Origin of the sequence: Bacillus sp. TL12 (assembly GCF_022625245.1) — a bacterium.
GTDB lineage: Bacteria > Bacillota > Bacilli > Bacillales > Bacillaceae_G > Bacillus_A.
In genome coordinates this window covers 115,343-163,947 of record NZ_JAJJBY010000011.1, presented here as the reverse complement: position 1 = coordinate 163,947, position 48,605 = coordinate 115,343, and the positions used below count along the sequence as shown (strand labels likewise).

Here is a 48,605-nt window from a genome sequence, read left to right as displayed (position 1 = left end):
GGGGTCACTTCAAGAGATGGTGACTTCTTTTTTTGATTATTTTTTTTGCATATAACTTTTCTACTTCTACATACAACTGTTCCAATTGAATATAAGAATGATAATGATTTGGTTGCTCTGTAATAAATGAGTAACGTTCTATAAAGTTAATTGGTTTAATCTGTAGCTCATCAACCTTATCCTTCATATTCTTTAACCCTGACACAGGTTGTCCATTTAACCAATATAAAATCGATAATAAATGGGCTGCAAAGCGAATCATTGGTTCTTTTGCTTCTATTCGCTTTCGATCCCGAAAAAGTATAGAAATATCCTCTTTCTTCACTTTCCATACATTCAAGACTGCTGGAATCGTTTTTTCGATTTTGCTCCATGGTTCATAGCACTTTTCTATATCAAATAAAAAATAAATACTTTCTAGCAATTTTTCAAAAGATAGATCCGTATCATATGTCACTTTACTTATATTGCGTTCAAAAAAAGGAGAGCATTGAAACTCATCCGGTATTTGTACAACTTGTTCCATTTTTACTTCCCCTTCATTCTCTTCTTTCCTTCACGGCACACTTCAAGTAACCGACATTCTTCACATTGCGGCCGCTGCGCTTTGCAATGATAACGTCCAAAGAAAATCATTCGGTGATGCGTAACTCCCCACTCTTCCATTGGTACTTTCTTCATTAATATTTTCTCTACCTCTAGCACAGAATCTTTCCAACGGCAAATAGCCAAGCGCTTACTTACTCGTTCTACATGTGTATCCACAGCGATAGCTGGGATACCAAATGCTACAGAAACAACTACGTTTGCAGTCTTTCTGCCGACACCTGGTAGTTTTGTTAATTCATCACGGTCTTTTGGAACCTCTCCGTTATAATCATCAAGTAACATCTGACATAATTTTTGAATATTTTTTGCTTTATTTCGGTACAATCCAATTGAACGAATATCTTGTTGTAATTCTTCTAAAGAAACATTTAAATAATCTTCAGGAGTCTTATATTTTTGGAATAAACTTTTTGTTACTTTATTTACAAGTACATCTGTACATTGGGCAGATAATGCAACTGCAATTACAAGCTCAAATGGATTGTCATGATTTAATTCACAATGTGCTTCTGGATACATATCCGCCATCGTATCTAAACAATAACGAATTTGCGTTTTGTTTAACATATATTTCCTCCTATATTACTGTTCCAACCAATTATAAAAAGGCACTTTTCCTGTATATTTTGTCTCTTGCTTTGTGACTTGCTGTGGGCGTTGTTGATTCGCTCTAAATTTGCGCCCTTGATCTTGTGCTTGATCAACCGTCTTAATTCCATTCTTTTTCCACTCAAAGAGAATACGATCAATATATCGAAAATTAAGTTTTCCACTCATTACAGATTCTCGAAGAGCTGCTTGAATTAAATTGGGGTGATGTTGATCCTGGTCTTGCCACATCGCTAACGTTTCACATTCAAAAGGCGATAACGGTCTCCCGAATTCCCGTTCAAAAATTGTATATAAATTTACTTGAAGTTGCTTTTGTTCTTGTTTTTCTTCTTCTATTGTCTCGTTCATTAAAAAGTGTAAGATTTTTTCCCAAAGCGGTTGTAATGAATAACTTTCACACATCATCGCTTCAGATTTTTGACTACCTTCTAATGCTAAAAAGCCTTTTTGAATTAACACTTGAATAATTTCCATACATTTCATTTCTGTTATTGTCATTCGTTCTGCAATCTCTGAAGGAGTTGGAAAAGAATTACCCGACTCTAGAAAGGTATGTACTTGGAGTACAACCATAAATTCCATCTCATTTAAACCTAATTTTTTATAATGCATCATAAGCAATTTTGGAATTGCGATGCTGCCTTGTTCAAACCATTTTAACATCATTTTTTTCTTCATGACCATACACCTCGCTTTCTAGTATAACACACCTGTTATGATTTCCTTTTACCACAATTCGTCAAAAAACCTCCCTATAGATAGGGAGGTCATCTTCATTTGTTCAAAGTGATTTATCCAGGAAGAATTTAAGCCTGTACTTTACTTTTCATAAACGTATGAATACGTTCTAACGCTTTCTCTAACTGTTCAAGAGATGTTGCATAGGATAAGCGAACATTGTTTGGTGCGCCGAAGCCTGTTCCTGGAACAAGAGCTACTTTCTCTTCTTCTAACAACGCTTTTGCCCACTCATCAACTGTTTCATATCCAGCTAATGCCACAGCCTCTTTTACGTTCGGGAATAAATAAAATGCACCTTGTGGTTTAATACAAGTGAAACCAGGAATTTGAATTAATTTATCATAAATAATGTTTAATCGTTCTTCAAATGCTTGACGCATCATTTCTACAGGCTCTTGCGATCCAGCATACGCAGCAATTGCGCCATATTGAGCAATTGAAGTAGGGTTTGACGTACTATGACTTGCTAAATTCGTCATCGCTTTAATAAGCTGCTTATTTCCTGCTGCATAGCCGATACGCCATCCTGTCATAGAATGCGATTTAGACACACCATTAATAATAAGTGTTTGTTCTTTTAATGCATTAGAAAGCTGGGCAATTGAAGTATATTCCACGCCACCATAAACCAATTTTTCATAAATTTCATCAGAAACAATTAAAATGTCGTGCTCTAAACATACTTCTCCAAGCTGCTGTAATTCTTCTTTGCTGTAAATCATTCCTGTTGGATTGCTTGGTGAATTAATAATAACAGCTTTCGTTTTCTCTGTAATTGCCTCACGTAGCTGCTCTGGCTTAATTTTGTACTGATTGTCTTCTAGGCCTTCTACATAAACTGGCTTACCACCCGCAAGTTTTACTTGTTCAGGATAACTTACCCAATAAGGAGTTGGGATAATAACTTCATCTCCTTCGTCAAGTAGCACTTGGAACAATGTATAAAGTGCATGCTTCGCACCATTACATACAATAATTTCAGCCCCATCATACGCTAATCCTTGATCACGAGTAAATTTCTGCGCAATTTCTTTTTTTAATGTTGCTAATCCACCAGTCGGTGTATATTTCGTATGTCCTTCTAACATCGCTTTATGTGCGGCATCCATAATATGCTCTGGTGTATTAAAGTCAGGTTCCCCTGCTCCTAATCCAATCACATCATGTCCTTCAGCTTTTAATGCTTGTGCCTTTGCTGTAATTTCTAAAGTTGAAGACGGTGTTAAGACAGCTACTCGCTTTGCTAATTTCATTTGTGGTTCCCCCTACATCTATTTTTCAATGCTATATCGCTTCAAAAACTTACCATCTTGAAATGCAAGATAGTAGTAAGTATAACGATTTTCATCATCAATATATGTAACTTCCCATAATGGTACATTGTTTTCAGCGCCTAATTTTACTTTCAGGAATTGTTTTGGTTTTTGCTCTTTAGTAACAATTTGCAAAGCATCTTTTTCAGAAATACCTTCGCTCTGTTTCTTTACTAAAACATCTCCTTTTTTCTCAGGTACCCAAACAATGATTTTTTCCCCTTTTTCATCTACACCCTGTACGACTGTATATGAAGATTTTCCGTTATAATATTCAACGTTTTTTACCTTTGTAAGCTTTGCTTTTTCTTTTGCAATTTCTACAACTTTTGACTTTTTCGGAATTTTCTTTTCCATTGTCGCATTATAAACATGCACCCCATACAATCCAATGGCAACGATAACGATAATGATGGCAAAGATCCACTTTTTCATTGTATCACTACGTTCTATATATCGTAAATACAGCTGTTTCTTTTTCTTTTTCGTCTAATGCCAACCCGAACATGAGGTCCTGTTCTTTTAAAGTGCGATTCAAACTATCAACAATTTTATATAAATCAGACGAATATTTAATACGCGTCGTTGATAGCACTTCGATTTTCTTCTCCATGAAAACTCCTCCGTTACACAAAAATTTCTAATTATAGAAGAACGCAATGCGGTTACAATAAGAGTACATTCTTTACAACCCCTGCTTCATCACCCATCTATTATAGCAGGACATGTTCAGCAAAAAAAGGGTTCAAACCCAAAACTGAAACATTTGTATACAAGAAGTAAGAAAAAATAAATTTCCTCCTACCCACATTTCATGCCTGAAGTACATCGTACTTCAGGCATATTTTTTCTTAGTCGCTTTCCCCCATGCTACTGATTACAATTCACTCTATCTAAAAACAATAAAGTAAAACTTTAATCAGTGGGGGTTTCTTCATCCCCCACTGATTATTAGCCCTCACTAATCGGGATTTCACGGGCAATTCGGGATAAAAGGGAAAGTATCTTCATCAAAAACAATTGGTAAAAAACACATTACCCGTAAAGAATGTAAACTCCCATTACATAACACTTCAATTTATTCTTCTAATCGATCCAGTAATTCTTCTAGCGTTCCTTCATAAAGAGGAACTTTTGGAATAGATTGCATAAATCTTTTTCCATAAAAAGAATTGGTCAAACGACGATCTAACACAAACACAGTCCCAGTATCCGTCATTGTGCGAATTAACCGGCCAAATCCCTGCTTAAAGCGAAGAATCGCTTGTGGAAGTGCTAGCTGGGTAAATACATCTTCTCCCTTATTTTTTATCCATTCACTTTTTGCTTCCATCATTGGCTGATTTGGCGGTGTAAACGGCAGCCGAACAATAACAAGACAGCTTAATGCATCTCCAGGAATATCAATGCCCTCCCAAAAACTACTTGTGCCTAACAAAATCGACTTATCAAACTCTTGAAATTTCCGAACTAAGCGACTCCGACTACGATTATGAACACTTTGCGTTAATAATACAAAATCATCTAATTCTTCCGCTTGCTTTAAATTTGTATATGTTTCCTTCATCATTTCATATGATGTAAATAAAATAAGCATTCTCCCATTTGTTGCTTTAGCAATCTTTGTAATATGATGTGATATTTCTCTTATATACACATCCTCACTTACTTGCTTAATAAGGGGAACATCTGTCGGAACCATTAACTTTACTTGTTTCTCATAATGAAACGGCGATGGAACTGTTAATGTGTCTGGTGCAAAGTCATGTAAGCCAAGTTGCTCCTGCATATAATCAAATGTATGATTGACAGTTAATGTAGCCGAAGTAAAAATAACGCTTCGCTTTTTTGCTAAAAACTCATCCGCAAACCTTTCTCCTATATGGACAGGTTGTGCATATAGCACAGTGGAATGGATTGTACCTTTCGTTTCTGTTTCCATCCATGTCACATATGCTGTTTTTTCTAATATAAGCAACTGCAATGAGTCGACCATTTTGCGCAATAATTCAATTAGATGCAAAAATTCACCTGTAACAACATGCATCTCCGATTCGATTTTACTTTGTAATAAGTCCCCCTGTTGCTCTAACGCAGTAAGTATTTTTCTCAATTCGTATACAAAGCGATTTGTTAACTCGGCTATACTTCTCCATAGCTTTCCATCCTCTTGATCCGCCTTATATCGATAGATAAGCGGCATATTATTTGCCCCTTGTTCTTGCTTTGTTTGTTGGAATATAAATGTACGTAACATTTGAAATAATTCATCGGCATCAAATTTAATTTCCTTCAGCCTATGACTCACCATCCGAAAAGTTGAGCGTGACGAATGGTGAGATTTTTTCATTATTTCATACACCTTTGATAGCACATCATCCGTTTCTAACGTACCAAATCGCGATAAAATCAATTGGAAATACATACACGAAAATTGCTCTCCAAGTGTCCTAGTTGCTGTTTCTTCGATATGATGAGCCTCGTCAAAAATAACATATTCACAAGATGCCAAAAGTGGATCTTCACTAATAAAATCTTGAAATAGTAACACATGATTTGTAATAACAATATCTGCAAATAACGCTTTATTTTTTGCTCGTTGATAAAAGCAGCGACTAAACCAGTTACTTTGCATAGCGCCTGGGCTATACGTATCACTACAAATACGATCCCACAGTAACTTACCGCCTTCTGGAATATTCAGCTCGTCACGATCACCAGTCTCCGTTTGCAGTAACCATATTAAAATTTTTGCTTTCGTAAGCGCAGCATCATAATTCTTCTCTTCTTCTTGCAATGCGTATTCAAATTTATGTAAGCAAAGGTAGTGTTTTCTTCCTTTTAAGAGGGAAACTTCGAATGGAAATGGTAATATACTTTGCAATAAAGGAATTTCGTTTTCAATCATTTGTTGTTGCAGCTGCACGGTTTGCGTACTAATCACAACCGTCTCTTCTTTTTTCTTTGCAAAATAAATACTTGGAAGCAAATAGGCCAGCGTCTTTCCTGTACCTGTTCCTGCTTCAATTAATGAAAAACGTGAATCTCTTAACGCTGTATATATTTCCTTCATCATTTGCTGCTGACTGTCTCTTTTTTCAAAAGTTGGCATCTTCAGCTCAAGTTGCTCCATTGACTTATGTAAAAAAGCATCAAATTTAGATGTACTATCATCACCAATTGCTAATGAATAATTTCGTTTTCGAAGCGCAATATTTCGATATACTTCATATTCCTTTTCCTCTGCTGTACCAAGCATCACTTTATTTAAAATATTTTCTGAAATGATATTCGCTATATCACTTTGGAATACATCGCTTAGCTCATATAAAGATTGTAATGTGACAAGTGGTAGTTTTTCTAATTGATTTAGAAATTGTAAAAATAATTCTGCTGTCACAAGAGCATCGCTATCCGCACGATGCGGTTGATCATGTTCCAATTCATGTTTTTTTGCTAAATCACGTAATTTATAGCTATCAGCTGTCGGCAATAAAATTTGTGCCAATTCAACCGTATCAATTTTTGGGCAGTTTACTTCTCCATATCCAGCCTGTTTTAATTCTTCTTTCAAAAAATTCCAATCAAAGTGAACGTTATGTGCAACAAAATAAGCACCATGTAATAGTTCGGCTACCATCGGCGCTACATCGCAAAATAGCGGGGCTTGTTTCACGAGATCTTCATCAATCCCTGTTAATTCTGTAATAAATGGGGGAATCTCTCTCTTCGGGTTAACAAAAGACGAAAAAATTTCCAATATCTCTCCATCTTCTACTACAACAGCTGCAATTTGTGTAATTCTGTCCTTCCCATCTTTCCAGGAGTTCCCTGTCGTCTCTAAATCGACAACGACATAACGCTTACTCATATGTAACACCTCAATTTCTTACCCTTTCAAACAACAAAAATTCATATATTGTTACTATACCACGTTTTATATCATCTTAATGAAAAGATGTGCAAAAAATAAAAGAGCCTGGTGTTGGAAAAAGGCCCTTTCTATTCATTCAAGTATATAATTGCAAAGGACTCTTTAATTTGTTCCTGTAATCGGTAAAACGCATGTATCTAGTTGTTTATACTATCAATCAGTTTATTTACACTGTTAATTTGTTCACTAGAACCCTGTCATTTACCTATATTTCGTTGATTGATTTACCTAACAACTTCTCGATAATATCTACATTCTATTGATTCATTCTGCAGGTTGGACAAGCTTCCTTCTTCGGGGTTTTACGTGCTATTATTCCCCATTATCTATTTGCCGCGCCTCTCTGAACCTTGAGATATATGCTTTACTGTTCGTGATAGTAAGCTAAAATGAAAAGCTATCCCATATGAGATAGCTTTTCATTTTATAAAATCGTACCGGCTTTTTCAGCACCTAACATTTCAATAATTTGATTGTTATCATCTAACACCGCAATTTTTGGTACTTGTTTATATACTTCTTCTCCCGCTACGAGACCGTAACAAATAATAATAACTTTGTCTCCAGGTTGGACAAGCCTTGCAGCTGCACCATTTAAACAAACAACACCACTGCCACGTTCCCCTTTGATTACATACGTCTCTAAGCGAGCTCCATTATTATTATTTACAATTTGTACTTTTTCATTTTCTACAATCTCCACTGCGTCCATTAAATCTTCATCAATTGTAATACTACCTACATAATTTAAATTTGCTTCTGTTACAGTCGCGCGGTGTAACTTTGCTCTCATCATTGTGCGAAACATAGATGACTCCCCCTTATTTAACCGTTAATATAATATTGTCAATTAAACGTGCATGATCAAATTTCACTGCAATTGCAAGAATAATACGTCCCTCAATTGTTTCAATTTCTGTCAAAGTTGGATACGCATATAAATCTGCATAATCAACAACGCCCTGTGTATTTTCCTCAATATATTCTTTCACAAGACTTGTAATCATTTGCGGATCCCGCTCTCCAGCTTCAATTTGTTCCTTCGCTATACATAAGCTACGATATAAATGAGGAGCCTCTGCGCGTTCTCTTTCTGATAAATACACATTTCGAGAGCTTCGTGCTAATCCATCCTCTTCTCTTACAATGTCAACAGGCACTATTGTAACCGGAATATTAAAGTCATTTATAAATCCTTCAATAACGGCAACTTGCTGTGCATCTTTCATACCAAAGTAGGCATGAGTTGGCATTGTAATATTAAATAACTTCATCAAAACAGTCGCAACACCAGCAAAATGAACGGGTCGTTGTTTGCCGCATAATACGTCTGTACGCTTGACGACCTCAACTTTTGTTGTCTGTTCTGCCGGATACATTTCTTCTACACTCGGATAAAATAAGTAGTCAACACCGGCCTCTTTTGCCACTCTTTCATCTCTATCAATATCCCTTGGGTAACGATCTAAATCTTCATTTGGTCCAAACTGTAATGGATTTACAAATACACTTAAAATAACAACTTCATTTTCTTTTCTCGCTTGGCGCAATAAAGTTGCATGCCCTTCATGTAAATACCCCATTGTTGGAACAAAGCCAATTTCTTTCCCACTTGCGCGGATTTCGCTCGCAATTTGTTGCATGTCTTGTACTGTTGTTATAATTTTCATCACTGTTTTCCCCCGTATAATGCTACATACTCTTCCTCTTTCATTGTGAATGAATGTTGCTCTCCCGGAAATCGTCCTGTTTTTACTTCAGTAACATATTGCGCGATTCCACGCACAATTTCTTCTTGAACCGAGGTATATTGCTTCACAAATTTTGGAACCCTGCTTACTCCATACGAGATTAAATCATGATAAACAAGTACTTGACCATCCACATCTTTTCCTGCACCAATTCCAATTGTAGGAACTGTTAGCTCATCTGATACTATTTTTGCTAACTGCATTGGTACACATTCTAGTACAATTGCTATCGCTCCAGCTTCTTCACACTTCTTCGCATCTTCCAATAATTTCTTTGCACTTTCAGCATCTTTTCCTTGCACTTTATACCCACCTAGTACCCCAACAGATTGAGGTGTCAAACCAAGATGTGCTACAACAGGAATTCCTGCATTCGTTAAATAGTGAATAATAGATACCACTTCACCTGCGCCTTCCACTTTCACTGCATGTGCTCCACTTTCTTGTACAATACGGCGCGCATTATGCATCGTCTCTGACAATGATACATGATAAGACATAAACGGCATATCTGTTACAACAAAAGTCTCCTTTGCACCGCGGCGAACTGCTTTCGTATGATGTATCATATCCTCTACTGTTACAGGAACTGTGGAATCATATCCAAGGACAACCATTCCGAGAGAATCTCCAACTAAAATCATATCGACTTCAGCTTCTTCCGCTAACTTAGCAGATGGATAATCATACGCTGTAAGCATCGTAATCGGCTCACCTTTCTCTTTCATTTTCAAAAAATCTGTTTTCGTTTTCAAAAATTACTCCTCCTTTATTCAGGAGAGAGGAGATGGCCGAAATCATATAAAAAACCCCTCTGGCCATAAAAGGGCAGAAGGGTTGTGTTAGTCGGCAAAATTCATCCCTCTGTCCCAGTCCGTTGTTGGATCAAGGCAGAATCCAAATTATTTTTCTTCATTGCTTAAAATAATGGTGCAGTTCATCCAGATACTGCCCATATTCGAACTCATTATAGCAAATTAAGAAATGAAATTGCTACATTTTTTTGAAAAAATAATTTTCTACCCTAATACAGTATGTGAAATTTCAAAAATGAAAACGAATATAACATGAATAATAGCTCTATTTCAAGCATCATCCACTGTACAAATAAAAAGAAGCTCCCAAGTAGGAACTTCTCTTTATTTAATTTCTATATCCGCAGAATGAATATGATGAATCTCACCTTTACGGTCTTCTAACATAAGTACACCCTCTGCTGTAATTCCTTTTGCTATACCTGTAATCGTGTCTTTCATCGTTCGAGCTGTAATTTCTTTCCCAATACTTATCGCATAACTTTCCCATAGAAGTTTAACAACTGAAAAGCCATTCTTTACATATTCTTGATACAACTTTTCCATTTGTAAAAAGATCTGTTGCATAAGTTCCGCTCGAACAATTGGTTTTCCTGATTCAATTGCTAAAGATGTTGCAATCTGCTGTATCTCCTCAGCAAAATGTTCTTGCTTCTGATTTGCATTAATTCCAATCCCCATAATCACAGCATTAATTTTATCAGGGTCAGCTTGCATCTCTGTTAAAATGCCGACAGCCTTTTTCCCTTCAATTAAAATATCATTGGGCCATTTAATCCCGACATTCACACCTGTACATTTCTCAATTGCTTGCGCTACACTGACAGCCGCTAATAATGTAAGTTGAGGGGCATGGTGAACAGGAATAGCTGGACGTAAAATAATACTCATCCAAATTCCAGTGCCTTTTGGTGAATGCCATTTTCTACTTAAACGACCGCGACCTGCTGTTTGTTCTTCCGCAACTACAATTGTTCCTTCCGCCGCCCCTTCATATGCAAGCTTGGCTGCAATATGCTGCGTAGATTCAACAGATTCCTCAAAATACACGGTTCTTCCTATAAATTCTGTTTGTAACCCTAATTGGATTTCATTTGCCGTTACTTTATCTGGCTTACTCGCAATTCGGTATCCTAAGCGGCGTACTGCTTCAAGTTCGTATCCTTCGCTCCGAAGATCTTCCATGTGTTTCCAGACAGCAGTCCTCGAACAACCGAGCTTGTCACTAATAGTTTGACCAGATACAAATTCGCCATCTGCTTCAGAAAAAACTTGTAATAATTGCTTTCTTATAGTAGATTGCATCTGTGTAGCCACTCCCTTATTTTCTCTTTCTCATTTTCTAATCGTTCTTGTAAAATTTCTTTCTCAATCTTTTGCAACACTTCTGCAACCCATGGTCCTGGTGTTTTTTCTGTCCAACCTAACAAATCATTACCGCTTACTTTCATTTCTTGACGATTATGAATGGATAGTGAATCAAATAATGACTGTACGTGATTTACAGAAGACATATCATATTTTTCTATAATGGCTTGATATACTCTTTCGGCCATTAATGCAGTATGTAAACCTGTTTTGTATAGAGAAACTGCATCCCATGAATTTGTTTTTCTAAAGCGGATTGCTAATATAACAGCAACAATATCTTTTATTTTTTTATTTGAAAATTTCCATTGACGCAAAAACACAGATGGATGTTCTTCACCGGTGCAATATAGGAAAAATGCCCATGCCTCGATATCAGTTTCAAAAGAATCCCAGTTATATTGTGCGGCTTTTAAAATTCTTTCTTCTGACATTTGTAAATATGGTAAGTGCGTAAATAGTTTCGTCTCTACTAGTTGTTGAAGCCCCTTTACACAATATATACCTGTTAACAGCTTTTCAAACTCAACTGTAATTCTTTCAATCGCTATATGTTCCAGTAAATGCCCATACTTTTCAATCGCACGCTTCGTTTGTTCCTCTAAAGAGAATCCTAAAGTACTAACAAAGCGAATACCACGCATCATACGTAGTGCATCTTCTTGAAATCGATCCGCAGCATTTCCCACTGTTGCAATTTCTTGTTTACGAATTGCATCTTGCCCTCGAAACAAATCAATGATGTCTCCCACTTCATTCATCGCAATCGCATTCATAGTAAAATCTCGTCGTTTTAAATCTTCTTTTAATGAACGAACAAACTGAACACTACTTGGTCTGCGAAAATCTTCATAATCACTCTCTGTTCGAAATGTTGTCACTTCATACGGAACGCCTTCTTGGACAACAATAACCGTACCGTGTTCAAGGCCAACCGGGACATGTCTTGGGAATAAATGCATCACTTCTTCTGGAAGAGCTGATGTTGCGATATCAATATCACCAATTGGTCTATTGATAATAAAATCACGCACACTTCCTCCAACAAAATATGCTTCATGCCCATGTTGTTTCAATGTCTCAATAATTGCTCCTGCTTGTTTAAATCGTTTCATTTTTGTCATCCCTTAGTATGTCATAATAAATCGCCTCATATTGTGAAACGATATTTTCTGAACGAAATTGCTCATATACTGCTTCCATCGCTTGCTCTGCCATATTTCGATGAAGCTCTTTATTCTTAAGCAGTTGTATCGCTTGTTTTGCTATCCCTATCGTATCACCGACTTCGCAAATATATCCTGTTTCACCATGTTTAATAACCTCTGGAATGCCCCCAACTCTTGTTCCAATGCATGGCACACCACAAGCCATTGCTTCTAGTAAAACAAGACCAAAACTTTCTTTTTCTGATAATAGTAACATTAAGTCACTCATGGCAAGAAGCTCTGCAACATTATCCTGTTTTCCTAAAAACAAAACATGTTCTTCAATATGTAAGCTTTTCACCAACTGTAAAATTGTACAAAATTCTGGTCCATCACCAACAAGTAATAATTTCGCATCCACTTCTTTTACAATTTTAGCAAATGACTGGACAACATCTTGTACACGCTTGACCTTGCGAAAATTCGAAATATGAATTAATACCTTTTCATCTTCACGTATGCCATACTCTTTTTTTAGTTGGGACATATCTCTCTTAAAATAGACACGCTCATCAATAAAATTATATACCGTCTGAATTTCTTTATTTGGTTTTACAAGCTCATTCGTTTCTCGAATTAATGAGTGTGATACAGCTGTAACAACATCAGATTGCTCAATACCAAACCGTATTAAATTATTTAGTGAAGGATCTGAACCAAGTACAGTGATATCCGTTCCATGTAACGTCGTAACGATTTTAATATCGTCTCCAATCATTTGCTTCGCTAAGTATGCACAAATTGCATGTGGTATCGCATAGTGCACATGTAAAATATCCAAGTTTTCTCTCTGTGCAACCTCTGCCATTTTACTTGCTAATGCTAAATCGTAAGGTGGATATTGAAAAACAGAATACTGATTTACCGTTACTTCATGAAAATAAATGTTTGGATATACTTTATTTAACCGGAATGGAACCCCAGAGGTAATGAAGTGAATTTCATGTCCTCGTTCAGCTAATTGCTTTCCAAGTTCCGTTCCCACAACTCCAGAACCACCTACAGAAGGATAACATGTAATACCTATTTTCAATTTCATTTACATCCCCCTATTAAATCAGCATGTAATAGAACTGGCTTCTTACTCATAAATCCTTCAGCATACATAACCCCAACTTCTTTTCCAAACATTTTCTCACGAGCGATTACTGTTTCAACATATCCTTCTGTTAATGGCGTCTTCACACCATCACTTCCCGTTGTAAACTGACTTTCATACGCTTCTAACGCTGCTAATTTTTCTGAAAGCTGTTCACTAATATCTATACAGAAATTCGGTTTATGAAAACCATTAATCATATAATAATAAAAAGATTGCGTGCGGTGTGGCGGAAATTCCGGCATATATTTACGAACACCCGCTGAAAATATCGCTTCTTCTACAAGTTTTGCACAATTCGCATGATCTGGGTGACGATCCTCATAATAGGGTGCAAAAATTAGCGCCGGCTTATATGTACGAATAATCTTTACGATCTCACGAATATATTCTTCCTTCATATACAAACCACGGTCCGGCATCGCTAAATTAATTCGCTTTTCAACTCCCATAATGCGAGCAGCTTCCTGCGCTTCTTCTTTTCTTAATTCTACCGTTCCATTTGAAGATAGATCAGCTTCTGTTAAATCACAGATGCCAACTTTATATCCTTGTTTCGTATATTTGGCAATGGTGCCTGCCATGCCGATTTCAACATCATCGGCATGGGCACCAAACGCTAATATATGTAATCCACTCATAGTTGTTCCCCTCATTTTCTTAACTTTCGGTAGTCTAAATCTCCCCGATTTAATGCATGCATTAACATTTCTGCACTTGCCATGTTCGTTGCGAGCGGAATCGCATACACATCACATAAACGAAGCAATGCATTTACATCTGGCTCATGTGGTTGTGCCGTTAGCGGATCCCGGAAAAAAATTACCATGTCTAAAGCATTTTTGGCAATCATTGCACCAATCTCTTGGTCACCGCCAAGAGGACCAGATTGATATCTTGTAACTGCTAAACCAGTCGCTTCCATAATACGAAGACCTGTTGTTCCTGTTGCGAAAAGTTCATGTTGTTCAAAAATTGGTTTATATGCGTATGCAAACGAAACCATATCATCTTTCTTTTTGTCATGTGCAATTAAGGCAATTTTCATCCGTTGTCTCTCCCCTTAGTCAATGATATTCTCTAAACCGTATACAAGATGATCAAGGTTCATTACTGTCTCAATAGATAATTTTACTCCAGACATAAATGACGCTCGGTTAAACGAGTCATGACGAACTGTTAGCATCTGTCCATCTCCACCGAACAATACTTCTTGATGTGCAATAAGCCCTGGTAAACGCACACTATGAATATGAATACCATCCACATTCGCACCACGTGCTCCTTTTAATTGTTCTGTTTCATTTGGATGACCTTGTTGTTTTGGTTCACGGCTTTGACGAATTAAATCTACCGTTTTGACAGCTGTACCTGATGGTGCATCTAATTTTTGATCGTGATGTAATTCAATCACTTCAACATCTTGGAAATATTTTGCTGCCATTTGAGAAAACTTCATCATAAGTACTGCACCGATTGCAAAGTTTGGAGCAATAATGGTACCAACTTGTTTTTCTTTTGCAGTGTTTGTTAAATGCTGAAGTTCTTCTTCTGTAAACCCTGTCGTACCGATAACAGAACGAAGACCACGTTCAACAGCAAGTGTAACGTGTTTTTTTCCTACTTCTGGCGTTGTTAAATCTAGTAATACATCTGCTTCTACTTCATTTAAACAAGTATGTAAATCCGCATAGATTGGTGCATCTAATGCAGGCATTCCAGCAAGATTGGAAATTTTTTCACCACCGTGCTTATAATCAACTGCTGCTACTAATTGAAAATGTGGTGTTCTTTCCATAAGAAGGACTGCCTCCTGCCCCATACGTCCTCTTGGCCCTGCAATAATTACTTTAATATTTTCCATTATTCTTTCTCTCCCTCGTCAATACGTGTCCAGCGATCTTTATCACGTGTATTAAATTTATTCATCACAGTGTTATGTGCTGTTTCTAAATCAATATGTAAGCTATTTGCCATACAGATCATAACAAATAATACATCTCCAAGCTCTTCTTCAATTGTTCTCTCTTTTTCAGTTATTTTCTTTGGTTTCTCACCATAATAATGATTCACTTCTCTTGCAAGTTCACCCATCTCTTCTGTCAAACGAGCCATCATTGCAAGTGGACTAAAATACCCTTCTTTAAATTGACTAATATATGCATCTACTTCTTGCTGCATATCTTTCATCGTTTTTTGTTCCATGTTGTTCACCTCTAATCCTTCCTCTTTCATGTTAGCCAATTCATCGCGATTTGACAAATATTATTCCACTTCTATCCCTATTTGCCACGTTTTTTTGGATAGACTATAATAAAGTGAAACTTTCTTTTGCAAACGTTCTTCTTGCAAAAGATTAGTTGAACCAATCGGGCTCTTACGGATGGTCCGCCCTTTCTTCTTGGCTTTTTCTTCTACCAACCGTTTGAGCAGGGTAAAGTGAAACTTCTTTTCAAACTGCTCTTCCTTATAAAAGATTACCTATCAACATTTACAATCATACAAGTGACTTACTATTCTTATTTTGTTTCTTTGTCATGAGTTATTTCAATAGAACGAAGGAACGATTACATATTAGGGGGCTTGCTACATGAAAACCAACTTAAAAATTCAAAACATTATATTTATTTTGCTCGGTTCGGCTATCTTCTCTTTTGGTATCGTTAATATTAATATTGAAAACCACTTAGCAGAAGGTGGATTTACAGGCATTACGCTATTATTATATTTTCTATTTTCACTCGACCCCTCTTATACAAACTTAATCTTAAACATCCCTCTCTTTTTCGTCGGTTGGAAATTACTTGGTCGAACAACTTTCCTGTACACATTAATTGGAACATTTAGCGTCTCCTTATTTCTATGGATTTTCCAGCGTTACGAATCACTAAACCTACATTTAAACTTACAAAACGATATGACATTAGCAGCATTGTTCGCCGGAGCATTTATCGGGATTGGACTCGGAATTATATTCAAATATGGAGGAACAACTGGCGGTGTCGATATTATCGCCCGATTAGCACATAAGTATATAGGCTGGAGTATGGGAAAAACAATGTTTATGTTTGATGCTGTTGTCATCGTCGTTTCAATTCTTACATACTTATCGTATCGCGAAGGCATGTATACGTTAGTTGCTGTCTTTATTGGTGCCAAAGTTATTGACTTCATGCAAGAAGGCGCGTATGCAGCGAAAGGAGCCACCATTATTTCTGACAAAAATGACGAAATTGCTGCCAAAATTTTATCCGAGATGGAGCGCGGTGCAACTTTCTTGAAAGCAGTTGGTTCCTATACAAAGATTGAACGAAATGTACTCTACTGTGTTGTAGCAAAAAATGAAATCGTAAAATTAAAAAATATTATTACTTCTGTAGATCCCCATGCATTTGTTGCAGTGAGTGACGTACATGATGTTGTCGGCGAAGGGTTTACATTAGATGAGAATAAAAACCCTTTACACAATTAAACAGGTAACCTTTCTAAACATATAAATAGGAAAGCTATCGAATCCGATAGCTTTTTGCTTTTTAAATCACTATAAAAACTTTTATTATATGTACTTTCTCAACTTTTCTAGATCCTCATAAATCAAATCCAACAAGCTCCTATTATAAAAAATAGAGGCTGGATGAAATGTTGGAAAAATATTATACACTTTCTCAGTCCATATAAAATCTGTAGTTTGATTATTTTTCAACCTTTGTATTGGCTGCTGTAATAATTGTCCATGAACATCAGTAATCTTTTTATTTAATCCCACTAAACGCTTTAATGCAATATTGCCAAGTGCTACAATAACCGGTGCTTGCACATGCTTCATCTCATAATCTAACAAAGGAGCATGCGCAAGTATTTCTCTCTGATTTGGAGTGCGATTGTATTTCTTCTGAACTATTTGTCCACTCCGCTCTCTTTTCTCTCTCCATTTATAAGGCCTACTACGCACAGCACTCGTAATATATACTTCCTCTCTTGTAAGACCGATCCGTTCTAAAAAAACCATTAGCTCCTTACCTGCTCTCCCGCTAAACGGTATTCCGTTATGAATTTCAGTTTCTCCAGGAGCTTCTCCAACAAGCATTAGTTTCGGTTTTTTGGGACCTTGCCCACATAAAAAACCTTCTAATGCATAGTTAGCACTGCGCTCTTTCACCTGCTCCACTAATGAATCTGGATATTGCATTTTCATCACCTTCATTCACTCAAAATCAACTTATCAATGTTTTTTATTATAACTTTCTCTTTAAAATTCATTACGCTATTTTTCATCAATTTACAATAATAAACAAAAACAAAAAAGAAAATTGCGATATTCCTATATTATGTGTATAATATTCCATGGTAATAAATACAAAATTTGTAAAGGGTGAACACAATTGGGGAAACAGAAAGTGTTATGGGCATCAGTCGTTTCTGCATCATTACTATTAGCTGCATGTGGTAATGAAGAAAAGACTACTGGTACACAAGAGAAAGAAAAACCGAAGACAGAACAAACAACTAAAGGGGAAAAAAACGAGGAGAAAAATAGTTCCTCGGATAGTAAAGCATCTGAAAGTAAAACTTCAGAGACCAAAAATTCCGAAAGTAAAGGCAGTGTATTAAACACCTATATCGGAAAGGAATCACAGGGGACTGTAAACGTTGTATATACGAATAAAACTCCAAAAATTACTCATGATATGGCGAAATTCAAACTCTCTATCGATGAGTATCAAATTGTTCATGTGAAAGATATGCATAGGGATGCTACAATCCCATTTAAAGATCAAACTGAAGGCTATGTCATTACAGCAAAAGTAACCTTAGACAATCAAAGTGGAAAAGACGCGTATTTTAACACTGGCAACATAATGCTTCAATCAAAGGATGCATATAACTTTAAATCCGCAACTCCTACTTTGGTTGAAAAAAGTGAGCAATTGAAAAGCAAAGAAGTATCAAAATTTGAAGCTGGAACAAAAGTTACTGGATTAGTAACTTTCCTATATACAGTAGATGAATTTAAAGAATTAACAAGCACTTCTCCAAAGTTAAAAATTCAACCGGCTGCATTTAGCAAAGACTTTAAAGAACGTGCCGGTCAAGAAAATGTATTTGAATTCCCAGTCAGCAACGAAGCTGAAGCAAAAGCGGAGAATAATGATAAATTTTATAAAGACCGCCTTGTAATCGACAACATGGCTGACAGAAAAATGATTTTTAACAAAGAAGGTATTAATAAAACAGAAAAAGTGGGCGATGTAAACGTCACACTTGAAGGTGTTCAATATACAGAACTTACACCAACAGACTCTTATAAAGAAGCATTCAAAAACTTTGGTGACAGTGGTGTTGTGGCATTAGCCGTTAAATTCAAGTTAGATAATACATCTAGTCAATCTACAAGTGCTACTGGCGCAAGGACAAAACTACATATCGATGATAATCGCGGGATTCTTCTGCCAGAATTACATGTAGAACCAAAAGAACCAAATGAAATTAAACCTGGTGAAAAAGGTGAAAAGATTTCCGTATTCTTATTCCGTAAAGATGAATTTAATCTCTACAAAAAATTCACATTAGAATTCGGTCCAACAGTTGATATGAATGCACAAGATACTGCAAAAGGTCAAACAGTTAAGTTTGAATTACCAAGATAACCCAGAAACTCAAACATAATAAAACCCGTACTCTTTTAGAGTACGGGTTCTTTCTTTCATAAAAAAGACTATCGAAATCGATAGTCTTTAATCATCACTACGTTGCATACCTGTATACATCAGTACTAGACGAAGTAATTCAAATACCGCTACAGCTGCAGCTGCCACGTATGTTAACGCTGCTGCGTTCAATACTTTACGAGCTTGCCCATATTCATCTGTTGATACAATTCCAAGTGCTTCAATTTGCTGCATCGCACGTTTTGAAGCATCAAACTCAACCGGTAATGTTACAAGTTGGAAAACTACACCTGCTGCCATTAAAACAATTCCTAATAACAACAATTTTGACATCGTTGCAAATATACCAATCATAATAAACACCCATGAGATATTCGATCCGAAGTTTGCAACAGGAACTAGAGAATGGCGAAAACGCATAAATTTATAATCTTTCGCATCTTGAATCGCATGCCCTACTTCATGGGCTGCTACAGCTGTTCCAGCAACTGAATGACCATAATAGTTGTCAGTTGACAAGCGAACCGTTTTAGCTGTTGGATCATAATGATCTGATAAATGTCCTGGCGTTTCTTCTACAGCTACGTTATATAAACCATTTTCATCTAAAATTTTTCGAGCTACTTCCGCTCCTGTCATACCCGATGTTGAATACACTTGCGAATACTTACTATAAGCACTGCGTACTTTTGATTGTGCATACAACGGTATGATCATAATGATCGCGAAATAAACCAAGTAAAAACCCATCATGAACCTCCATTGAAGTCGTAATTATTAGTACTTTCCATTCTATTTTCTTCTTTATACATTGTCAATAAAGAAACCTTACAATTCGTATCTAAATTCGTAACCTTACCGGTTTTTAGAATGTATCCCACTAGTACGTTTTGCTTTCTCTCCCTTATACTTTCTCCAACCGACGTATGTTAATGTGAAGAAAATAAGTCCACCTGTAATTGTCATAAACCATATGAGAGAAGAATCCACTTCATCTTTTTTTGCTGTTTGAAATATTTTTTGTAAATCCCCTTTTATAATTCCTAATTGCGTTTGCCCACTTTTATTTTTTAACATGACATTACGAAATTCATCCAAATACGATAGATGAGCATTTACACGCTGTGATTGATTTTCTGGCAACGCAATCATTAAACTTGGATAAATCACACCAAATTCATGTAGAAATGTATTTAGCGATTGTTGGAAACGTTCGTCATCTTCTATTCGAAGTGCTTTCTCTACTTTAGCAAAAGCCCCCATAACCCGTCCTTCTCTTTCTATCCAAAGCGGTTGATACTTAGACACTTCCGCATCCACCACCAGTTGTAATGCCAATACATCATCTATTTTTATTTGACGATCTACACTTTCTTCCCCAAGTGATTGTTGCGCTTTGTCATACGCTAAAGAAATTACCCGAAAATGTATAGGTGTTAGCTCATTCTCTTTTTCATTCTCTCGTAATACAAATTGCTCTGAGAAATGCTGTAATACTTGCGTTGCTTTCTCATATTCTTCTTGTTTTACAAGTTGTAAGGAATCATCTAATAGCCCCGTCAACTCATCCCATTTTTCAGCGTATATACGTACTGGAAGCAATATAATCAGAAATGCTATCATTCCAATTAAGACTCTCTTCATTCCGGTCCCCCCTATAACTACTAGTACAAAATATGTTTAGGTGGACAAGAATAGAACAGAACAAAGCTGAAAAATATTTTATCCCACTATTTTAGGACAGTAAGATTCCCACCACACAATTCTGCAAAAACAAAGAAGTTAGGCGGGAGATGAACTGTCCGTAAAAGCCCGATTCGTGAGGGCTAATAATCAGTGGGAGATAAATGAAACCCCACTTAAAGGCTTTCTTTATGAACTAAGATGGTTCATTGAAGCTCTTCCCTTTTTTCGTAAATAACGATACATAAAATAACAAACAGCGCTACCGCATAAAATACATAACAAAATGGCACATGCTGCATGCATGAAAAATTGTTCTGGCAACATGAGAATAACAGGATCCTTTTCGCTATCAAATTGCCAATAATCATTACTAAAAAGAAGTTTATGAAATAGAACAAAACTCTTTTCAAAATTAATTATAATAGGTAAAACAAGTGCAATCGGAAATATAATAGTCAAAATTGCGCCATGTAATAAAAATCTTACTTTTCGTTTACGTAATAAATACCACCCGCCCAGTAAAGCAATCATGAGCGCCATACACATTCCATATTGAATGTTCACTAAAATATTTTTCACATCAACAAAATGAATCCTTCCATTTGTTGACATATCTAATGTTGGAAACTGTAATGCCCCTTGGTAAAAAGGAGAGAGATACGTAATTAGTGCATCATAATTTTTCTTAATTTCTAACTCTGTCATATTAGCCAAATCTGGTATATTTAAAAAGTTTATATCTGCATAATATAACCATTTTCCGTATACAACAATTGTAGTTGCAAGTGCAAAAATAAAAAATGCTATACAATATGCAACAATGGAATTTATAAAACTATCTAGCACTCTTATCCCTAGCTTATTTTCCTTCATTTATTTTCCCCGATTCTTTATTTAAATTCATGGCGAAAACTGCTTTCGATTCCTTCTCAAACAACAATAATATGTAATAGCTAGCACAACAATACTTAGCCAAAATGTAAAATAACCGATTTGTTCTACGAACAAATGCATGATACCATATCTTGGCATTTGCCAAAACAAATAATCAATTACATCATTATGTAACGTCCATATACTCACCACAATAAAATGCCATTTTTTTATACGATAAAACGGAGCATACAGTAAACCTTGCACAGCCATTGCAAAATGAGAAAGCACCAACATATACCCAATAAACCCAAGGTCTCCCTTAACCATAAACATAATACCATTTACAACAACAGCCCATATACCATATTTCATTAAGGAAACGATTGCAAAAGCTTCTATTAATCCCCAATTTTTATTGTATAAAAAGGCCAGTAACACAAAAACAAAAAAGAAACTTGCAATCGGACTATCAGGAACAAATGGCCAAAATATGACTGAAGTTTCCATCAGTTGATCTCCATACCAAATAAATCCATATATTGTTCCTAAAATGTTAGTAATAAGCAAACATAATAAAACGGAACGTTGCCTTAATACAGCATACAAATAAGCCAATCTATCTGTACAACACCTTTCAACTATAGTAGTTCTTTATTACATCAAAATGTACTTATATATTATACCAAACTTTTTCTTCTAAATAGAAAAGCTGGCTACAAAAATTGTAGTCAGCTCTCTCTTATTTTTTATTATATTTCGCAATGAACTCTGAAAGTTTTTTTAGCTCTTCATCCGTGCCTTTAAATACCCCTTTAGGCATTGCACCTTTTCCATCTTTCGCAATCTTTGCAATTTCCTCTGGTTTTAACGTTAAATTTTGTAGTGCCGGCGCTGCAGCACCACCTTGTAAGTTATCACCGTGACATGTTAAACACGTATTTTTTTGCAAATGTTTATAACCTTCTTCATTTTTATCAACTTGAACCGTTTTAACAATCGCACCTTGCTTTTTTGCAGCTTCCCAGTCGTGATGCGCCACAGATTCCCATGTTAAAAAGATGATAGAAGCAATTGCTAGAAGCATAAATCCAGTTGCAACTGGACGTTTCAATGGACGTCTTTCAGGACCTCGATCGAGAAATGGTGCCAATAACAATGCTCCAAATGCAATCCCTGGCATAATAAACGCGCCAATTACAGTAAACGGACCTGATGCATATGAGTATTTTAACAATTGATATAAAAATAAGAAGTACCAGTCTGGAAGTGGTATATATCCTGCATCTGTAGGATCCGCCATTCTCTCAAGTGGTGACGGGTGCGCCACCGTTAAACATAAATAACCGATTAAAAAAACCGCACCAACCATCCATTCTTTCAATAAGAAGTTCGGCCAAAACGCTTCTGTTTTCCCTGGGTATTCAGAATAATCTTTCGGGATATTCGGTTTACGTGCAACAGGTACTCGTGAATCTCCCACAAACTTCATCCCTTTGCCGCGATGCATAATCTCCCTCCTTCAATTCAGTTTTTCTCCTATTCTTTTAAATTAGCAATCTCTTATAGCGGACCAGAAATACCTTGTTTGCGAATCATGATGAAGTGGAAGGCCATTAAGCCTAGAAGTGCTGCTGGTAAGAAGAAGACGTGAATAGCAAAGAAGCGAGTTAATGTTTGAGCCCCGACAATTTCGGAATGACCAGCAAGTAATGTTTTAATATAAGGGCCGATAAGCGGTGTTTGTTCCGCAATTTGAATCCCTACTTTTGTTGCAAATAATGCTTTCATATCCCATGGTAATAAATATCCGGTAAAACCAAGACCTAGCATAACAAAGAAAATAAGAACACCGACAATCCAGTTTAATTCACGAGGTTTCTTATATGCACCTTGGAAGAAAACCCTAAGTGTATGTAAAAACATCATTACAATTACAAGGCTGGCACCCCAATGATGCATGCCGCGAACAATTTGCCCATATGCAACTTCATTTTGTAAATAATAAACGGATTCCCAAGCATTTTTAATATCAGGCACATAATACATTGTTAAAAACATACCTGATAAAATTTGAATCACAGTGACAAAGAATGTTAGCCCTCCAAAGCAATAGACAAATGCTGAAAAGTGATGCGCTGGGTTTACATGCTCTGGCACTTCATGGTCTGCAATATCACGCCATATTGGTGTAATATCCAGCCTCTCGTCCACCCAATCATAAATTTTATTTAGCATCTATTTCGCACCCCCTTGTGGCTTTGCTTTACCTAGATAAAGCGTTCCATCCTTTACTTTTGCTTCATACAAATCAAGCGGTGCGAGCGGTGGAGTCCCCTTCACATTCACACCATCTTTCGTATAACGCCCCGCGTGACAAGGACAAAAAAATTGATTTGGATGACTCTTGTCCGAATTCCAGTTTACCGTACATCCTAAATGTTTACACACCGGAGATAATGCTACAATGTCGCCGCTTTCATTTTTATACACCCACGCTGATTTTGGTTCTTCTGACTTATACCAACCATCAACTTGTTTCACTTTAAAGTCGAAGCGTTTTGGTTCTGCTGAAATCTCTTTCACTTGTGCAACAGCAACCATATCTCCCCCTGCTTCTTTCCTTAAAACTGGATCAAGTGCAAAACGTGTCATCGGCATTAAAATTCCAGCTGCCATAAAACCTCCTACACCTGTAAGCGTGTAGTTCAAAAATTGTCTTCTTGACACACGATGTTCTTTCTCGCTCACGAAAATTTCCCCCCTCTATCAGAAATTGTCCCCTCGTGACAAAACAGTATAAAAATAAAAACTAGGACACTATCATGATATAATACCCACATGCGCAGGTCAATATCATACTACTCATAATCATAAGAACTATCTGCTTATTTTTTATTTTCCCACTTTTCTGTCAATAAAACCATTATATTTTTTACATGCGCATGAATTACTTCTCTTTTTGCTTGATCGCTAAATTCTTCTAGTGATAAAGCAGGTAACCAAAATAAATGACCTGACAATGCAGTTTCAGCCTCTTTCCATGAAAAGTCACTTGTAACATAAGCAATATGTTTTAATCCTTGCTCTTGTAAGTGATTTGTCCAATCTTGTAGACGCCTTAGCTCCCCCTTTTGTTGTTCAAGTAAATAAGTAAACGGAGGTAGTAGGAACACCCTTCCTTTATATTCTCTTTCTAACTCCCTACTTAAAGTTTCAATAAATTCCCCTTGTTCTACAATACTCTTCATTTCTTTTGTTACTGAAATAGAAAGAAGGGGTATAATACCAGTATCCACATACTCTCTAGCTTGTTCAAATTGTTCTGCATCTTTTACAACCCATTTCACCATAATTCCCCCCTTTACCTAGTATTCCCTTTTAAATGACAGAACTTTCACTTTATATCTATTAAACCATACTAAAACAGGTAAAAAAAGAAAAACTACCCAATATAGGTAGTTTTTCTTTAAATGGTCGGAAAATTGTCAAAATTAACATTCCTTATAAACTTTTCAATTCCTCTGTTAACTTACAAAAAGCTTCCTTATCCTGCTTGTCGAGCGCTTCATCAATTTGTTTTAAAAGTCGATCTCTTCGAAATGAAAATACACTCTCTTCTAAAAATCGTTCTGCAAGTAAACGATCTTTTTCATTTACTTCAATATGCTTTGGTAAGTATGGATTTTCTTCTAATACCGCTACATAATTTGCATTTTGAAACGATGATTTAAAATTAAGTTGAATATAAATATCCTCATCCCGATTTAAACGAATGTCATGAAACGATTTTTCTGCATCCGTCGTCATAACATTTTGTTTAAAGAAGTGAAACGGTGTATCTTTCACGCAATTCGCTGACATCACTAAGCCACGCGGGCAATATTTTGCATGTTCTACGAAGTGGACTTTGTGCATTAATTGGTCATGACTCATTAAATAATTCAAAATCCATACACATTCACGCTGTTTCAGTTGATAATTGTTTAAAAACCATTTTACGAAATCCTTCTTCTCGTTTACAGAAACAGGGGTATTCATAGCGCTTAGTCCCTCCTCTGTCTTTCTTTTTTCTTATTTTTTAAATTCAAGAAGCAGCATTCACTTTCCTTCCAACTTATGAAAAATCCTCTAAATTATATAACAATTCTTCGATGTGAATTTGTGTCGGGTCCAGTTGTAATAAGCGTGTAAATACTTCTTTCGCTTCTTTTCGTAACCCTTCTTCTAATAAGAAATAGCCGTACTCTTCCAAGAAATCTGGATGATTCTTAAAAGAAGTATATGCACTCTCATAGTGTTTTAATGCATCAGAATACATTTCTAATTGTTTTTTAGCAAATGCCAAATCCCAAAGTAATTGTGTATCTTGCTCTCCACTGTCCATTGCATTTTCTACAACAGCGATTAACTCTTCATATTTTTCTTGTTCTTTTAAGATATATGCATATTTTAATATCGCACCTAAATGTCCCGGGTCAAGCTGCAATGCTTTTTGAAGCAATTCTTCAGCTTCTCCTAATTTCCCTATCTTCGCTGCAATATTTGCAAGTTCTACATAAAGTGGCACGGATAACTCATCAATTTTAATGCCTTCATGAAGTGTTTCATAGCTTTCTTGAAGCATTCCTTCTTTTTCATAGCATTTAGCTAAATACATATATAGCGATGCATATTCTGGATCTAATTCTTTTAATTCTTGCCAAGCTCCAATCGACCTTTGATACTCTTCACCTTGATAAAGTGTAAATGCATAGCCAAATAAAGAATGAATATCTTTCTGTTCTTCTAATCCTTCTTCATAATATGTAATTGCTTCTTCCCAGTTTCCAATTGCACTTAGCGTTTCAGCTAGGCGTAGGGCAATCACAACACCACCCATTACTTTGTGCTCAGAAAGTAATGACTGATAATAAGCAATCGCTTTTTGCTCTTCACCTTTACTGCTATAAAGTTCCGCTAGTCCAAAAGTAATAACAGGCTCTTCTGGCATCATTTCTTTTGCTTTTAATAGTTTTTGTTCTGCAACATCATCGAAGCCCTGCATTTGGAATAGATCCGCCACAAGTAATAAAGATTGGACATATAGTTCATCATCTTCAGGGATATCATGGAGTACTTCGATTGCCTCATCTTCTTTATCTAAATCAATATATAATTCCGCTAAAAATATGGTAAACTCGCTTTCTTCGGGATATAACAACCGTAAATCTTCTGTAATCGCTAGCGCCTCATCAATAAATCCAAGCGTATGGTAGTAACGAGCAATATCATATTTCTCTTCGTCCGTCCCTTGTTTTACCAATTCTTTTAATTGTTCTAACCCTTTTTCTGCTTCGCCGTTTTCAATGTAAGAAATAGCCTGTTCAAACTTTTGCATAAATGTCTCCTTTAACTCTTATAATATTCTCTTCTGTTCATTAATCATAAACAACAGTCGTCATGTAAGCAACTAAAAGGATGCAGAAAAGAATCTTTCCAAACTGAAAAGATTCTTTTACTTCACAGAGATTCTAACTGTTCAAAAAAATTCGGATAGGATACAGCGACTGCATCACCATTTTCAATTTGTATGTATATATCTTTATTGTACTTCTTTTTTTCTTCATCGTGCAAATATGTTTAATCTAAAAGAAAACGACTCCTATCAATAGGAGCCGCTATCATCTTTAAGAATATGTCTCTTCTTTCTTTACAAGTTCCGTAAGTAATTCAATAATCTCAGCATTTTCTTCTTTTAAACCAACTGTAATACGAATACCGTCAGGCAAGCCAAACGCAGCGCCTGAACGAACAATATACCCTTTTCGCATTAATCTTTCAAATGCTTCGTTACCAGGAATTCCGAGCTTTAAGAAGATGAAATTTGTTTGTGATGGATAATAGAAAACGCCGTACTCCTCACAGAATGTATAATATTGATTTAATCCTTCGGCATTTTGCTTCACACACTCTTGTAAAAACGCCTGATCCTCTATTGCAACTGAAGCTACAGCTTGCGCAATAGTCGACGTATTAAATGGTAGTCTTGCTACTTCTAATTGCTGTATAAGTTTTTCATTCCCTACAGCATAACCAATACGAAAAGCAGCTAAACCATATGCTTTTGAAAATGTACGTAGCACCATAAGGTTTTCATACTCTTCAAGAAGCGGTAATGTTTGCGGATAATCTTCTGCTCCTGCATATTCATAGTATGCTTCATCCATAATGACAAGCGTTGACTTCGGAACTGCCTCTAAAAATGAAAGTAATTTTTGTTTTTCTACATATGTTCCTGTTGGATTATTTGGATTACAAATCCATACAATTTGTGTTTTCTCATCAATTTTCTCAAGCATCGCATCCAAGTCGTGAACACCATCCTTAAGTGGCACTTCACGAACCTCTGCTCCTTCAATCACAGCGTGGTGGCAGTATTGTGAAAATGTTGGGTTCGCCATTACAATATTTGTACCTTTATGTAATAAAGCACGGCTAATCATTTGAATGACTTCATCTAATCCACTACCAAACAAAAGTTGTTCTGCTTTCACATGAAGGTGCGCAACTACTTTTTCACGAAGTTCAAAAGCTGCTCCATCTGGATATAAAGCATATTGCGTACCTAAGGAAGCTAAAGCCTCCGTTACACGTTTTGAACAACCAAATGGGTTTTCATTAGATGCTAATTTCACAATTTTAGATAATCCATATTCTCTTTTTACTTCTTCAATGTTTTTGCCAGGTACATATGCTTTCAAAGTTAACAATTGCTCTTTTACTCTCATTTTGATTCCCCCTGTCATTCTATTAGATCAGGCCGAAGTATAGTTGCCTTTTCTACATACACATGCTTTACTTCATACTGTACTTTTTTGTCATGACTGTCATCATTACACGAATACATTTCTGCAAAACATTCGGTACTTCTATTTCTTTCACGAATATCACCGGTACATATGTAAATCCTTCTAAACGTCCTAATGCCACTGCAGGAAAACTAGCATTAAGGTCGTAGAAATTAAAACCGACACGATATCAGTAGGGAAGACTTCATTTTCATTTACGATTTCGTTTGCTAAATGCTCTGTTGCAGTTAATATCTCTTCGGATTTATTATGTTCAACTGTAATCGCGCCCGCGTATTACGCGAATCAAATAGATACCTCCTCATTTTGAAATGTTTCCAATGCAGTGTGAACAGCCTCATCTGAAATAGATACGACATTCACTACCCCATATTCCTGCATAAGTACCATACGAATTATTCCTGCGTTCGCTTTTTTATCTTGCTTCATCACTTGTACAAGACGTTCTGTATTTAGATTTCTTGGCATATGTGGATAACCATACTGAGAAAACCAACGCTTCATTTCTTTATAGCCAAGGTCCACCTTATAAATTTGCTCACTTAAAAATATGGCAAATAACATACCAATTGCAACCCCATCGCCATGTGTGATATTGCCATACCCCATCTCTTTTTCGAGTGCATGCCCTAATGTATGCCCAAAGTTCAAATGAGCACGCACTCCTTTTTCCGTTTCATCTTGAGCTACAATATTCGCCTTTACAGGAATCGCTCTCTTTAAAATATAAATTAACTTTTCATCTCTTATATCTTCCAATGTCTTCACTTCACGCTTTAACCAATGATATAATTCCACATCACCAATCAAAGCATGTTTAATTGCTTCAGCAAATCCTGAACGCCATTCTTTTTCCGGTAACGAATTTAAAAACGGCGTATGATACAGCACTGCTTCTGGCTGATGAAACGCTCCAATCATATTTTTTCCTAATGGATGATTAATGGCAACTTTTCCACCAACTGCACTATCATGCGCTAGTAACGTTGTTGGAACTTGAATGAAGCGAATACCACGCATAAATGTCGCCGCAATAAAACCAGCTAAATCACCGATCATTCCTCCTCCAAGTGCAACAACTAGAGAATGTCGATCCATCCCATTTTCAAGCGCTGAAGTATGAGCCACATAAAAATTTTCAAATGATTTTTCTTTTTCTCCACTTGGAACAATAAATGAAAAAACATGTTTTTCTACTTGCAATGTATTCATAACTTTTTCTAAATGAAATGATGCGACAGATTCATCAGAAATAATCATTATATTAGAAACAGCTGGCTTCATATTTCGAACAAGCGTTGTCAAATGTGCCAACGCATCTTTTCCTACATATACATCATACTCTTTAGACTGCGCCTGAATATGTATTTTTTCCATTAAAATCCCCTCGCATATTCATTATGTTTCTTTATATTTTCACGAATACTATCTATACGATCTGCTCCAAATTGTTCTACTAGAGCTACCGCTAGCTCCCACGCAACGACTGCTTCTGCCACAACGCTAGCTGCCGGTACAGCACAACTATCAGAACGTTCTATGCTCGCTGAAAAAGATTCTTTCGTATCAATATCAACGCTTTGAAGGGGTTTATACAGGGTTGGAATTGGTTTCATGACGCCTCGAACGACAACCGGCATTCCTGTTGTCATACCACCTTCTAATCCGCCCGCGTGATTTGTTCTTCTTGTATATCCATCTTCTTTATCCCAAAGAATTTCATCATGCACTTGACTCCCTGGTTTATGTGCTGCTTCAAATCCAATACCAATTTCTACACCTTTAAAAGCATTAATGCCCATTACTGCGGCTGCTAATTTCGCATCAAGCTTTCGATCATAATGGACATAACTTCCTACCCCAATCGGCATTCCTTCTACAATTACTTCCACAATACCACCTATAGAATCTCCACTTGTTTTTGCATCATCAATTGCCTGCATCATTTTTTTCCCTGCTTCTTCATCTAAGCAACGAACAGGAGACGCTTCCGTAATTTCTTGTAATCGTTCTATCGAGTCATATGCAAGCTTTTCTGTCTGCACACCACCAATTTCAATTACATGCCCTGCAACCTTTACACCTAACTCTGCTAAAAGTTTTTTCGCAACAGCGCCTGCTGCAACTCGAACTGTTGTTTCACGTGCTGAAGAGCGTTCAAGTACATTTCTCATATCACGGTGTCCGTATTTAATGGCACCATTTAAATCAGCATGACCAGGTCTTGGTCTTGTAATTTGTCTTTTCATCTCTTTTGCTTCTTGTTCAGTCAAAGGATTTACTCCCATAATCTTTGTCCAATGGGTAAAATCTCGATTTTCTACAACGAGCGCAATTGGAGACCCGAGTGTATATCCATGTCTAACACCACTGACAATCTGCACTTGATCTTTTTCAATTTGCATGCGTCTTCCGCGGCCGTATCCTTTTTGTCTTCTCGCTAACTCTTCATTTATATCATCCGCCACTAGAGATAAACCTGCCGGAATTCCTTCTAAAATCGTTGTAAGTTGCGGACCATGAGACTCACCAGCTGTAATATATCTCATCGGTTATTCCTCTTTTCTTGTATTTATTTCATTTGTTCTAGCAATACTACAACACCATACTAAAAACGAAAATAGCAGGGCAGAACACATACTATTCGCTTAAACATAAATTTTTATCCTGTTAATACATAAAGTAAAGTTTCTATTAATTAAGAAACTTTACTTTATGTATCAATATATCATACCAAGCTTACCTTCGTAACTATTTGAAACTAAAAAAGTGCAAGAGGAAGTCATTATCCCCTTGCACTTTTCACTATTATCACAGTGATTAAAGCGTTTACAAATTATTTCAAAATAATTAGTAAATCCATTGATTCATTAATTTTGAGTAATCTACTAACTCTTCTTCTTTGAAGAAAATACCAATCTCACGTTCTGCACTTTCTAGAGAATCAGAACCATGGATAATATTTTTCGCAACTGTTACACCAAAATCGCCACGAATTGTACCCGGTGCCGCTTCATGAGGTCTTGTTTTACCCATCATATTACGAGCAGTATCTACTACACCTTCACCTTGCCATACCATAGCAAAAACAGGACCAGATGTAATGAAATCTACTAATTCACCAAAAAAAGGTTTTTCTGTGTGCTCAGCGTAATGTTGTCCTGCAATTTCTGGAGTCACTTGCATTAATTTCGCACCAACTAATTGAAAGCCCTTTTTCTCAAAGCGAGCCACAATCTCCCCAATGAAGGCACGTTGTACGCCGTCTGGTTTTACCATTAGAAATGTTTTTTCCATAAAAAATCTCTCCACTTCTGAATTATGTATGTAATTGTATATCCCCACACACATATTAACACCGTTATCACAATTGTGCAATAGTTTTGAAATAGAGAGATTATTTTATTTGTAAAAGAAATGCATTAAAATTTTCGTTTTCCAATATACTTTGCAATATTTTGCAATGCATATTTTGCTTGCCCACGTGGCAATGGTTTTATTACCTCTAATGCTTTATGTAAATAACGTTCACTAAACGCAAAAGCTTGGTCAATTGCTGGGCTATTTTTAATCGCATGAATAATTTCATTCATTTCACTTGCCGTTGTATTTTCATGAACTGCTACAATTTTCTCTCGAAGTTTTGGATCCTCCATAGCATACAGCGCTGGCAATGTAACATTCCCCTGCAATAAATCTCCACCTGCAGGCTTTCCAAGCTTTTCTTCTGTTGACACAAAATCTAAAATATCATCAATGATTTGATAAGACATGCCAACAAAATAGCCATACCAAAACAAACGATTCACCGTATCACGATTCGCTCCCGAAGCAATAGCACCTAACTGACAACTTGCTGCAATTAATAGTGCTGTTTTCCTCTTTATTCTTCGTAAATATGTTCTTAAATTTTGGTTGTAATTATATTTATCCTTAATTTGTTCAATTTCGCCTTTACAAACTTCCAAAATTGTATACGATAAAGCTTGATGTGCTTCTGGAACTTCCAAATTAGTAATACACTCAAGAGACTTTGCAAACAAATAATCTCCTGTATACATCGCAATTCGGTCTCCCCATTTCGCATTAACCGTTGGGCTACTACGTCGCAATAGCGCCGCATCAATTACGTCATCATGAACAAGAGAAGCCATATGAATAAGTTCTAGTGCAACTGCCACATGCTTAATTGCATCTAACTTATAGTCCCCGAACTTCCCTGCAAGCAACACAAAAACAGGACGAATCCGTTTCCCACCAGCTTCAATAAGCTGCAATGCCGCATCTTCTATTAGTTGTTGCTCTGAGGCAACAACCTTCTTCAATTCTTTTTCTATCACATTAATATCCGATCGTAAAAAAGAGTACATAAGTTGTAACTTCATATTGTTCACCTTAACCTAAAACGTCTTTTTTCTATTTTGAGTCGGGTTTAAACCCTAAATGCATAGCTGCTACTCCAAAAGTAAATGGTTTCACTTGTACACGCTCAAGCCCAGCGGACTCAAACATACTCGCTAATTCTTTCATCCCTGGGAATGTGCTAGCAGACTCCTGAAGCCATGAATATTCCTTATAACTTTTCGCGAACATTTTCCCAAATAATGGCATGATATATTTAAAATATAAAACGTATCCCTGACGAAAACCAATCATCGTTGGTTGGGACGTTTCTAAACAAATTACTTTTCCACCCGGTTTTACCACACGAGTCATTTCTTTTAATACGTGCATATAATCTGGAACGTTACGCAATCCAAAACCAATTGTTACATAATCAAATGTATTATCTTCAAACGGTAGTTCCATTGCATTCCCGTGCATAAGTTCTACATGTTTTAACCCTAAAGCTTTTACTTTTTCTTTTCCGACAGATAGCATATTTTCACTAAAGTCTAATCCATATACTTTTCCAGTCGTTCCTACTGCATCCGCAAGTGCAATTGTCCAATCAGCAGTTCCACAACACACATCTAACGCCTTACTTCCAGGCTGTACATCCATAATTCGCATTGTTTCTTTCCGCCATGCTTTATGTCTTTGAAAACTTATAACCGAATTCATTACATCATATTTATCAGAGATTTTCTCAAATACATCATGTACTCTTTCTTCTTTTGATTGCTGCATGCTCTTACCCTTCTTCCAATATAAAATTGCTTATGTTTTCAATTTACCTTTTAAAGTAGAAACTACATCCCCAATTTCTTTATGCTTTTGTAGAAATGCACGTTCTTGTTTGTCCACTTCTTCCAACCATTCTTTATATACGGTTTCCACGTTTCTGTCATCATCATTTGATAGAGTCGCTTGAACCGCTTGAAAAACAGGTGCATTTTGTCTTTCAGCATGCAATTGATACTCTTTTTGAAGACGATCTCTCCCTAATACATACGCTATAAACGGCTTCCAATATGATACATGAAAATGATCACATGTTTTCTGCAAAAGTGCGGATTCAATCGTCATCATACTTTCAATGACTTCATCAACTGTTTGATACGCCTTCTGATACAACATAATTTTATGTTCATTAATTTCTTTAATTCCTTCAGCGAGCGCACGAATCAGTATAATATCACAATTCATTGAAAGCAAATAATAATACAACCCACTATAATAGTCACCTGCAAGGACTGTAAGTTGACGCCGCTTATGAAATCCGCTCGTTTCTTTATCTGCTTTGTTTGACACTTTTTCATGTGTATCAAGAGCAATCTGCACAAGCATAATCGTTACTACATAATGATCAATTTGTTCTTTATGTAAATTTGCACTTTTTAAAGCAGCATATAAAAGTACTACTTTTTCTTCATCAATAAATGGTTCTTCAATATAGTTTATAAAATAAGGATGGCGCAGTTTTGCTAGCAACTGCTCCCTTATATCCGCATACCCTCCGTAGATGTCACACACAAAAAATCACCCTTGTTTTCTAATTCATAAAACCTATTATAACACATACATTCTATTTTCTATAACCAAAACTTAGGGAATCAAAACAAACTACAATTTAGATTTCTATTCATATAATATGCATAAAAAACAAAAAACCACTCATCCATAAGTTCATGGACAACCGAAAACTATATGTAACCCTTTATAAAATGATATAAATAAAAAAGAAAAGCAGTTTCCCGCTTTCCTTTACTTCGCCTTAATAAAAGACAAAATTTCACTACGTGCCGCTGCGTCATTTTCTAATACACCGCGTACTGCTGTAGTTACCGTTTTTGCACCAGGCTTCTTCACTCCGCGCATTGTCATGCACATATGCTCCGCTTCAACAACTACCATCACACCATGTGGTTCCAGTACTTCCATAATAGAATCCGCTACTGTTGAAGTAATACGTTCTTGAAGTTGTGGACGGCGTGCAATTGTATCTACAGTACGAGCTAATTTACTTAAACCCGTTACTTTCCCACCACGTGGAATGTATGCAACATGAGCAACTCCGTAAAACGGAACAAGATGGTGCTCACACATCGAATAAAATGGAATATCTTTTACTAATACAAGCTCCTCGTGATCTTCCCCGAACACTTTATGCAAATGTTCCTTTGGATCTTCATGCATACCTGAAAATACTTCTGCATACATTTTTGCAACACGCTTCGGCGTATCAAGTACTCCTTCACGATTTGGATCGTCTCCAATTGCTTCTAGAATAAGACGCACTGCTTGCTCGATTTGTTCTAAGTTAACTTTTGCCATCCGCTTAACCCTCCCGAAAAACCTAAAAGTGATACGAACACATTCTAGCATATTTATGATTTTAAAAGCAAAAAGAAGAGTTCCCCAAAAAAGGAAACTCTTCTTCCCTGTTAATATGTAAGGATTATTTAACCGCATCTTTTAACGCTTTACCAGGTTTGAATGCAGGTACTTTACTTGCAGCGATTTCAATTTCCTCACCAGTTTGTGGGTTACGTCCTTTACGAGCCGCACGCTCACGAACTTCGAAGTTACCGAATCCGATCAATTGTACTTTATCACCTTGTTTTAAAGCTTCTAAGATAGAATCAAAAACAGCGTCAACTGCTTTTGTTGCGTCCTTTTTAGAAAGGGAACTTGCTTCTGCAACAGCATTGATTAAATCTGTCTTGTTCATGCCATTCACCTCCTTCCAAAGATAAGACTGTATAATGATCATAAAATGAGTCTTACTTTCATTTGTAGGCAATTTTTACAAATTCTATACTACAAAGATGTAGATAAATCATTATCAACGCCTATATTATACGATTCTCCTGTATAATTCAATATTTTTAAAGAAATTGTTACTACGAAAATGTGAAAAAACGATGAAACTTGACAATATGCTACAAAGTGTTAGATAATGGCTATTTATTTGCTAGCTACTCCCCTATAAAGCGAAACTCCCATCACAAACCGCGCACTCTCCACCTGTCCTCCTCCTTTGCGGTAGGTATCTTATCCGAGATAAAAAAAACAAAAGCCCCCTGCAATCAGGGAGCTTTTGCTTATAAAATAATGGCAATCAATCCGCCAGATCCTTCGTTAATAATTCTTTCGAGCGTTTCTTTTAATTTATAACGTGCATTTTCAGGCATTAAAGACAATTTTGCTTGAATCCCTTCTCGAACAATTGAACTCAGCGAGCGTCCAAAGATATCAGAATTCCATATAGAAAGCGGATCATCCTCAAAATCTTGCATTAAGTAACGGACAAGCTCTTCACTTTGCTTTTCAGTACCAATAATCGGCTCAAAAGTAGATTCAACATCGACTTTAATCATATGAATCGACGGTGCAACGGCCTTTAATTTCACGCCAAATCGTGATCCATGGCGAATAATTTCCGGCTCATCTAGGCTCATGTCAGCTAATGCAGGTGCAGCCACACCATACCCTGTTTGTTTGACCATCCTTAAAGCATCTGAAACTTGATCATACTCCGTTTTCGCATGAGAAAAATCAAGCATCAACTTCAACAAATGATCTTTCCCTCTAATTTCTACCCCTACAACTTCTTTTAATATTTGATCGTACAACTCATCAGGTGCATATAAGTCAATCTCTGCAACACCTTGCCCCATATCGATTCCAGCTAGACTTGCCCGATCAATAAACTCATATTGACTAAACTGCCAGACAACACGGTCTACATCGCGAAGCCGTTTTATATCTTTAACTGTCTCTTGAACAGCTTCTTGATAACTTTGACGTAACCAATGCCCTTCATTTAATACCATAACCCAGCTTGGTAGATTTACATTCACTTCCAAAACAGGGAATTCAAATAATGCTTCGCGAAGTACATTGTAAACATCTGTTTCCCTTAAACTCTCCACACTCATTGCCAATACAGGAATATCATGCTCTTCTGATAAACTTTGGCGTAACTTTTCTGTATCTGGATGATATGGCTGTACAGTATTAATAATCATGATAAATGGTTTACCTACTTCTTTTAACTCATTGATCACACGTTCTTCTGCTTCTATATAATCCCGTCTTGGAATTTCTCCAATCGTTCCATCAGTTGTAATGACAACCCCAATAGTAGAATGTTCTTGAATTACTTTACGCGTTCCAATTTCAGCAGCCTCATGAAACGGGATAGGCTCTTCATACCAAGGTGTATTGATCATTCTTGGGCCATTCTCATCTTCATACCCTTTCGCTCCAGGAACCGTATAACCTACACAATCTACCAATCGAATATTTACTTCAAGACCGTCATCAACCTGGATGGAAACCGCTTGGTTTGGAACAAATTTTGGTTCTGTTGTCATAATCGTACGTCCAGCGGCACTTTGAGGTAATTCATCTTGTGCTCTTTGACGATCTGAATCATTTTCGATATTCGGAATAACAACAAGTTCCATAAATTTTTTAATAAACGTTGATTTCCCTGTTCGAACAGCTCCTACAACCCCTAAATAAATATCACCGCCCGTGCGTTCAGCAATATCTTTAAAAATATCGACCTTTTCCAAGTGATTCCCTCCCTCAAAATTTTTGGGAATAATACAAGTTTGTATTTACATACAATAGCCTTCATTGATGTTTCTTATCATATAAAATATTCTAGAAGTGCGGACAATATATCATATGATTTTGTCCTAAATTCATATGACTATTTAAAAGGAACTTTTTTGTTTTCATCATAAGTTGTATTACATGAAAAAACCTTTCTTCTAGAACTTATTCGCTAAAAGAAAGGTTCATGACTTATCATTTAAAAAAAATTGGTTCTCCGTTTTTTACTGTATACGGTAAAGAGTATGCAGGCACAAATGGCGTATCTTTTAAAAGTATACTCCGAATATCTTCCCCCTCTTTCATTTTTTCTCCATTTTTTTGTAACATTTCATATAAATCCATTCGATAATCAACAAAAATCTCTCCTTTTTCATTGATTACAAGCGGTAATCCTCTTCCAGAATACGGACTTGTCACTTGCGGCACATCTTTATATCCCATTTTTTTAAAATCTAGTTCATAAACACCGTCTGCAATAACCTTTTTAAAAGGAGGATATTGATGATCATCACGATACATTTGTAACTTCAACTGGACATCTCGTATTTGTTCCGCCATTCTGACATCAAGTAACTTTACCGTTGGATTTGTTTCTACATCTACTAATACATATTGATACACTCCACCACTCTCATATGCATTTCCAGGTGCTTCTTGTATATAACGTGGTGCAATTTTTTGAAAATCAATGGGGTACTTTTGATAAATTGGTGTATTCATATCAAGCGTTTTAATCGGTAATAAGCCCGCATTTTGTTCCTTATATGTATTGACTGCCTTTTGAACAGCTTGCAACTGATCTTCATAAGGGACAGCATTTTGTTTCATATTTTCTCTAGGATACATACATCCTGATAAAAGGCTTATACAACAAAATATTAAAATAATATAGGGTTTTTTCACAGACAATCCATCCTTTATTTTCTCAATCCCATCCATTACAACTCGTTTACACATCTCCGCCTATCTCCTCACATTCTATCCGAAAATAAAGCGTGCTGATCATTCATTCTTATTGTTCAACCGGTCCACTAAACACTACAAGGAAAATAACAATCCCAGATACAATCATAAGTGTATAGGCAATACCTGCTGTAATCCCTTTCAAAATTTTATTCTTCATTTTATGTCTACTTAATAAAATAAAAACTACCGCAATAAACATAAATCCCATAGCTCCTAAAGAAAACCACATTTTTATCAGTCCTTCAGACATAGGCACACTCCTTAATTATTAATCTGTTTTTATATTATTTTAACAAATTAAAAATTTTAAACAAATAGAAAATAATATAAGATTCTTCTTTTTAGGGTGGGGGAGGATATCCGGCCATGCATAGAAGCGGTCAAATCCTTTTTCTGCCCCACGCCATGAGAAAACAAAAATAAAACCGAAGCGAATGTATCCCATTCGCTTCGGTTGACCAAATATGCCCACAAACAGCTCCATTTCCATTTTCATAGTTATCGTATGCAATCCTCGAATCCTTTGTTTCTCAAACTTTATTTTTTAAACATCTTACTTAACGAGCTAAAGTCCGCCGGCATATTATTATTAATAATTGCTTTTACAATTTGATTTTCTTGTTCTTTCGGTACCTCTCTTCCCGCCATTGTTGCAACTTGATGAATTAATTGACGTAGTACTTTTTCATCGCGTAAATTTGCGTTTTGTACAGATGATGCTAATTTAAAAATATCGTCTTTATTTACTTTCGCTTCTTTCTCAATATTATTGAAAATGTTATTATCCATTCCCTTCACCCTCTCTTCAATTTACACTCCATCCTATGCAAAAAGAAACAAATGGTGAAAAGCCCCAGAAAAACAAAAAGCTGTATACGTGCTTTTTTTGCACGCATACAGCTTTTACTTATAGTAAATCGGGTATTGCTTCAACTTCATGTTTACGAACACGCCCCATCAATGATCCTACTGCATCTTTCACATTGTTCCCATTGAATAGCACATCATATAAAGCTGACGTAATCGGCATTTCCACTTCCATTTTCTCAGCCATTTCGTATGCCGCTTTCGTTGTTCGTACACCTTCAACTACCATACCCATACTATCTAATACTTCTTCTAATGAATATCCTTTACCAAGCATATTTCCCGCGCGCCAATTTCGGCTATGGACACTTGTACAAGTTACAATCAAGTCACCCATTCCTGTTAAACCAGCAAATGTTAACGGATTACCGCCCATTTTTCTTCCTAAACGCGCAATTTCCGTTAAACCACGTGTCATAAGAGCTGCTTTTGCATTATCACCTAATCCGAGGCCATCTGTTATGCCGGCGGCTAATGCGATAATATTTTTTAGCGCTCCACCAAGTTCTACTCCAACGATATCTGGATTCGTATACACCCTGAAATAACTATTCATAAATAAGTCTTGTACTTCTTCAGCCGCTTCCATACGCTTCGCTGCAGCAGTAACCGTTGTAGCTTGACGAAGTCCTACCTCTTCTGCATGACTCGGTCCTGATAAAACAACGACATCTCGAATAAGATGCGCCGGAATTTCTTCTTCAATCATTTCCGAAATACGTTTCGAAGTTCCTGGTTCAATCCCTTTACTTGCATGAATCCAAGTCATCGGTCCTGAAACAAATTTTTTCATGTCTTGCAATACTTCTCGGTACACTTTCGTCGGTACAACTAAAAGTACTGTATCTACATCTACTAATGCTTCCTCTAAAGAAGAGTAGGCTACGATTGTGCTTGGCAATGTAATTCCTGGAAGGTATCGACTGTTCTCATGTTTCATATTGATTTCATTCATTAGCTCAGAACGATTTCCCCAAATACGTACATCATGACCATTGTCAGCTAATACCATCGCTAACGCTGTTCCCCAGCTACCTGCTCCTACTACTGTGATTTTTTTCATAAAATCACATCCTCTCCATTAGTCTCTTGCTCTAGAAATAATTCGAATTGGCGTTCCTACAAAGCCAAATGACTCACGTAAACGATTCTTCAAGAAACGTTCATATGAAAAATGCATTAATTCTGGATCATTTACAAAGACAACAAATGTCGGTGGTTTCACCGCAACTTGTGTTGCATAGAAGATTTTCAGACGACTACCGTTATGTGTTGGTGTTGGATTCATTGCTACCGCATCCATAATTACGTCATTTAATACGTTCGTTTGTACGCGAATGCTATGACTTTCGTTTACTTCATTAATAACCGGTAATAATGTCTGTGTACGTTTCTTCGTTTTCGCAGATAAGAATACAATCGGTGCATAATCTAAGAATTGGAAATGCGCACGAATATTTTCTTCAAATGCCTTCATTGTCTTTTCGTCTTTTTTAACTGCATCCCATTTATTCACAACGATAATAACAGCTCGTCCTGAGTCATGTGCATAACCAGCAATCTTTTTATCTTGCTCAATAATTCCTTCTTCACCGTCTAAAACAACTAAGACAACGTCAGAGCGTTCAATCGCTCTTAGTGCACGAAGTACACTATACTTTTCTGTACTCTCATATACTTTTCCTTTTTTACGCATACCAGCTGTATCAATAATAACGTAATCTTGATCATCTTTACTATATGGTGTATCGACAGCATCACGTGTTGTTCCCGCTACGTTACTTACGATTACACGTTCTTGACCAAGCAATGCATTTACTAGTGAAGATTTCCCTACATTTGGGCGGCCAATTAATGAGAAACGAATTGTCTCGTCATCATATGCTTCTTCTTCAATTTTTGGAAAATGCTTTGCTGCTTCGTCTAATAAATCACCTAAACCTAATCCGTGTGTACCTGAAATTGGGAATGGTTCACCAAATCCTAATGCATAAAAATCATAAATATCATTACGCATCTCAGGATTATCCACTTTATTTACTGCAAGTACAACCGGCTTTTTAGAACGATATAAAATCTTTGCCACTTCTTCATCTGCAGCTGTTACACCATCGCGGCCATTTGTCATAAAAATGATAACATCCGCTTCATCAATCGCAACCTCTGCTTGTTGACGAATTTGTGTCAAAAATGGCTCGTCTCCAATATCAATTCCACCTGTATCAATAATGTTAAATTCATGATTTAACCATTCACCGGCGCTATAAATACGATCTCGTGTTACCCCTGGGATATCTTCTACAATTGAAACTCTCTCTCCAACAATTCTATTGAAAATAGTAGATTTCCCTACGTTCGGACGCCCTACTATTGCAACTACTGGTTTCGGCATATCATTTCATCCTTTCAACTTGCTTCTGTTTATTATGTAAAAAACCCTTCTTTGTGCAAGAAGGGATTTGCATTCCAGAATATTTCTCATCATATCAAAACATCTCATATTATATCACACGTTACTAATGTTTCACAATAATATATACATTCTCTTGTAAGCGATGGGCAATGCCGTCTAGAATCGCTTCTAAATTATTTGCTACAAACTCCATTTCTTCTTTCGATTCACATATAAATAAAGGTGCTCCCCCACCAAATTTTTCTGGCGTCGTTGTAATTACAGCAAGAATATAGCTTTCTAACATCATCGCAAATCTCCCCTTCCTTTTGGAGCCTCTGATGACATATGAACTGCACTCTCTAATGTCGGTACATTTCCTATTACTGCGATTGCTTTTTTTACATCTTGATCTTGTGGGAGTACAAATACCCCTACCCTTCCATCTTCTAAATCACGCTTAGCTAATGGGACTAGCGCCGGGGTTCCAGAATCTCTAAATATGCCAAGTGCAACCGAAACATCATGCAAGATTGCCTGTCGTTGTCCAAGATTTGAAATTGTTACCCTTGCATCGATAGACTTAGGTTTTAAAATAAAGCCCATTCCGTACTTCATAATTTCATCTTGCCTTGCTGGTAATCCAATATTCATAATATAAATGTTATCAATATATAGTCCTGCTCCTTCAAAACGGAGAGGCACATGCTCAACGTCCACAAAATCACGTAACCTTTTACCAGACATTAATATTTTAGCAATAAAAAAACCTATTAATCCAGCCACTACTCCAGCAATCCATGAATGAAATCCTATATATGCAAATGTTGTCGCAAATGATGTTAACATCGCTAAATAGTTACGACTTTCAAATACTAATGCGATTCCCTCAATATACGTGTTTCCACGTGGTACAAGTTCATATCCATCAAGTTGTTGCAATGTATTTCTTTCCATATTTCGAACATCTCGAAATTGAGACGCAGCCAAAGTCAAGAAAGTAATTGCGGAAAAATCTTTCTTCAAAATAGATGGAATAGCAATTGCACCTAAGGCTGCTGCAATTAACCCCATAGCAATGTGAATGATTTTTCCATGTAAACGTGTCGGATACTGCCTTGTATCTGTACGAAGCATCAAAATTCGCGTTACTGTTCCAGCAATGACGCCACATAAAATGGCTGATGTATATTCAGTCATGTATTATCCTTGCCTTTCTTTTACATGTTTTTTTCTAAATTGCCCTCTATACGCTGATATTTTTACGATATAAGACGTGACCATAACAAGTAGTGTAGAAACAGCAATGCTATCAAAAAATGCCAAACTACCAAATTCATATGGAAAATGAAGCCTGCGAAAAATAAATGTTACCAGTATTTCACCTTGTAATGCTCCCGCGTATAAAGAACATAGGCGCAATAAACGATCTCGATGTAATAAAATTGATGCATAAACAAGAGCACCGCCCAACATCCAAGTTCGATCAATAACAATCCAAATCGGATCATACACCCCTAATAAATGAAAACTCGTGTATAACATAGCAATAATAAGTGCCGACAATAAAGCGTATATTTTTTTCCATATAGAATATAGAGCAATCCCTAAAAAAGAAATAACACCAAGTATAAGAGCATTTACTGATACAGTGAAAGAAGCAATATATACAGTAATTTGTGAACAAATAATAAGGACCAAAATAACAGCACTTACTTTCCAACGAATTTCATCTTTTTTCAAAAAAAATGTTGTAACAATCCAGCCCATCCACGCTATGAAATAAAAATAACTTCCCTCCATATTTTCTCCTCCTATCATTTCCATTATGGGAACTTTTTATGAAAACTAATCCTTTTCTTCTTTTTGCATAGTTTTTTCTAATAACAGCAACACTTTCTATTGAGGAGGTGCATGTAGCAATGGGAAAAGACCGCCAAGAAAAAAAATTGAAACAATCACGCCGCGTTGAATCGGATCGTAATCAATCATTACAATATCCTGGTGCAACGGGTCTTGATACACCAGAGCAAGCACGTAAGCAAAATCAGCATTAAAAGTAAAATAGTTCTTACTTTACGAAAATCCAGTGTAAGATTACATTCTCAATGAACGCAAAAAAAGATGGTTTCGGTATAACACCAAAACCATCTTTTTATTACTTAAATATTAGAAAGCTTCTCATTTAACTTTTTAAATGCGTTGTATTTTAAACTACTTAATTTTAAAATAAACAACCTCTATGTTTCACTTTATCTCAAATCCTTTTCCAAATTTATAAATTAATGATAGTATAAAATAATTTATATAGATGCATTTTCCGCACATATAAAAGAAAAAACCAACCAAATGGTTGATTTTTTCCCTTTATATCTCCTATTAAATCCTATCTTATACTGTAATTCTTCGTATCAATTCCACGCTGCGACAACCAATGATACGTATCACCTTTCACAATAAGCGGCACTCGCTGAAGCTCAGAAAGCGTACTCGCTCCAAGAGCCGTCATAATAAATTGCAAATCCGTATGTAAAAGTTCTATTTCTTCGATTAATTTCTCAATACCATCATTCATCAATATACGCAAAAAATATCCGGCAAAAGCAGTTGACTGCGCTCCTAGAGCAATCGCTTTTGCTACATCAAGTGCTGTTTGTATACCACCAGATGCAATGAGAGAGAGGTTATTGTTTGTAGAGGATGCTTCTATTATAGAGGCTGCCGTCTGAATGCCCCAATCGTTAAAATAAGAAAGCATTCGCTGCCTTCGCTCATTTTCAACTGCAGCAAAGTTTGTACCACCATAACCACCAATATCTACAGCTGTAACACCAACATTAGCTAGTTGCTGTACCGCTTCTTTATTCATACCAAACCCTACTTCTTTCACGATAACAGGAACTTGAGAACCTATAACAATTTGCTCAATCCGCTCTAATACACCTGTAAAATCCCGGTCACCTTCTGGCATCGTTAGTTCTTGAATGACATTCAAATGAATTTGCAGAGCATTCGCCTCGATCATATCAACCGCTCGCTTTGCCTGTTCAACGTTCGCTTCACTACCTAGATTTGCAAAAACGATGCCATTTGGGTTTACCTTTCGAACGATTCGATAAGAAGACGCTTCTCTCTCATCTTTTAACGCAGCCATTTGAGAACCAACAGCCATCGCAAGGTTATGATGCTTGGCTACATGTGCCAACTGTTCATTAATATGTAATGTATGCTCTCCACCACCACCGGTCATCGCATTGATAAAAATCGGCGAACTTAATGAAAGTTCGCCGATTTCCGTTTCAAATGTAATGCTTTCATAACTTGAATTTGGCAAGCTTTGATGGACAAAAGCAATGTCATGAAAGCCATGTATACGAGACTGTCCGGTAGAAAGAGCGTATTCAATATGTTCTAATTTTCGTTTTGCCCTTATCACTTGTACCCCTCTTTATTTCTTTAATTTTTTCAGTTGTTCACCAATAATATCACTAAATTGGAAAGTTGCAGACTCAGCAGTCGGCTCATATTGGCTGTAATCTTCTGTTTCATTATTTTCTTCAACAGCTTCTTTTATACTTAAAGAAATGCGTTTTTCTGCTACATGTACTTCAAGTACTTTCACTTTCACTTCTTGCCCCATTTCCAATACTTCATTTGGATTTTTCACGTGGCGATTTGCAATTTGCGATACGTGCACAAGTCCTTCTACACCTGGTAAAATTTCAACGAAAGCACCGAATGTAACAATACGTTTTACTTTACCTTCTCGAACATCACCCGCTTTAACTTCAGCAGCAACATTTTCCCAAGGCCCTGGCTCTGCAGCTTTAATCGATAAAGAAATACGTTGCGTATCAGCATCAACCGATAACACTTTGACTTTTACACTTTGTCCTTGTGTTAACACATCAGACGGCTGTTCAACGCGGTCATGAGAGATTTGAGAAATGTGCACTAAACCATCTACGCCACCAACATTCACAAAAGCTCCGAAGTCAGTTAAACGTTGAACTGTACCTTCCACAACATCTCCTTCTTTTAAAGAAGAGATCGCTTCTTTTTTCTTCGATTCTAATTCTTGTTCTACAACTGCTTTATGCGAAAGAATAACACGATTCTTTTCACGATCTAATTCAACGATTTTCACCGCTAATGTTTTTCCTTTGTATTCAGTAAAATCTTCTACATAATGCATTTCTACAAGTGAAGCTGGAATAAATCCGCGGACACCAAGATCTACAACTAAACCACCATTCACAATATCTTTTACAGTAACATCAAACACTTCACCTGAAGTGAATTTTTCTTGCAATTCTATCCATGCTTTTTCTGCATCAACAGCACGTTTCGATAATACAAGATCATCATCTTCTAATTTAATAACTTTTAATTCAAGAGTCTGATCTAATTCTACAACATCGCTCGCTTTTTCAATATGAACGTTAGCTAATTCACTAATTGGAATAACGCCATCTGTTTTGTATCCAACATTTACAAGAACTTGCTTTTCTTCAACTTTCGTTACAGAACCTGTAACAACGTCACCCACTTGTAATGCTTTTGAATTCACAACTTCTTCATTCATTTTCTCTACCATGGAAATACCTCCCTACAGAATTGACAAAGCTTTTTTATGTATATACGAAATGAAAACAAATGTTTTCATTTGCATGTTATAAGAATGTTTTAGCGCATACTCGATTCTAACCTATTTTTTGTCCTACACTTCATAGAATGTATAGAAACCTATATAAATAGTATACAGCAAAATCTCCTTGAATAAAGTATGTTTTAAAATATAATAGCGAATATATTCTGACAGTTCCTCTTCTTTTACTAACTTCTTACAAATTGACTTATTTGTCAAGAGAAGTGTCCTACCATTCCCCACGATTCAAAAAAAAGAAAGGGGGCTCCCCTTTCTTTACTTTGCAAATGCTCCAGAAACAATATCCATAATTTTTCGTACAACTTCTTCAATTGATAAAGATGTTGTATCTAATTCCAATGCATCATTCGCTTTTTTCAGCGGAGAAACTTCACGCTCTGAATCCAACTTATCACGCTCAGCAATCTCTTTTTTCAATTGCTCTAAACTAGAAGCAAAACCTTTTTTCGTATTTTCAAGATGTCTACGCTCCGCTCTCTCTTGAACAGACGCCAGCATGAAAATTTTCACTTCCGCATTAGGTAACACATGTGTACCAATATCACGACCGTCCATTACCACTCCACCCTTTTCTGCTAGAGCCTGTTGGCGACGTACCATCTCTTCGCGAACAAGACGGTGCTTGGCAACAATTGATACGCGATTTGTTACATTCGGTGTACGAATCGCTTCAGATACATCCTGGCCGTTCAAGAAAACTAATTGTGTATTTTCACCTTGTTGAAACTCAATGTTTACATCTTTTAAAACTGCCATTAGACTTTTTTCATTTTCAATATCTACACTTTGCTCCAGAGCAGCGTATGTAAGTGTACGATACATTGCACCTGTGTCAATATAAACATAGGAAAGTTCTTTCGCAACAATCTTTGCAACTGTGCTTTTCCCAGCAGCAGCTGGACCATCTATCGCAATTGAAATTCGTTTTTCCATTGTAGCACCTCATTTTTCACTTATAAAACAAAATGAAAAGCAGGTACAAATCCCCTGCTTCTCTGCGCTTGTTTCCTGTCGATTAAATCCTCAATTATTGTAGCATAATCCTTACTAGAAGGAAATGAAAACTACTTATTCACTTGTAAAATATCCGTTTTGTTTTTACTTATAACTCCTTCATAATATACAATTTTCGATAAATATTTCACTGTGGATTCTTGCATAAAGAGCAATTGAATAATGCAGAGACAAATAAATTGAACCAATAATACACGAATTAAAACTCCCTCAATCTTTTTCAAAAAATATCCTCTTTTCATTTTTCCTCACTCATTCCAACACCTTATGATAGAAAACTATCACTTCAATTCTTTCCAAGTATAAAGTAACTAACTTTATTTTCATTTCTAATACAAACTTTTATACATTTTCATTGTCGAATCTAGCAAAAACATGGTATGTTCTAAATGTATTTTTTCGAATGGAAAGGAGTATAAGCATTGAAAAAAATCCTAGTTTTACACACAGGTGGAACAATCTCAATGGAAGAAGATAAAGAAACTGGGGTTGTACAACCCGGGGAACAAAATCCTCTTTTAAAATTCATTCCTGATTTAGAGGATGATATTGATTTAATCGTCGAAGATGTCTTTCATCTTCCATCACCTCATATGACTCCTAGTGAGATGTTACAATTACAAGTCATTATTGACGAAAGAGTAAAAAACGAAGGCATCCATGGTGTTGTTATTACACATGGTACAGATACACTAGAAGAGACTGCATACTTTTTAGATTTAACTGTACAAGCGAACATTCCAATTGTTGTAACAGGAGCAATGCGCTCTAGCAACGAATTAGGTGCTGACGGTTTATATAACTTTTTATCTGCTGTAAAGGTTGCAAATAGCAATGAAGCAATCGGAAAAGGTGTTCTTGTCGTATTAAATGATGAAATTCATTGCGCAACAAATGTAACAAAAACGCATACAAGTAATGTCGCAACCTTCCAAAGCCCTCAATACGGGCCAATTGGTATGGTGACAAAGCGTGGCGTTGTCTTTCATCACGCTCTCGTACATCATGAAACATATGTAGTCGGACAAATTTCTAAAAACGTTGTTGTGTTAAAAGCATACGCTGGCATGGATGATACACTATTAGCAGCAATTGAAACCTTACCAGTAGACGGAATTGTAATTGAAGCACTTGGTCAAGGGAATTTACCACCAAG

The 48,605-nt window shown here is 36.4% G+C and carries 53 protein-coding genes and 2 pseudogenes (1 of these 55 cut by a window edge); 4 read left to right on the top strand and 51 right to left on the bottom strand.

All coding sequences use genetic code 11. The features are described from left to right. Positions 1 to 4 precede the first annotated feature (4 nt). The 17 genes from LOK41_RS13235 to LOK41_RS13155 all read right to left on the bottom strand — a co-directional run bounded on the left by LOK41_RS13235 (position 5) and on the right by LOK41_RS13155 (position 15,655). Complete coding sequence (locus LOK41_RS13235) at positions 5 to 526, bottom strand: YpoC family protein (RefSeq protein ID WP_241816912.1); 522 nt, start codon at positions 524 to 526, stop codon at positions 5 to 7. A 2-nt stretch (positions 527 to 528) separates the two neighbouring features. Continuing rightward, positions 529 to 1,176: an endonuclease III gene (gene nth / locus LOK41_RS13230; protein ID WP_241816911.1), complete on the bottom strand. Its 648-nt coding sequence runs from the start codon at positions 1,174 to 1,176 to the stop codon at positions 529 to 531. A 15-nt stretch (positions 1,177 to 1,191) separates the two neighbouring features. Further along, complete coding sequence (gene dnaD, locus LOK41_RS13225; RefSeq protein ID WP_241816910.1) at positions 1,192 to 1,899, bottom strand: DNA replication protein DnaD; 708 nt, start codon at positions 1,897 to 1,899, stop codon at positions 1,192 to 1,194. A 128-nt stretch (positions 1,900 to 2,027) separates the two neighbouring features. Next, complete coding sequence (gene aspB / locus LOK41_RS13220; protein WP_241816909.1) at positions 2,028 to 3,215, bottom strand: aspartate transaminase AspB; 1,188 nt, start codon at positions 3,213 to 3,215, stop codon at positions 2,028 to 2,030. Between the two features lie 18 nt (positions 3,216 to 3,233). Continuing rightward, positions 3,234 to 3,710, bottom strand: coding sequence for a cell wall elongation regulator TseB-like domain-containing protein (locus tag LOK41_RS13215; protein WP_241816908.1), 477 nt, complete (start codon positions 3,708 to 3,710; stop codon positions 3,234 to 3,236). A gap of 7 nt (positions 3,711 to 3,717) precedes the next feature. Continuing rightward, entirely contained in the window at positions 3,718 to 3,888 is a 171-nt protein-coding gene (locus tag LOK41_RS13210; RefSeq protein ID WP_174099651.1) for a YpmA family protein, read from the bottom strand. Between the two features lie 465 nt (positions 3,889 to 4,353). Further along, the gene (dinG, locus tag LOK41_RS13205) at positions 4,354 to 7,146 is read right to left on the bottom strand and encodes an ATP-dependent DNA helicase DinG (protein WP_241816907.1); all 2,793 of its coding nucleotides are present in this window, start codon (positions 7,144 to 7,146) and stop codon (positions 4,354 to 4,356) included. 487 nt (positions 7,147 to 7,633) lie between these two features. Further along, positions 7,634 to 8,017: an aspartate 1-decarboxylase gene (gene panD, locus LOK41_RS13200; RefSeq protein WP_000490174.1), complete on the bottom strand. Its 384-nt coding sequence runs from the start codon at positions 8,015 to 8,017 to the stop codon at positions 7,634 to 7,636. Positions 8,018 to 8,030: 13 nt separating this feature from the next. Beyond that, positions 8,031 to 8,879, bottom strand: a complete 849-nt coding sequence (gene panC, locus LOK41_RS13195; RefSeq protein WP_241816906.1) for a pantoate--beta-alanine ligase — start codon at positions 8,877 to 8,879, stop codon at positions 8,031 to 8,033. Further along, entirely contained in the window at positions 8,879 to 9,715 is an 837-nt protein-coding gene (gene panB, locus LOK41_RS13190; RefSeq protein WP_241816905.1) for a 3-methyl-2-oxobutanoate hydroxymethyltransferase, read from the bottom strand. Before panB ends, panC begins: the two co-directional genes overlap by 1 nt. 384 nt (positions 9,716 to 10,099) lie before the next feature. Further along, a complete protein-coding gene (locus tag LOK41_RS13185) occupies positions 10,100 to 11,080 on the bottom strand; it encodes a biotin--[acetyl-CoA-carboxylase] ligase (protein WP_241816904.1) in 981 nt (326 codons plus the stop codon). Further along, positions 11,065 to 12,258: a CCA tRNA nucleotidyltransferase gene (locus LOK41_RS13180; RefSeq protein ID WP_241816903.1), complete on the bottom strand. Its 1,194-nt coding sequence runs from the start codon at positions 12,256 to 12,258 to the stop codon at positions 11,065 to 11,067. The genes LOK41_RS13185 and LOK41_RS13180 overlap by 16 nt, the downstream gene beginning before the upstream one ends. Further along, on the bottom strand, positions 12,245 to 13,390 hold the full coding sequence (gene bshA / locus LOK41_RS13175; RefSeq protein ID WP_241816902.1) for an N-acetyl-alpha-D-glucosaminyl L-malate synthase BshA: 1,146 nt from the start codon (positions 13,388 to 13,390) through the stop codon (positions 12,245 to 12,247). Before bshA ends, LOK41_RS13180 begins: the two co-directional genes overlap by 14 nt. Continuing rightward, positions 13,387 to 14,091, bottom strand: a complete 705-nt coding sequence (gene bshB1, locus LOK41_RS13170) for a bacillithiol biosynthesis deacetylase BshB1 (protein WP_241816901.1) — start codon at positions 14,089 to 14,091, stop codon at positions 13,387 to 13,389. Before bshB1 ends, bshA begins: the two co-directional genes overlap by 4 nt. A gap of 11 nt (positions 14,092 to 14,102) precedes the next feature. Beyond that, positions 14,103 to 14,498, bottom strand: a complete 396-nt coding sequence (mgsA, locus tag LOK41_RS13165; RefSeq protein ID WP_241816900.1) for a methylglyoxal synthase — start codon at positions 14,496 to 14,498, stop codon at positions 14,103 to 14,105. Between the two features lie 15 nt (positions 14,499 to 14,513). Beyond that, a complete protein-coding gene (gene dapB / locus LOK41_RS13160; RefSeq protein WP_174099643.1) occupies positions 14,514 to 15,314 on the bottom strand; it encodes a 4-hydroxy-tetrahydrodipicolinate reductase in 801 nt (266 codons plus the stop codon). Beyond that, positions 15,314 to 15,655, bottom strand: coding sequence for a nucleotide pyrophosphohydrolase (locus LOK41_RS13155; protein WP_174099689.1), 342 nt, complete (start codon positions 15,653 to 15,655; stop codon positions 15,314 to 15,316). The genes dapB and LOK41_RS13155 overlap by 1 nt, the downstream gene beginning before the upstream one ends. 385 nt (positions 15,656 to 16,040) lie before the next feature. On the opposite strand from LOK41_RS13155, the gene LOK41_RS13150 reads away from it, so the two are divergent. Beyond that, on the top strand, positions 16,041 to 16,922 hold the full coding sequence (locus tag LOK41_RS13150) for a YitT family protein (protein WP_174099642.1): 882 nt from the start codon (positions 16,041 to 16,043) through the stop codon (positions 16,920 to 16,922). Between the two features lie 84 nt (positions 16,923 to 17,006). Here LOK41_RS13150 and LOK41_RS13145 read toward each other — a convergent pair whose 3' ends face one another. After that, positions 17,007 to 17,639, bottom strand: coding sequence for a uracil-DNA glycosylase (locus tag LOK41_RS13145; protein ID WP_277818616.1), 633 nt, complete (start codon positions 17,637 to 17,639; stop codon positions 17,007 to 17,009). A 193-nt stretch (positions 17,640 to 17,832) separates the two neighbouring features. Between LOK41_RS13145 and LOK41_RS13140 the strand changes: the two genes are divergently transcribed. Next, positions 17,833 to 19,098 (top strand): DUF5068 domain-containing protein, encoded by a 1,266-nt coding sequence (locus LOK41_RS13140; protein ID WP_241816899.1) that lies wholly within the window; start codon positions 17,833 to 17,835, stop codon positions 19,096 to 19,098. 87 nt (positions 19,099 to 19,185) lie between these two features. Here the strand turns inward: LOK41_RS13140 and LOK41_RS13135 are convergent, their stop codons facing one another. From LOK41_RS13135 to LOK41_RS12995, 29 genes and pseudogenes are all read right to left on the bottom strand, one after another. Beyond that, the gene (locus LOK41_RS13135; protein ID WP_241816898.1) at positions 19,186 to 19,869 is read right to left on the bottom strand and encodes a zinc metallopeptidase; all 684 of its coding nucleotides are present in this window, start codon (positions 19,867 to 19,869) and stop codon (positions 19,186 to 19,188) included. A gap of 105 nt (positions 19,870 to 19,974) precedes the next feature. Continuing rightward, positions 19,975 to 20,763 (bottom strand): sporulation protein YpjB, encoded by a 789-nt coding sequence (gene ypjB / locus LOK41_RS13130; protein ID WP_241816897.1) that lies wholly within the window; start codon positions 20,761 to 20,763, stop codon positions 19,975 to 19,977. Positions 20,764 to 20,991: 228 nt separating this feature from the next. Beyond that, positions 20,992 to 21,678 carry a lipoprotein intramolecular transacylase Lit gene (gene lit / locus LOK41_RS13125; protein WP_241816896.1) on the bottom strand — a complete coding sequence of 229 codons (687 nt, stop codon included), beginning with the start codon at positions 21,676 to 21,678 and terminating at the stop codon, positions 20,992 to 20,994. Between the two features lie 27 nt (positions 21,679 to 21,705). Further along, positions 21,706 to 22,296 carry a lipoprotein heptaprenylglyceryl N-acetyltransferase LhaT gene (gene lhaT, locus LOK41_RS13120; RefSeq protein ID WP_241816895.1) on the bottom strand — a complete coding sequence of 197 codons (591 nt, stop codon included), beginning with the start codon at positions 22,294 to 22,296 and terminating at the stop codon, positions 21,706 to 21,708. A 124-nt stretch (positions 22,297 to 22,420) separates the two neighbouring features. Beyond that, complete coding sequence (qcrC, locus tag LOK41_RS13115) at positions 22,421 to 23,188, bottom strand: menaquinol-cytochrome c reductase cytochrome b/c subunit (RefSeq protein ID WP_241816894.1); 768 nt, start codon at positions 23,186 to 23,188, stop codon at positions 22,421 to 22,423. 53 nt (positions 23,189 to 23,241) lie between these two features. Further along, positions 23,242 to 23,916, bottom strand: coding sequence for a menaquinol-cytochrome c reductase cytochrome b subunit (qcrB, locus tag LOK41_RS13110; RefSeq protein WP_000932700.1), 675 nt, complete (start codon positions 23,914 to 23,916; stop codon positions 23,242 to 23,244). Beyond that, positions 23,917 to 24,429: a QcrA and Rieske domain-containing protein gene (locus LOK41_RS13105; RefSeq protein WP_174099635.1), complete on the bottom strand. Its 513-nt coding sequence runs from the start codon at positions 24,427 to 24,429 to the stop codon at positions 23,917 to 23,919. 137 nt (positions 24,430 to 24,566) lie between these two features. Continuing rightward, a complete protein-coding gene (locus LOK41_RS13100; protein ID WP_241816893.1) occupies positions 24,567 to 25,031 on the bottom strand; it encodes a YpiF family protein in 465 nt (154 codons plus the stop codon). Between the two features lie 151 nt (positions 25,032 to 25,182). Further along, positions 25,183 to 25,719, bottom strand: coding sequence for a ReoY family proteolytic degradation factor (locus LOK41_RS13095; protein ID WP_174099633.1), 537 nt, complete (start codon positions 25,717 to 25,719; stop codon positions 25,183 to 25,185). A gap of 76 nt (positions 25,720 to 25,795) precedes the next feature. Further along, positions 25,796 to 27,058 (bottom strand): tetratricopeptide repeat protein, encoded by a 1,263-nt coding sequence (locus tag LOK41_RS13090; protein WP_241816892.1) that lies wholly within the window; start codon positions 27,056 to 27,058, stop codon positions 25,796 to 25,798. A 289-nt stretch (positions 27,059 to 27,347) separates the two neighbouring features. Then, positions 27,348 to 28,448: a histidinol-phosphate transaminase gene (hisC, locus tag LOK41_RS13085; protein WP_241816891.1), complete on the bottom strand. Its 1,101-nt coding sequence runs from the start codon at positions 28,446 to 28,448 to the stop codon at positions 27,348 to 27,350. Between the two features lie 67 nt (positions 28,449 to 28,515). Next, a pseudogene (locus LOK41_RS13080) lies at positions 28,516 to 28,763 on the bottom strand (chorismate mutase). A gap of 51 nt (positions 28,764 to 28,814) precedes the next feature. After that, a complete protein-coding gene (aroB, locus tag LOK41_RS13075; RefSeq protein ID WP_241816889.1) occupies positions 28,815 to 29,906 on the bottom strand; it encodes a 3-dehydroquinate synthase in 1,092 nt (363 codons plus the stop codon). After that, positions 29,906 to 31,078: a chorismate synthase gene (gene aroC / locus LOK41_RS13070; RefSeq protein WP_241816888.1), complete on the bottom strand. Its 1,173-nt coding sequence runs from the start codon at positions 31,076 to 31,078 to the stop codon at positions 29,906 to 29,908. The genes aroB and aroC overlap by 1 nt, the downstream gene beginning before the upstream one ends. Before the next feature lie 301 nt (positions 31,079 to 31,379). Continuing rightward, on the bottom strand, positions 31,380 to 31,826 hold the full coding sequence (gene ndk, locus LOK41_RS13065) for a nucleoside-diphosphate kinase (protein WP_174099628.1): 447 nt from the start codon (positions 31,824 to 31,826) through the stop codon (positions 31,380 to 31,382). Positions 31,827 to 31,951: 125 nt separating this feature from the next. Beyond that, positions 31,952 to 32,914 (bottom strand): heptaprenyl diphosphate synthase component II, encoded by a 963-nt coding sequence (gene hepT, locus LOK41_RS13060; protein ID WP_241816887.1) that lies wholly within the window; start codon positions 32,912 to 32,914, stop codon positions 31,952 to 31,954. Positions 32,915 to 32,945: 31 nt separating this feature from the next. Then, positions 32,946 to 33,659: a demethylmenaquinone methyltransferase gene (locus LOK41_RS13055; RefSeq protein ID WP_241816886.1), complete on the bottom strand. Its 714-nt coding sequence runs from the start codon at positions 33,657 to 33,659 to the stop codon at positions 32,946 to 32,948. Positions 33,660 to 33,689: 30 nt separating this feature from the next. Beyond that, entirely contained in the window at positions 33,690 to 34,445 is a 756-nt protein-coding gene (locus LOK41_RS13050; protein ID WP_241816884.1) for a heptaprenyl diphosphate synthase component 1, read from the bottom strand. A 231-nt stretch (positions 34,446 to 34,676) separates the two neighbouring features. Then, complete coding sequence (gene folE / locus LOK41_RS13045) at positions 34,677 to 35,246, bottom strand: GTP cyclohydrolase I FolE (protein WP_017152519.1); 570 nt, start codon at positions 35,244 to 35,246, stop codon at positions 34,677 to 34,679. Between the two features lie 124 nt (positions 35,247 to 35,370). Continuing rightward, the gene (locus tag LOK41_RS13040) at positions 35,371 to 35,643 is read right to left on the bottom strand and encodes an HU family DNA-binding protein (RefSeq protein WP_001043860.1); all 273 of its coding nucleotides are present in this window, start codon (positions 35,641 to 35,643) and stop codon (positions 35,371 to 35,373) included. A 373-nt stretch (positions 35,644 to 36,016) separates the two neighbouring features. After that, the gene (gene spoIVA / locus LOK41_RS13035) at positions 36,017 to 37,495 is read right to left on the bottom strand and encodes a stage IV sporulation protein A (protein WP_174099624.1); all 1,479 of its coding nucleotides are present in this window, start codon (positions 37,493 to 37,495) and stop codon (positions 36,017 to 36,019) included. A gap of 238 nt (positions 37,496 to 37,733) precedes the next feature. Further along, positions 37,734 to 38,444: a hypothetical protein gene (locus tag LOK41_RS13030; protein WP_241816918.1), complete on the bottom strand. Its 711-nt coding sequence runs from the start codon at positions 38,442 to 38,444 to the stop codon at positions 37,734 to 37,736. A gap of 109 nt (positions 38,445 to 38,553) precedes the next feature. Further along, positions 38,554 to 38,757: a DUF2768 domain-containing protein gene (locus LOK41_RS13025; protein ID WP_174099623.1), complete on the bottom strand. Its 204-nt coding sequence runs from the start codon at positions 38,755 to 38,757 to the stop codon at positions 38,554 to 38,556. 287 nt (positions 38,758 to 39,044) lie between these two features. Then, the gene (locus tag LOK41_RS13020; RefSeq protein WP_174099622.1) at positions 39,045 to 39,296 is read right to left on the bottom strand and encodes a stage VI sporulation protein F; all 252 of its coding nucleotides are present in this window, start codon (positions 39,294 to 39,296) and stop codon (positions 39,045 to 39,047) included. A gap of 118 nt (positions 39,297 to 39,414) precedes the next feature. Further along, a complete protein-coding gene (locus LOK41_RS13015) occupies positions 39,415 to 40,437 on the bottom strand; it encodes an NAD(P)H-dependent glycerol-3-phosphate dehydrogenase (RefSeq protein WP_241816882.1) in 1,023 nt (340 codons plus the stop codon). 18 nt (positions 40,438 to 40,455) lie between these two features. Further along, positions 40,456 to 41,766: a ribosome biogenesis GTPase Der gene (gene der / locus LOK41_RS13010; protein WP_174099620.1), complete on the bottom strand. Its 1,311-nt coding sequence runs from the start codon at positions 41,764 to 41,766 to the stop codon at positions 40,456 to 40,458. Positions 41,767 to 41,890: 124 nt separating this feature from the next. Further along, positions 41,891 to 42,076, bottom strand: a complete 186-nt coding sequence (locus LOK41_RS13005) for a capping complex subunit for YIEGIA (RefSeq protein ID WP_174099619.1) — start codon at positions 42,074 to 42,076, stop codon at positions 41,891 to 41,893. Beyond that, positions 42,073 to 42,966, bottom strand: coding sequence for a YIEGIA family protein (locus tag LOK41_RS13000; protein ID WP_241816881.1), 894 nt, complete (start codon positions 42,964 to 42,966; stop codon positions 42,073 to 42,075). The genes LOK41_RS13005 and LOK41_RS13000 overlap by 4 nt, the downstream gene beginning before the upstream one ends. After that, positions 42,959 to 43,569, bottom strand: a pseudogene (locus LOK41_RS12995) (YphA family membrane protein). The gene LOK41_RS13000 and the pseudogene LOK41_RS12995 overlap by 8 nt, the downstream one beginning before the upstream one ends. Positions 43,570 to 43,688: 119 nt before the next feature. Here LOK41_RS12995 and LOK41_RS12990 point away from each other — a divergent pair. Then, entirely contained in the window at positions 43,689 to 43,823 is a 135-nt protein-coding gene (locus LOK41_RS12990) for a YpzI family protein (RefSeq protein ID WP_174099616.1), read from the top strand. Positions 43,824 to 44,152: 329 nt separating this feature from the next. Here LOK41_RS12990 and fni read toward each other — a convergent pair whose 3' ends face one another. From fni to LOK41_RS12970, 4 genes are all read right to left on the bottom strand, one after another. Beyond that, positions 44,153 to 45,202, bottom strand: coding sequence for a type 2 isopentenyl-diphosphate Delta-isomerase (gene fni / locus LOK41_RS12985; protein WP_241816880.1), 1,050 nt, complete (start codon positions 45,200 to 45,202; stop codon positions 44,153 to 44,155). A 12-nt stretch (positions 45,203 to 45,214) separates the two neighbouring features. Continuing rightward, entirely contained in the window at positions 45,215 to 46,363 is a 1,149-nt protein-coding gene (gene rpsA, locus LOK41_RS12980) for a 30S ribosomal protein S1 (protein WP_241816879.1), read from the bottom strand. A gap of 327 nt (positions 46,364 to 46,690) precedes the next feature. Beyond that, positions 46,691 to 47,368, bottom strand: coding sequence for a (d)CMP kinase (gene cmk, locus LOK41_RS12975; RefSeq protein ID WP_241816877.1), 678 nt, complete (start codon positions 47,366 to 47,368; stop codon positions 46,691 to 46,693). A 131-nt stretch (positions 47,369 to 47,499) separates the two neighbouring features. Further along, complete coding sequence (locus LOK41_RS12970) at positions 47,500 to 47,673, bottom strand: DUF5359 family protein (protein ID WP_174099612.1); 174 nt, start codon at positions 47,671 to 47,673, stop codon at positions 47,500 to 47,502. A gap of 198 nt (positions 47,674 to 47,871) precedes the next feature. Here LOK41_RS12970 and LOK41_RS12965 point away from each other — a divergent pair, with 198 nt between their 5' ends. Then, a protein-coding gene (locus LOK41_RS12965) for an asparaginase (protein WP_174099611.1) crosses the window boundary here: on the top strand, positions 47,872 to 48,605 show its 5' portion. The gene runs 241 nt beyond the window's last position; only the first 734 of its 975 coding nucleotides appear in the window; the start codon lies at positions 47,872 to 47,874; the stop codon falls past the right edge of the window.

Coding starts and splice junctions, on each gene's coding strand:
- LOK41_RS13235 (WP_241816912.1), bottom strand. CDS start 526: ATGGAACAAGTTGTACAAATACCGGATGAGTTTCAATGCTCTCCTTTT.
- nth (WP_241816911.1), bottom strand. CDS start 1,176: ATGTTAAACAAAACGCAAATTCGTTATTGTTTAGATACGATGGCGGAT.
- dnaD (WP_241816910.1), bottom strand. CDS start 1,899: ATGAAGAAAAAAATGATGTTAAAATGGTTTGAACAAGGCAGCATCGCA.
- aspB (WP_241816909.1), bottom strand. CDS start 3,215: ATGAAATTAGCAAAGCGAGTAGCTGTCTTAACACCGTCTTCAACTTTA.
- LOK41_RS13215 (WP_241816908.1), bottom strand. CDS start 3,710: ATGAAAAAGTGGATCTTTGCCATCATTATCGTTATCGTTGCCATTGGA.
- LOK41_RS13210 (WP_174099651.1), bottom strand. CDS start 3,888: ATGGAGAAGAAAATCGAAGTGCTATCAACGACGCGTATTAAATATTCG.
- dinG (WP_241816907.1), bottom strand. CDS start 7,146: ATGAGTAAGCGTTATGTCGTTGTCGATTTAGAGACGACAGGGAACTCC.
- panD (WP_000490174.1), bottom strand. CDS start 8,017: ATGTTTCGCACAATGATGAGAGCAAAGTTACACCGCGCGACTGTAACA.
- panC (WP_241816906.1), bottom strand. CDS start 8,879: ATGAAAATTATAACAACAGTACAAGACATGCAACAAATTGCGAGCGAA.
- LOK41_RS13185 (WP_241816904.1), bottom strand. CDS start 11,080: ATGCAATCTACTATAAGAAAGCAATTATTACAAGTTTTTTCTGAAGCA.
- LOK41_RS13180 (WP_241816903.1), bottom strand. CDS start 12,258: ATGAAACGATTTAAACAAGCAGGAGCAATTATTGAGACATTGAAACAA.
- bshA (WP_241816902.1), bottom strand. CDS start 13,390: ATGAAATTGAAAATAGGTATTACATGTTATCCTTCTGTAGGTGGTTCT.
- bshB1 (WP_241816901.1), bottom strand. CDS start 14,091: ATGAGTGGATTACATATATTAGCGTTTGGTGCCCATGCCGATGATGTT.
- mgsA (WP_241816900.1), bottom strand. CDS start 14,498: ATGAAAATTGCCTTAATTGCACATGACAAAAAGAAAGATGATATGGTT.
- dapB (WP_174099643.1), bottom strand. CDS start 15,314: ATGGAAAATATTAAAGTAATTATTGCAGGGCCAAGAGGACGTATGGGG.
- LOK41_RS13155 (WP_174099689.1), bottom strand. CDS start 15,655: ATGGAACAAAAAACGATGAAAGATATGCAGCAAGAAGTAGATGCATAT.
- LOK41_RS13150 (WP_174099642.1), top strand. CDS start 16,041: ATGAAAACCAACTTAAAAATTCAAAACATTATATTTATTTTGCTCGGT.
- LOK41_RS13145 (WP_277818616.1), bottom strand. CDS start 17,639: ATGCAATATCCAGATTCATTAGTGGAGCAGGTGAAAGAGCGCAGTGCT.
- LOK41_RS13135 (WP_241816898.1), bottom strand. CDS start 19,869: ATGGGTTTTTACTTGGTTTATTTCGCGATCATTATGATCATACCGTTG.
- ypjB (WP_241816897.1), bottom strand. CDS start 20,763: ATGAAGAGAGTCTTAATTGGAATGATAGCATTTCTGATTATATTGCTT.
- lit (WP_241816896.1), bottom strand. CDS start 21,678: ATGAAGGAAAATAAGCTAGGGATAAGAGTGCTAGATAGTTTTATAAAT.
- qcrC (WP_241816894.1), bottom strand. CDS start 23,188: ATGCATCGCGGCAAAGGGATGAAGTTTGTGGGAGATTCACGAGTACCT.
- qcrB (WP_000932700.1), bottom strand. CDS start 23,916: ATGCTAAATAAAATTTATGATTGGGTGGACGAGAGGCTGGATATTACA.
- LOK41_RS13100 (WP_241816893.1), bottom strand. CDS start 25,031: ATGGTGAAATGGGTTGTAAAAGATGCAGAACAATTTGAACAAGCTAGA.
- LOK41_RS13095 (WP_174099633.1), bottom strand. CDS start 25,719: ATGAATACCCCTGTTTCTGTAAACGAGAAGAAGGATTTCGTAAAATGG.
- LOK41_RS13090 (WP_241816892.1), bottom strand. CDS start 27,058: ATGCAAAAGTTTGAACAGGCTATTTCTTACATTGAAAACGGCGAAGCA.
- hisC (WP_241816891.1), bottom strand. CDS start 28,448: ATGAGAGTAAAAGAGCAATTGTTAACTTTGAAAGCATATGTACCTGGC.
- aroB (WP_241816889.1), bottom strand. CDS start 29,906: ATGGAAAAAATACATATTCAGGCGCAGTCTAAAGAGTATGATGTATAT.
- aroC (WP_241816888.1), bottom strand. CDS start 31,078: ATGAGATATATTACAGCTGGTGAGTCTCATGGTCCGCAACTTACAACG.
- ndk (WP_174099628.1), bottom strand. CDS start 31,826: ATGGAAAAAACATTTCTAATGGTAAAACCAGACGGCGTACAACGTGCC.
- hepT (WP_241816887.1), bottom strand. CDS start 32,914: ATGAAGTTACAACTTATGTACTCTTTTTTACGATCGGATATTAATGTG.
- LOK41_RS13055 (WP_241816886.1), bottom strand. CDS start 33,659: ATGCAGCAATCAAAAGAAGAAAGAGTACATGATGTATTTGAGAAAATC.
- folE (WP_017152519.1), bottom strand. CDS start 35,246: ATGGCAAAAGTTAACTTAGAACAAATCGAGCAAGCAGTGCGTCTTATT.
- LOK41_RS13040 (WP_001043860.1), bottom strand. CDS start 35,643: ATGAACAAGACAGATTTAATCAATGCTGTTGCAGAAGCAAGTTCCCTT.
- LOK41_RS13025 (WP_174099623.1), bottom strand. CDS start 38,757: ATGTCTGAAGGACTGATAAAAATGTGGTTTTCTTTAGGAGCTATGGGA.
- LOK41_RS13020 (WP_174099622.1), bottom strand. CDS start 39,296: ATGGATAATAACATTTTCAATAATATTGAGAAAGAAGCGAAAGTAAAT.
- LOK41_RS13015 (WP_241816882.1), bottom strand. CDS start 40,437: ATGAAAAAAATCACAGTAGTAGGAGCAGGTAGCTGGGGAACAGCGTTA.
- der (WP_174099620.1), bottom strand. CDS start 41,766: ATGCCGAAACCAGTAGTTGCAATAGTAGGGCGTCCGAACGTAGGGAAA.
- LOK41_RS13005 (WP_174099619.1), bottom strand. CDS start 42,076: ATGATGTTAGAAAGCTATATTCTTGCTGTAATTACAACGACGCCAGAA.
- LOK41_RS13000 (WP_241816881.1), bottom strand. CDS start 42,966: ATGACTGAATATACATCAGCCATTTTATGTGGCGTCATTGCTGGAACA.
- LOK41_RS12990 (WP_174099616.1), top strand. CDS start 43,689: ATGGGAAAAGACCGCCAAGAAAAAAAATTGAAACAATCACGCCGCGTT.
- rpsA (WP_241816879.1), bottom strand. CDS start 46,363: ATGGTAGAGAAAATGAATGAAGAAGTTGTGAATTCAAAAGCATTACAA.
- cmk (WP_241816877.1), bottom strand. CDS start 47,368: ATGGAAAAACGAATTTCAATTGCGATAGATGGTCCAGCTGCTGCTGGG.